Here is a 54437-nt window from a genome sequence, read left to right as displayed (position 1 = left end):
GCTCCTGGGCACCGCCCTGTACGAGATCGGCCCCGCCGTCCCGTACCTGCTCGGCGCGGTGCTGCTCGCGGGGCTGGCCGTCTTCACGTTCGTCCACCCCGGCCTGCGCCAGGCGCCGGAGCGCCCGAGCGACCTGGTCGCGGCCGACCTGTAGGCAGTGGGGAGACACGATGGATGAGGCGATGGGCCTGTCGGAGCTGCTGCGCCCGATCCGGTCGCGGCTGGGCGCGGCGGTCGGTCTCCAGGCCGTCGCGGCGGTCGTCGCCGTGGTGCCGTTCGCCGCGGTCGCCGAGCTGGCACGGGTGCTGCTGGCGGACGGCCCGGTCGACGCGTCCCGCGCGTGGACGGTCGCCGCGGTCGCGGCCGGCGCGCTCGTGGTGTGGGTGCTGCTGACCGGGTTGGCCGGGGTCATCGCCCACCACGCCGACCTGGACTTCCAGCTGTCGGTGCGGCGGCGGATGGTCGACCGGCTCGGCCGGGTGCCGCTGGGCTGGTTCACCGACCGCGGCGCGGGCGGGATCGGCAAGGCCGTCCAGCACGACGTGGACACCATGCACCACCTGGTGGCGCACGCGGCGTTGAACCTCACCGCGAGCGTGCTCACCCCGCTGGTGTCGCTCGCCTACCTGTTCTGGGTGGACTGGCGGATGGCGCTGATCACGCTGATCCCCATCGCGGTGGGGGTGGCCTCGATCGTCCGGGCCGCGAAGCGGATGGGCGGGCGGTCGGCGGAGCTCGACGGGGCGCAGCAGCGCATCAGCAGCCGGGTCGTCGAGTTCGTCGAGGGCATCGCCGTGGTCAAGATGTTCGGCCAGGCCGGGCGCGCGCACCGGAAGTACGCGCAGGCAGCCGACGACTTCGCCGACTTCTTCCTCGCCTGGATCGCGAAGGCCTACCGGGCGAGCGCGGTCGCGGAGCTGGCCTTCAGCCCGGTGACCGTCCTGCTCGCGGTGCTGGTCGGCGGGACCGCGATGGTCTCGGCCGGGCAGCTCGAGGCGGTCGACCTGCTGCCGTTCGCGATCCTCGGCATCGGCGTGGCCGGGCCCATGCAGGCTCTGCACCACTACAGCCACGACGTGGAACGGTCGAGCGCGGCGGCGAAGCGGGTGGGTGCGCTGCTCGCGGCGCCGGAGCTGCCGGTCTCGCCCCGCCCGCGCCTGCCGGAGGCGAGCCGGGTGGAGCTCTCGCGCGTCTCGTTCGGCTACGACGCGCAGCGCCCGGTCCTGCGGGAGATCGACCTGGTGCTCGAACCGGGAACCGTGACCGCGCTCGTCGGGGCTTCCGGATCGGGCAAGACCACGCTCGCCAAGCTGCTGCCGCGCTTCTTCGACCCGACCTCCGGCGCGGTCACGATCGGCGGGGTCGACGTGCGCGACATCGCCCCGGAACGGCTGTACCGGCTGGTGACGTTCGTCCTGCAGGACGTCCAGCTGCTCGACGCCACCGTGCGCGACAACATCCGGCTCGCCCGACCCGACGCGGACGACGAGACGGTGCAGCGGGCGGCGCGGGCGGCCGCCATCGCCGAGCGCATCGAGGCGTTGCCGCGGGGCTACGACTCGGTGGTCGGCCGCGACGTGCGCTTCTCCGGCGGCGAGGCGCAGCGGATCTCCATCGCCAGGGCGATCCTCGCCGACACCCCGATCGTGGTGCTCGACGAGGCGACCGCGCACGCCGACCCCGAGTCGGAGGCGCTGATCCAGGACGCCCTGTCGGAGCTGGCGGCCGGCCGGACGGTGCTCGTCGTGGCGCACCGGCTCGCGACGGTCGTCGGGGCCGACCGGATCGTGGTGCTCGACGGGGGCCGGATCGTCGAGCAGGGCACGCACGAGGAGTTGCTCGCCGCGGACGGCCGCTACGCGCGGATGTGGCGGCTGCAGGAGCAGGTGGGCGCGGCACTCGCGGGAGGACCTCGATGATCGAGCGGCTGTTCACCGCGCTCGGCCCCGAGCACGATCGGGCGCTGCGCAGGCTGCTGAGCCTGCTCGGCGCGGCGGCGGTGCTGCAGGGGTTGGCGTTCGCGCTGCTGGTGCCGGCGCTGCGCGAGCTGCTCGGCGGCGCGCCCGCAGGGGCGTGGCCGTGGGTGGTCGCCCTCGCCCTGCTGTGGGCCGGCTACGCGGTCGTCAACTACTCGGGGACGCTCACCGGATTCCGGACCGGGGCGCGCCTGAGCCGGGACCTGCACCACCGCATCGGCGACAAGGTCGCGCAGCTGCCGCTCGCCTGGTTCACCGCCGACCGGGTCGGTGGGCTCGGCCGCCTGGCGACGCAGCGCGTCCTCGACATCATGGGGGTCCCCGCGAACCTGCTGCGGCAGTTGGTCGACGCGTCGGTCACGCCGCTCGTCGTGGTCGCCGCGATGTTCCTGTTCGACTGGCGGCTGGCGGCGTCGATGACCGTCGCCGCGGCCGTGGTCGCGCTCGTCTACCGGGCGGCGGGCCGGCGCATGCAGGCGGCCGACCGCGCCGCGGACCGCGTCCACGCCGCCGCCGCCGGGCGGATCGTCGAGTTCGCCCGCGCCCAGCCGGTGCTGCGGGCGTTCGGGCGCACCGTCGAGGGGCACGCCGCGCTGGACGCCGCGCTCGCCGAGCAGCACGGGGCCGGCCACCGGACGCTGCGCGCGGGCGTGCCCGGGGTGCTGGGGCTCGGCGCCGTCGCGCAGGCGTCGTTCGTCGCGCTGCTGGCGCTGGGGACGCACTTCGCCCTCGGCGGTTCGCTGGGTGCCGCCGAGCTGATCGCGGTCCTGGTGCTCGCGGCCCGGTTCGTCCAGCCCGTGATCCTCATCGCCGAGCTCGGCGGCGCGCTACGGGTCGCGGAGAACGCCCTGGAGGAGATCAACTCGCTGCTCGCCACGCCGACGCTGCCGGAGCCGGAGGTGTCGCGGCCGACGTGCGGCGTCGACATCGAGCTCGACGCCGTGCGCTTCGGCTACGACGGCACCCCGGTGCTGAACGGGCTGTCGATGCGGGTGCCGCAGGGCGCGATGACCGCGCTCGTCGGCCCGTCCGGCGCCGGGAAGACAACCGTGATCAAGCTGATCGCGCGGTTCTTCGACCCGGACGCGGGCGCGGTGCGGGTGGGCGGTGTCGACGTCCGCGACCTGCGCACCGAGGAGCTCATGTCGCTGATCTCGGTGGTCTTCCAGGACGTCTACCTGTTCGACGGCAGCATCCTGGACAACGTGCGCATCGGGCGCCCCGACGCCACCGACGAGGAGGTCCGCGCCGCGGCGCGCACGGCGCGGGTCGACGACATCGCCGAGCGCCTGCCGGGCGGCTGGGACGCCCCGGTGGGGGAGGGCGGCAGCCGCCTCTCCGGGGGCGAGCGGCAGCGCATCTCGATCGCGCGCGCCCTGCTCAAGAACACCCCGATCGTCCTGTTCGACGAGCCCACCGCGGCCCTCGACGCCGAGAACGAGCACGCGCTGCAGCAGGCGATGGCCGCGCTCGCGCGGGACCGCACGGTCCTGGTGATCGCCCACCGGCTGCACACGCTGCGCGGGGCCGACCACATCGTCGTCCTCGACGGTGGCCGGGCGGTGGAGGCGGGCAGCCACGAGGAGCTGCTCGCGCTCGAGGGCCGGTACGCGCGGTTCTGGCGGGAGCGCCAGCGGGCGCAGGGGTGGCGGCTGGTGGGCCGCGCCTGAGGGGCGGCGGGTCCCGCGGAACCGCTCGCCGCTCGTCCTGATGCGCAGCCCCGGTGGGCCTCCTGGCGGGGCCGCGGATTGTGCGGGCAGGTGTTCGCCGGGCAGACCGGGGGCCTGCCCGGCTCGACGCCCGCCGCCAGGAGGTGGTCCACCCGCGGTCCCGCGGAACCCGCGTGGTGGGCTCCGCCCCTTCCGACGAGCGGCGCGTTGGTCGCACGGGTTCCGACGAACGCGCCGTTCGTCGGGAGAAGGGGCGTCTCCCGCTAGGTTCCGCTACCCCTGGCGGCCCGCGACCTTCTCCAGCGTCGGCCGCAGCTGGTCGATCAGCCACTCGACGGCGGCGACGTTCGGGGCCTGCAGCGCGATGGCCTGGTCGAGGGTGAGCGGCAGGTAGGTGCCCTCGCGGACCGGGCGCAGCTGCTGGACGAGCGCGTTGCCCTCGAACCGGGCCTGATCGTCCGAGGTGGCGAACGTCATGAACAGCACGTCGGCGCTGTCGAGCAGGCCGACCTCCTCGTAGCTGACGCCGACCGTGCCGGGGGCGAGGGCGTCGGAGGCGGGCGCGTCGCGGAACGGCTCGGGGATCTCGAGGCCGAGGGAGCGCATGAACACGGTGGCGAGGTTCTCCTCGCCGACGACCATCGGGAGGATGTCGCCGCGCGCCTGCCCGAACAGGTAGGTGCGGCCGGCGAGGCCGGGCAGCTCGGCGCGCAGTGCCGCGACGGCCCCCTCGGCCTCGGCGATCAGGGCCTCGACCTTCTCGCTCTCGCCGAGCGCCCGGCCGATCCGGCGGGCGTCCTCCTGCATCGACGAGCCGAACAGGGAGCGCTCGTAGACCACGACCGGGGCGATGCCGGAGAGCCGGTCGTAGGTGGCCTGGTCCGCCACCAGGGCCGAGCCCACCGCGAGGATCAGGTCGGGCTGGTAGGAGGCCACCTTCTCGATGCTCACGCCGCCGTTCTCGTCGGCCTCGATGCCGAGTACGTCGTCCGGCAGGGGCGTGCGGATGTAGGGCAGGTTCGGGTCACCCGTGCCGTCGTAGCTGTAGTTGCGCAGCGCGCCCACGATCGGCGCTCCGACCGCGTCGGCGATCGCGATGTCGTTGTAGCCCAGCGCCACGACGCGCTGCGGCTTGGCCGGGATCGTCGTCGTGCCGAACGCGTGGGTGATCGTGACCGGGAACGCCTCGCCCGTCGCCCCGGCGGCGGGCGACGGCGGCGGCTCGCCGGCCCCGCAGGCGGTCAGGACGAGCGAGCAGACGGCGGCGAGTGCCGCGACGAACGCCGGGCGCATGGATCTCCTCGCGGGACAGGTGAGCCTAAGCTAATCGATCGGGTGGACGATAACCGACGCCGTGCGATGAGTTCTCGCGCCGCCCGCGGTCTCACCTCCGGACGTGATCCACGACGGGAGGAGAGACCACGATGACCACCACCGTTGCCCGCGCGACCAGCCCGGCCCCCGCCCGCGTCGGCGACCGGGTCCGCGACGCCGTGCTGCTGGCCTTCCGGCTCGTGATCTGCTTCCTGTTCACGCTGCACGGCGTGATGGCGTTCGGCGCGTTCGGCGGCGTCGACGGGCAGGGCGGGTCGGCGCCCGCGTTCACGATGGGGTGGTGGGCCGGCGTGATCGAGACCGTCGGCGCCCTGCTGATCGCCGTCGGGTTCTGCACGCGGGCCGCCGCGTTCGTGCTGTCCGGGGTGATGGCCTTCGCCTACTTCACGGTGCACGCCCCGATGGGCTGGAACCCGATCTTCAACATGGGCGAGCCCGCCGCGCTCTACAGCTGGATCTTCCTGCTGATCTGGGCGGTCGGTGGCGGCCGCTACACGGTGGACGCGCTCCGCTCCGCCCGCTGAGCCAGGATGGGGCGGACGGCGTCCGCACCGAGAGGAGAGCGCGCATGAGCCTGCCCGTGCCCGAGGACGACGGGGCCGCCGACCACCTGCCCGGGCTCGCCCTACCGCACGTGGAGCTGCCCAGCACGGCGGGCGGCACCGTCGCGCTGGACGCGCTGGGGCCCGGGCGCACCGTGCTGTACGTCTACCCGCGCACCGCCCCGGCGGACGGGACCGTCCCCGACGGCTGGGACGAGATCCCGGGCGCCCGCGGCTGCACGCCCGAGGCCTGCAGCTTCCGCGACCACCACCAGGACCTGCTCGCCGCGGGCGCCGCCGGGGTCTACGGGCTCTCCGCGCAGGACACCGACTACCAGCGCGAGGTCGTCGAGCGGCTGCACCTGCCGTTCGCGCTGCTGGCCGACCCCGGCCTCGTGCTGGCCGGGGCGCTGCGCCTGCCCACCTTCACCGCCGCCGGGATGACGCTGTACCGGCGCCACACGCTGGTGATCCGCGACGGGCGGATCGAGCACGTCTTCTACCCGGTCTTCCCGCCGGGCGAGCACGCGGGCGAGGTCCTCGACTGGCTCCGCACGGCCGCCTGAGCCGGGCTCAGCGGGCCACCGCGAGCCCGAACGGAACCGGCCCGAGCGCCCGCACGAGCGGGCGGACGAGCAGCACGAACGCCTCCGTCACCCGGGCCGTGGCGAGCCCGCCCAGGTCGACGACCCACTCCGGCCGCCAGCCCAGGTCCACGAGCAGGGCGGCGACCTCCGCCCGTGCCGCGTCGTCGTCGCCGGAGACGAACGCCGAGGGCGGCGTGGCGAAGGTGTCCGGCGCGGCCATCGCCTCCGCGGGCCCGATCGTGTTGAGGGTCTTCACCACGCGGGTGCCGGGCAGCGCCCGCTGCAGCTGCTCGGCCAGGCTGGAGCCGGGGTAGCAGAGCGCCGACGCGAACCCGTCGGCACCGGTCCGCACGGCGTTGGCGACGTCGACGAGCACGCTGCCCGCGAGCTGCGGGGCGAGCGGGCGCAGGAGGTCGACCGACTCGTGCCCCGGGGTGGCGTTCACGACGACGTCGGCGCCCTCGGCTGCCTCCGCGAGCCCGGCGAGGGGGACCGGGACGCCCCAGCCGGGCGCGCGGCGGGCGGGGTCGCGGGAGCCGGCCGTGACGGTGTGCCCGGCCCGGGCGAGCGCCCCGGCGAGCGCGGCGCCGACGGCGCCGGTGCCGAGGACGGCGATGCGTGTCATGGCCGCGACGCTATGGCGGCGGGTAGAACGGTCGGGAGTAGGCACTTCGAAGATCCCAGGGCACCGGGAGGAGCGTTCGTGACCACGCGGACGGCCGCGCAGCGGCAGGAGGAGCGCCGGATCGCGCACCGGGCGGCGGTCGCGGCCTGCCCCACCCAGGAGGTGCTCGGGCGGCTCGGCGACAAGTGGGTGCCGCTGGTCCTCCGGGCGCTGCGCGACGGCCCCCGCCGCCACGGGGAGCTCGCCCGCACCCTGGCCGGGGCCCGCCAGAAGGTGCTCACCCAGGCGCTGCGCACGCTGGAACGCGACGGCCTGGTCACCCGCACCGTCACCGCGGGCGTGCCGGTGCGGGTCGACTACGCCCTCACCGCGCTCGGCCGCAGCCTCCTCGAACTGGTCGAGGCCGTGGAGGAGTGGGCCGACCGGCACGTCCCGGCCCTGCACGCCGCCCGGCGCGGCTACGACGAGGCGCAGCGGTCCGGCGCGCCCTATAGCGGTGGCGCGACCTAGCAGTGGCGCGGTGGCGGCACGTCGAGCGCCGGGCTGCGGTCGAAGAACCCGACCGGCTGCAGCAGGAACCCGACGTGCTGCACCGGCATCACCGGCCAGTCCTCGAGCCGGGCGACGTGGTGGGAGCCGAACGTGTACCAGACCACGACGTCGGTGTCGCTGACGGAGCGGTCGGCCGCCGTCCAGCGGGGCAGGCCGTCGCCCCCGGGGTGCTGGTTGGGGTAGTCGCCCGCGGCGTGCCGTTCGTCCTCGGCGTAGGGCGTGACCCACAGGTGGTGGGCCATGAACCCGGCGCGGCGCATCACGCTCGCCTCGGGCCGCACGAACGGCACCACCGTGCCGTGCGGCTTGATCGCGTACGCCGTCGGCTCGCCGACCGCGTTGCGGGCCTCGCTGCTGCGCACCTCCCAGTAGCGGGCCGAGTCGAGGCTCACCCGCCGCCGCGCGGAGAGCTCGGAGTCGAGCCGGGTGGCGACGGTGCGGTAGCCGTTGCCCAGCGGGTTCTCCGGGCCCTCCGGGTCGGTGACGGTGTCGATCTCGTAGACGGAGTTGGTGGTGCCGTCGACGTCGAAGTCGAGCCGGACGTTGAACACGTGCTGGTGGATCGGGGCGTAGAGCCCGTCGGTGTTGAGCAGCTGGCCGTGGGTCGGCCTCGTGCCCGGCGGCACCGCGCCGGTGGACATGATCCCGGTGAGCTTGACGTCGAACTCGATCGACCCGTCCTGGTACAGGTACCAGAAGAAGCCGTACTCGTAGTTGCCGACCGTGGCGATGAACGACACGACGAGCCGCCGCCCGCGGCGGACCTCGGCCTTCTCGGTGCGGAAGTCGGTGTGCTTCCACAGCAGGCCGTGGTCCTCCTCGTGCAGGCACACGGCGTTGGGGATCGTGAGCGGCTCGCCGCTCGGGTCGGCGAGGACGGCGTCGAAGTAGCGGATCTCCCCGAGGCAGTCGCAACCCAGCTCGAGCGGGTTGGCCATCGTGCCGATGTTGTACTCGCCCGCGTCGAAGGCGTTCTTGCGCCGGTGGGTGGGCGCCGGGTCGCCGTAGGGGACGACCATCTCCGACAGCGACGCCCGGTGCAGCACGGGCCGCTCGCGGCCGCCGTCGGTGTAGCGGACGGTGTGCAGGACGAGGCCCTCGCGGGCGGTGAACCCGACCCGGAACCGCCACCTCTGCCAGCGCACCTCGTGCCCGTCCACCTCGAACGACACCCCCTCCGGCTGGGTGATCGAGACGGGTTTCAGGTCGGTGCGGGGTTCCACGTCGGCGGTGGTGTAGTTGCCGGGCTGCTGCGGCACCGGGACCACGCCGTGGTCCTCGAGCTTCACGACCCGCCCGGCGAGCAGGTCGACGTACACCACCAGGTTCTCGACGGGGTGGGCGTAGCCGTTGTCGTCGGGGCCGCCGATCTTGACCCACACGAGCGCGCGGACCAGCCTGCCCTCCACCTCGTCGCCGTAGTGGCCCGCCGACCATGCGTCGGCCATGACGCCGTCGAACTCGGTGATCCCGCGCGCCCGCAGCGCCTCCTGCACGCCCGGGTCGTTGCGGACGATCTCGTCGCAGGCGATGAACTCCTCGGCGGTGACCTGCGGCTGCACGCCGGGGATGTGCTCCCAGCGGGTGACGGCGGAGTCCGACAGGGAGACGGTGGCCTCGTAGGTGCGCCCGTCGGTGCGGTCGAGCACGACGGCGGCGGCCTCCCGCGGGACGGCCGTGCCGTCGGCGTCGTGGGCGAGCACGGCCTCCTTCGCCGGCTCGCGCAGCCCCAGCGAGATGAACCGCGACCCCGGTCCGATGCGGCCCGCGTCGCGCAGCAGGGCGGCGGCGCGGCGGATCTCCTCCGCCGAGAGGGGCTCCAGGGGGTGCGTGACGGTGGTGGACGGGCGCTCTTCGGTGGCGGTCACGGAACCCTCCTTCGCTGTGGTGCAGGTCCCACCTTCGCGCGCTCCACCCGCGGGCACCACCCGTGGATCGGTGAGCGGGAGCGTCCGAGCCGCCCCCGCGGCATTCGGGCGCGGTGGCGTAACGAACGGGCGGCGGACGCGGAGTCAACCAGGCGTCCGCGGTGATCCCCCCGGCCGCGGGCGCGTCTGGTCGGGGTTCGCCCCGGCCGGCGGCAGCACCCGCCCCGCCCGGGCGGGTGCTGTTCGCCGTGGCGGCGGGTTCGGGGAGGTGGTTCAGCCGAGGAGGCGCAGGCGCGCGCCGCGGCGCGTGGTCTCGGTGCGCTCGCGGATGGCGGTGCACAGCAGGCACGGCTGGCCGTCGGGCTCCACCATGGGGGCGGCGGCGACCATGTGGCCGCAGAGCGCCTGGTAGTGGCCGTCGCTGCGCAGGGCCGCCGCGGCGAGTTCGGCGTCGGGCACCTCGTGGGCCCTCGAATCGAGGGAGCAGGTGACGGTGACGGTTTCGACAGCGCGCCGACCGACCGGATCGCCACTGCTCATGAAGATGAGTGTCCCTAGTCCGGCTTGCGGATGCAAGCGCGGATGCAAGTACATTCGGCGCGTACATCTGCGACGGCATCCGGGAGGGGCAAATGCACCAGATGGAGGACAACGGCATCGCGGCGGATCAGCTCGGTGACGTGACGTGGCGCAAGAGCAGCGCCAGCAACCCGAGTGGGGACTGCATCGAGGTCGCCGCGCTGGACAGCGGGGCGGTCGCCGTGCGCAACTCCCGCGACCCGCACGGTCCCGCGCTGGTCTACACGCGGGCCGAGATCGCCGCCTTCATCGCCGGTGCCAAGGACGGCGAGTTCGACGACCTGACCGCCTGAGCGGCGGATCTCACCCGGTCACCGCTTGCGCCCGATCCCACCCGCGTACAGCGTGCGCACGGGGCTTTCGACGTGCGTGGTCGCGTCCGGGCGCCAGTCGTTGGCGTAGACGAGGCCCGGCTCGACGAGCTCGAGGCCGCGGAAGTACTCGCGCAGTTCCTCCCAGGTGCGGAATCGGCCCGAACCGAGTCCGCCGTGGAGGAACGCGACTTCGAGCTTGTACGCGCGCGACCGGCCGTCGTCGAGGAAATGCGAAAGGAGCAGGTGGCTGCCGGGAGAGAGCCGCTCCCGGACGGCGGCGAGGATCCCCGCCGGATCGTCCTCGTCGGACAGGTGGTGCACCACGCCGCACAGCAGCGCCGCGAACGGGGCGGTGAGGTCGAGCAGGCCGACCGCGGCGACCTCGTCGAACAGCTCGCCGGGGCGCCGCAGGTCGGCCGTGACGACGGCGGTCTGGTCGTCGACGGCCAGCAGCGCGCGGGCGTGGGCGAGCACGACGGGGTCGTTGTCGACGTAGACGATCCGCACGCCGGGGTCGATGGCCCGGGCGATCTCGTTGACGTTGTCCTCGCGCGGCAGGCCGGAGCCGATGTCGAGGATCTGCCGGATCCCGGCCTCGCGCACCAGGTAGGTCACGCCGCGGCGCAGGAAGGCGCGGTTGTCCCGGGCGATCTGCCCGACCTCGGGGACCACGGCGCGCACGGCGTCGGCGGCCCGCCGGTCGACCTCGAGGTGGTCCTTGCCGCCGAGCAGGTAGTCGTAGACGCGCGCGATGGAGGCGCGGGACGCATCGACGAACGGCGCGGGCGCCTGGTCGTCCACCGCTCCTCCTCCGGCTGCCCGTCGCGCTGCGCGCACCGACAGTAACCGGATCAACCGGATGGCGGAAGGGGTGACCGTCGGTCACATCCCGTGACCCGGGCCGGACGCCGTAGGGTCGGGGTGTGGATGTCGCCGCCTTGCTGACCGACGCGTTCTCCCGGATCGGGGAAGAGGTGCACGGCGCCGCCGAGGGCCTGTCCGCGGAGCAGCTCGCGTACCGCATCGACGCGGACGCCAACTCGATCGGCTGGCTGATCTGGCACCTGTCCCGGGTCCAGGACGACCACGTGGCCGGGGTGGCCGGCAGCGAGCAGGTGTGGACCAGCCAGGGGTGGGCCGAGCGGTTCGCGCTGCCCTTCCCGGTCGGGGCGATCGGCTACGGCCACTCGTCGGAGGAGGTCGCGCAGGTGCGCGTGCCGTCGCCGGACCTGCTCACCGGCTACTACGACGCGGTCGCCGCCCGCACGCTGGAGTTCGTGGGCGGCCTCACCGAGGCCGACCTCGACCGCGTGGTGGACGAGGCGTGGGACCCGCCCGTCACGATGGGGGTCCGGCTGGTCAGCGTGATCAACGACTGCGCGCAGCACGCGGGCCAGGCCGCGTTCGTGCGGGGGATCGTCGACCGCCTAGGAAACTAGGCTCGGCAGCCACGTCGCGAGCTGCGGGAACGCGATCATGAGCGCCAGCAGCAGCCCCTCGATCGCGACGTAGGGCGCAATGCCGCGGAAGATGTCGGCGATGTCGAGCTCGGGCACCACCGACTTCATCGTGTAGAGGTTCAGCCCCACGGGCGGCGTGATCACCGCGATCTCGAGGTTCACCACCAGCAGCACGCCGAACCACAGCGGGTCGTAGCCCAGCTCCTCGATGGCGGGCACGAGGATCGGCGTGACGACGAGCAGCAGCGACGCGGCGTCGACCAGGCACCCGAGCACGACCAGCACGATCATGATCCCGACGAGGATCACGACCGCCGGGACCTCGAGGCGCACGATGAACTCGGTGAACGCATCCGGCACCCGGGCGAGCACCAGCATCTGGGTGAACACGAACGCGGCGCCGACGATCGCGAGCACCGCCGCGGTCACCCGCGCGGTCGAGACGAAGATCCGCTTGAGGTTGTCCGCGCCGAGCTTGCGGTAGATCGCGCCGGTGACGACGAACGCGGCGAGCGCGCCGACCGCGGCCGCCTCGGTGGGGGTCGCGACCCCGGTGTAGATCGAGCCCAGCACCAGCACGATCAGCAGCAGGGCGGGGGAGATGCGCCCGATCGCCGCGAGGCGCTCGCGCCAGGTGAAGCGGTCCGGGTCGACCGGGGCGTTGGCCGGCGCCAGCTTCGCCCGCGCCACGACGTAGACGATCATCATCGCGGCGAGCAGGAGGCCGGGGAAGAGGCCGCCCGCGAACAGCGCCGCCACGCTCTCGCCCGTGATCGACGAGTAGAGGATGAACATCAGGCTCGGCGGGATCAGCATGGCGAGCGCCCCGGACGCGGCGACCGCGCCGCTGGCGAACGCGGGCCGGTAGCCGCGGTCGAGCATCTCGGGCACGGCCATCCGGCCGATCACCGCCACCGAGGAGATGCTCACCCCGGACATCGCGCCGAACAGCGTCGACGCCCCGACCGCCGACGCCCCGAGCCCGCCGGGCACCCGGTTGAACCACCGGTGCGCCGCGCCGAACAGGTCCCGCCCGAGCCCGCTCACCGCGAGCGCCTCGCCGAGCAGGATGTAGAGGGGTGCGGCGACCAGGGCGTACTCCTGCAGCTGCGACACCAGGGCGAGCGGCACCAGCTCGACGGCGGTGAACCCGCCGAGCCCGAGCAGCCCGGCGACGCCCGCGACCCCGAGCGCCACGAAGATCGGGGTGCGCAGCGCGATCAGCACCAGGAGCAGCACCACCGCGAGGGTGACGATCACGCCGTCGGTCATCAGGCCACCCCCTGCGCGTCGGCCGGGGCGGCGGCCTCGTCCACCGCCTCGGGCGGCGCGGCCGTGCCCGCCGGGAACAGCAGGGCGACCAGCACGAGGAACACCCCGGACAGCGTGAGCGCGGCGTCGGGCACCCAGAGCGGGATGTTGAAGGTGCCGGCCCCGGTGAGGCCCGCGGCGTACGCCACGACCGTCGAACGGAACGCGCTGATCGCGAGCACCAGCCCGAGGAACACCGTCGCCACCGTGGTCACGAGGTCGGCGGCCCGGCGCGCCCGCTGCGGCAGGGCGCGGTGCAGCAGGTCCATCGAGATGTGGTGGCCGGTGGCGTACAGGTGCGGCACCGCGAGCATCGTCGCGACCAGCACCCCGGTGGAGTTGAGCGGGTAGGCCCAGTCGGTGGGGGCGGCGAACAGGTAACGGGCCAGCACGTCGTAGGTGATGGTGATCATCATCAGGCCCACGACGGCCATCGCCACCGCGGCCATCGCCCGCGTGCAGGCGAGCACGGTGCGGCGCACTCGGGTCACTGAACGCCTCCTACGCCTCGTTGATCAGGGCGACTGCCCGGTCGGCGACGGCCTGGTCACCGATCAGGTGCTCCCACCGGCCGTACACCGGCTCGACCGCTGCCCGGAACGCCTCCAGGTCGGCCCCGGTCGGCTCCACGATCTCCACGCCGCCCTCGAGGACCTGCGCCAGGTAGTCGCCCTCGTGCACCCCGACCATGACCTCGGTGCCGTCCCGGTAGAGCGCCCGGCCCGCCTCGTCCAGCGCCGCGCGCAGCTCGGGGTCGAGCCCCGCGTACCAGTCGCTGCGGCAGTACGCGTCGACGGTGTAGGCGCCGAAGTGGGCGCGGGTGCCGTAGCGGACGATCTCCTGCAGGTCCCGGGACACGACGGTGCCCAGGTAGCTCATCAGCCCGTCGATCGTGCCGCGCTCGAGCGCCTCGAAGACCTCCGACGAACCCATGAACACCGGCGCCCCGCCCAGCGCCTTGACGGTCTCGCCCTCGATCTCGCCCGCCACCCGGATCCGCAGGCCGCGCACGTCCTCGGGGCGCAGGATCGGTCTCCCGACCGTCCACAGGTACTCGAACGTGCACGGCATCCCGCCGAGCAGCCGCACGCCCTGCGCGGCGAGCTGCTCGTTGACCAGTGCGAACAGCGGGCCGTCCGGGTCGATCGCGCGGCGCTGCTTCGCGTAGTCCTCCGCACCGAACGGCAGCTCCATGGCGCCCAGGATCGGGAAGCTCGACGAGACGTACGAGCTGGTCTGGAACATCACGTCGGCCACCCCGAGCAGGAGCCCGGGCAGGAGCTGCTCGGCCCCGAGCAGGGTCCCCGCGTTGTACATGTCGCAGGTCAGCCGGCCCCCGCTGCGGGCGGCGAGGGTGTCCATGAAGGTCTGGATGCCCGGGTACAGGTCGTCGTAGGACTTCGGGATGTAGGTGGCGGTCGTGACGGCCCCGGCCGTGGTCGCCTCGGCGCGGCCGCAGGCCGCCAGCGCGGTGATCCCGATCCCGGCGGCGGCGAGGAACGACCGTCGGCCGAGGGCCCGGCCCGTCGCCGCTGCGGGCACGCCCCGACGCGTGTGACCACCCATGGGCGACAACCTCCGGGATGAAGATCACCGCTGTCAAGTCCAGAGGTCTGATGTGTCGGGGGAGGGTCGGTGGCCCGCGACGGGCGGGGCCTGTAGGGTGCGCGTGATCCAGATCTCCCGCTGTCTTTCCGGTGGCGCTCGGATGAACTGCGCAGGGGTCGGGAGAACAGCACGTGAACTGCATCTGACGAATTTTCGAGAACACCGGACTTCTGCGGAAACACGCTCGAAGCAGCCGCCTCGGCGGCCTAAGGTGAGCGCGCACCGACAACGGAGGACCTCTCCCACATGGCCACCGCCACCTCGCCGCCGGAAACCCCGGCCCGGCGGGCCGGGGCGCCGCGAGCGCGGCGTTCCCGGCCGCGCGCCCACCGTCGCAACCGGGTGCGCAACTGGCTGATTTTCGCGCTCCTCGCGGGGCCGAACATCGCGTTGCTGGTGGTGTTCACCTACCGGCCGCTCGTGCAGTCGTTCTACCTGTCGACGCTGCAGTGGAACCTCGGTTCGCCCACCGCCCGATCGGTGGGCCTGGCGAACTACGCGGACTTCTTCGCCGACCCGGGAACCCCGCGCCTGCTGACCATCACCGCGATCTTCACCCTCGCCACGGTCGGCGGCGGCATGGTGCTCGGCCTGCTGCTCGCGGTCCTGCTGAACCGCAAGCTGCGCTTCCGCGGCGCGGCCAGGACGATCGTGGTGGCCCCCTACGTGCTGTCCGGGGTGGCGGTCGGCCTGCTGTGGCTGTTCGTGTTCGACCCGAACTTCGGCGTGCTGTCGGCGTTGCTCGGCGCGTTCGGCATCGGTTCTCCGGACTGGTACACCGACCCGGAATGGGCGCTGGCGATGGTCATCATCGTCTATCTCTGGAAGAACGTCGGATATGTCGCGATCATCTATCTCGCCGGTTTGCAGGCGGTGCCCCGCGATCTGCTGGAGGCGGCGTCCCTGGACGGCGCATCACCGGTCCGTTCCTTCTTCTCCGTGGTGCTCCCGCTGCTCGGTCCCACCACGTTCTTCCTGGGCATCACCACATTGCTGACCTCGCTGCAGTCGTTCGACATCATCCGCGCGATGACGAACGGCGGCCCGCTCGAGGGGACCACCACGATGATGTACTCGATCTACCTCGAGGGATTCGCCGCCGGGCGTGCCGGCTATTCGTCGGCGATCGCCACGATCCTGTTCCTGTTGCTTTTCGTCATCACGCTGGTGCAGCTGCGGTTCGTCGAGCGGAAGGTGCACTACGCATGAGCAGCGCCACGGCCGCCCCGGCCCCCGCGCAGCCGCGGCCGCCGGCGGCGCGCCCCGCCGTCGGCGGATACCTCACGCTGCTGCTCGCGGTGGCCGTCATGGTCCTGCCGCTGGTGTGGATGGTGCTCGCCAGTTTCAAGGGCATGGACGAGATCTACCGGCTGCCGATCCAGTGGCTGCCCGAGTCGCTCGCCCCCACCAACTACGCCACGGCGACCCAGACCGTCCCGTTCGGCTCGTTCTTCGTCAACAGCGCGATCGCCACGGTGGTCGGCGCGGGGCTCAAGATGCTGCTGGGCCTCATGACGGCCTACGCGCTGGTGTTCGTCGACATCCCGTTCCGGCGGTTCTTCTTCTACGTGGTGGTGTGCGCGCTGCTCGTGCCGCAGCAGATCGTGCTCATCCCCAACTACGCGCTGGTCGCCCAGCTCGGGTGGCTCAACACCTACCAGGGGCTGATCATGCCCGGGCTCGCGAGCGCGTTCGGGACGTTCCTGTTCCGCCAGCACTTCCTGACCCTTCCCCGCTCGATCCTCGAGGCCGCCGAGATCGACGGGGCCGGGCACTGGCGGCGGCTGTGGCGGTTCGTGGTGCCGCTCTCCGGGCCCACCATCGCGGCCGTCGGGCTCGTGTCGATCGTCACCGAGTGGAACGACTACCTCTGGCCGCTGCTCGTGATCGACCGGCCCGAGATGATGACGCTCCCGGTCGGGCTGACCCTGCTCATGAACTTCGACGGCGTCCCGGACTGGGGCGTGATCATGGCCGGCACCGTCCTGGTGACCGTCCCCGTCCTCGCCGTCTTCTTCCTCCTCCAGCGCCGGATCGTCGCCGGGTTGGTCACCGGCGCCGTCACCGGATGAAACCCGTCCCCCAGGAAGGCACGACATGACCCCACCCGAACTGTCCCGGCGCGGACTCCTACGCCTGGGTGCCCTGCTCGGCGGTTCGGCCGCCCTCGCGGCCTGCGGCGGGCCCACCATCTCCGACGCGGGCGGCGCGGCGCAGGCCGACATCGACTGGTCGGGGGTGCAGCCCGCCTCCGAGATCACCTGGTGGAGCAACCACCCGGGCACGTCGATCGAACTGGAGAAGGAGTACATCCGCCGGTTCCAGGAACAGAACCCGCAGATCACGGTGAACCTGGTCACGGCGGGCAAGAACTACGACGAGATCGCGCAGCGGTTCCAGGCCGCCGCGGGCACCGACAACACGCCCGACCTGGTGGGCGCCAGCGACGTCTGGTGGTTCCGCTACATGATCAACGGCCAGATCATCCCGCTGGACGGTCTGGCGCAGCACCTGCAGATCGACACCGACGACTACATCGGCACGCTCTACGAGGACTACGCGTTCGCCGGCCGGCACTGGGCGCTGCCCTACGCCCGCTCGACGCCGCTCTTCTACTACAACCGCGAGATCTGGCAGCGCGCCGGCCTCCCCGACCGCGCGCCGGAGACGTGGGAGGAGTTCGAGGCGTGGGCGCCCGCGCTCGCGCAGATCGTCGGGCGGGCCCCGCTGGGGCTCGGCACGGGGACGTCCTGGGCGGCCTGGTGGTTCTACAACTTCATGTGGGGCCGGGGCGGGGCGTACTCGCAGGAGTGGACGCTCACGCTCGACAAGCCGGAGACCCTCGACGCGGGGGAGTACGTCCGCGCGCTGGTGCACGACAAGGGGTTCGCCGCCCCGACCCAGGGCGGTGACGACGGGTACGTCGCCGACTTCTCCGCGGGCGTCACGGCCTGCACGATGGCCTCCACCGGGTCCCTGCGCGGCATCCTCGAGCAGGCGCGGTTCGAGGTCGGCACCGGCTTCCTGCCCAAGGGCCCGGCCGGGCCGGCGTGCCCGACGGGCGGCACCGGCATCGCGATCGCGTCGGCCAAGTCGCCCGAGCAGCAGCTCGCCGCGGGCATGTTCCTGAAGTTCCTCACCGACACCGCGCAGACGGCGCACTTCTCCGCGGGCACCGGCTACATGCCCGTGCGCACCTCGGCGATCGAAAGCCCGGAGATGGCGGGCGTGTTCGCCGAGACGCCGCAGGCCCGTACGGCCGTCGACCAGCTCGCGACGACGCGTGTGCAAGACTGGGCCCGGGCGTTCGTCCCATCCGGCGATCAGTACCTCACCACAGCGATCCAGAAGATCGTTTTGCAGAACGAGAACCCCGCTGCTGCATTTTCCACCGCTGCTGCCGAAATCCAGACATCGTACGAGCAGAACGTTGCACGCTACATCTAGAGCCGTACCGAGCGACCGGCTCCCCGAGTCCCTGCGCCCCCAGCCGGGCCACATCCGCACCATCGCGCACCGGGGCGACTCGTCGTCCGCGCCGGAGAACACGATCGCCGCCTTCGAGGCGGCCGTGGCGGCAGGCAGTGATCTGATCGAGATCGACGTGCGGCTCGCCGCCGACGGCGTCCCGGTGATCATGCACGACGCCACGGCGCTGCGCACCGCGGGAATCGACGCCGAGGTGGCGGCGACCCCGTCGGGCGCGCTCGGCGCCGCCGACGCGGGCAGCTGGTTCGGGCCCGCGTTCGCCGGCGCCGCCGTGCCGACGTTCCAGGAGGTCGCCGAGTGGGGCGCTGCCCACCCCGACGTCGGCTGGCTGATCGAGTTCAAGGGCACCTGGACCGCCGCGCAGCTCCGGGGGCCGGTCGAGACCATCCGGCGGCACGGCCTGGTCGGGCGGGCGATCCTGCAGGGCTTCGAGACCGAGACGGTCGCCGCGGCCCGCGAGGTCGCCCCCGACCTCCCGCGGTCGCTGCTGGTGTTCGAGCGCGAGCACCTCGACGGGTTGATGGAGCGCCTGCCGCAGCTCGAGGTCGCAGGCTGCAACCCGATCGGCCAGCTGCCCATCGAGATGCCCGGGCTCGCGATGCGACTGCGCGAAGCCGGCTACAGCGTCTACCCGTGGACGCTCGACGAGCCCGACGAGTGGGGCGCCGCCGCCGTCGCGGGCGTGGACGGGGTGATCACCAACCGGCCCGCCGCGTTCCGCACGTGGCTCAGCTTGCGCTGGAACCCCGGGCGGGGCGCGCTCGCGTCGTGACGGCCGGGCGGTAGCCGTCACCCGGACGGGAACGGCGCCGGGCACCGGTGAGGATCTGGCGCGTGAGTGCCAGGGATCACCGCGCCCGGCACCGGGGCCGCCACCGCAAGCTCGACGCGGACGCCCGGGCCGGCCACGTCCCGGGCCACGCGCACGGCCACGCGCACGGGCACCGGCCCGCGCCACCGGCCGACCGCGTGGTGCGGACGTGGATCGCGGCGCTGCTGGTGCCGTGCGCGCTCGCGACGGCGGTCGGCCTCGTCCTGCTGTACCCGTTCGGCGAACCGGCCGCGGCCGACGACGTGGGCGCGGTGCGCGTCGACGGGCACGTCACCTCCGCCACCGAGACCTTCTGCGGCGACGATCCGGGCGCCGAGGGTTGCCTCGCGCTCACGGTCGCGATCGGCGACGGCCCGCTGGCCGGTCAGAGCGTCGTGACCGAGGTGTCGGTCGTGCGCGGCGATGCGCCGTTCGGGGCGGGCGACGACGTCGTGCTCTCCGTGCCGGAGGACGAGCTGACCGACCCGGGGGCGTACGCGGTGGTCGACTTCCAGCGCGACCACTCGCTGCTGGTGCTCGCCATGCTGTTCGCGGCCGCCGTCGTCGCGCTGGGCGGCAGGCGCGGCCTCGCCGCGCTCGCAGCGCTCGCGCTGACCGCCACCACCCTGATCGCGTTCGTGCTGCCCGCGATCCTCGCCGGCCGCGACCCGCTCGCCGTCGCGGTCGTCGGCTGCTGCGCGATCATGTTCGGGGCGCTCTACCTCACCCACGGCTTCTCGGCGCGGACCTCCACCGCCGTGCTGGGCACGCTGGTGAGCCTGGTTCTGATCGGGTTGCTCGGCACGGCGTTCGCCCACCTCGCGCGGTTGACCGGTGCCGACGAGGACACCGCCAACCTGGCCGCGGCGCTCGGCACCGGCGTCGACGGGCGGGGGCTCGTGCTCGCCGGCCTGATGATCGGCGCGCTCGGCGCGCTCGACGACGTCACCGTGACCCAGACCTCCGCCGTCTGGGAGCTGCGGCAGGCCGACCCCGGGCTGCGCAGCGCGGCGCTGTTCCGCTCGGCCATGCGGATCGGCCGCGACCACGTCGCGTCGGCGGTGAACACGCTCGTGCTCGCCTACGCCGGGACCACGCTGCCGCTGCTCCTGGTCTTCTCAGCCAACCAGCGCGGCCTCGGCGACGTCCTCACCACCCAGGTCGTCGCGACCGAGGTGGTGCGCACCCTGGTGGGCAGCATCGGCGTGGTCGCCTCCGTGCCGGTCACGACGGCGGTCGCGGTGGCCGTGGTGACGCGCAACCGGCCGCGCGTCGCCCGGCGTGCGTAGGACTACCGATGTCGCCGAAGCGGCGACCGGCGACGATCACCGCATGCCGAAGCTCCTGGGCGGGGCGCTCGCCCTGCTGCTCGTCGCCGCGGTGGCCACGGGGTCGGTGACGGCCGTCGACGCGTGGCGCGCCGCCGCGGAGCGCCCGCGGCCGTGCCCACCGGCGCGGGGCGAGCTGCAGGGCGATGCCGACCTCCTCACCCGCGCGTGGCGGGCGTTGACCGACCGGCGCGCCGAGGCCCTCGGCGACCTCGACGGCTCGGAGTTCGCGCTCGCGCGCTCGTGCGTGCTCTACGCCGGGCGCTTCGGCGGCGCCGGTGATCCGCGCGTCGTCGTCGTCGAGGAGACCGTGGCCGGCTACCGCGTCCTGGTCCGGATCGGGGAGCTGCAGGTGCCCGAGCGCGGGGACCCGGTGCGCGCGACGAGCGGGACGGTCGAGCTGATCGGCAGCGCGCTGGAGCGCGGGGTCGTGCTCCCGCTGTCCGGCGCGTACCTGGTCGGTGACGTCGCCGCGACCGGCGTCCGGGTGCGGACCGCGCGGGACGGGTTCGCGGCCGCGGTCCCCGCCGGCGACCTGGGCAGCGGTGTGTTCGACCTCGGCGTGGCGGTCGACCGCACCGTCGCGCCCGCACGGCGGGGCGAGCACGTCGCCGCGCTCATCGAGGTCGAGCGCGTCGGGGGCCTGCCGCCGCTGCCCGCCCTCGTGCCCGTGCTGCCGCCGCTCATGGTCGGCGACCCGGTCCGGCCGGTGGTCGAGATCGAGGCGGCGGACGGCGCGGTCGCCGACCTCGACCGGCTCGCGCCGGTGTTCGCGCTGCTCACCACCGACCCGGACCTCACGGGCGCGTTCGACCGGGGCGTGCTCCCCACCGCGCTGGAGGTCCGCACGGCGCCGATCCCCGACGGGATGCGGGTGGAGGTCACCGTCCGCGACCCCGCCGGGGCGTCGCAGGCGCCGTTCGCCTACGCCGTCCGGGACGGCGTCGCCCGAAAGGAAGATCACGAATGAGATCGCGGCCGCTGCTCGTCCTCCTCGCCCTGGCGCTCGGCGCCTGCGCACAGGCGCCCGCCGCCCCCGAGGACGCCGCCCAGGGGGACACCGTCGCCGAGGCCGTGCCTGTCGAGAGCACGGCGCTGGAACGGGCCCTCCGGCGGGTCGACGGGCCGTTCCCGGACTACCTCGAGTTCGTCGACCGCAGCGACGCCCTGGGGCGGGAAGCCCCGGTCAGCGGGCTCGCGCACCACGGCCGCCGGGCCCCCGAGGTGCTGGGCGTCGACCCGGAGGCCGCCGACGCGGTCATCGCGGTGGGACGGAAGCCGCGCTTCGCGACGCTGCTGATCGGAGGGCAGGACGGCGACGCCGTCCGCGCCCGGGCCGAGGCCTCGGGGTGGGCGGACCGCGACGGCGCCCTGCGCCGCGACCTCGACCTGCTGAACGAGCCCCTCACGGTGGAGGCGGCCAACGTGCGTCCGCTCGGCGCCGACGTCGCGCTCGGCGGTCCGGACGCACCCGTCGAGCTCGTGGACGGCCCCGGCGACGACCTGGCCGACGACCCCGACGTGCGGGCCATGACCGCGTGCCTCGGCGACGTCTCGGCCGCGATGGTGGCCGGCGGCAGCCTCGGGCCGCTGCGCGCGGTCGGGGTGCGCCCCGCCCCGGACGACGACGCGGACGACGACGCCGTCGCGACCGCCGTCCTGTGCGCCACCGGCACGACGGCGGCCGCGGTCGAGGAGGCGGTCGCCACGGGCGAGTCGCGGACCGGGCGTCGGCCGTGGGCCCAGCTCCTGCGCGATCCGGTGGTCGAGGAGCTCGGCGGCGGGGTCGTCCGCCTGACCGCGCGCACCGCCCCCGGGACGCCGCGCCTCCTGCTGCTGGCGGCCCTGCAGCAGCAGGACCTGCCCGGCGTGCCCGCCTGACGCCGCGGCGGGTCAGCCCAGGTCGCGACCGGGCACCGGCTGGCCCGCGTTCTCCCGGCTCCCGGCGCGGGTGCGCAGCGGGTCGGGGGCGCCCAGCTCCGGGAACCGGCGCAGGAACTCCTGCTCCAGCGCGAGCATCCGCTCGGTGTGGGCGTGCAGGGCGGACTCGCTGCCGCCGAGCACGGTGTCGTGGCGGGTCTCGTGCAGGTGGGCGAGCTCCCGTTGCAGGTCGTCGTCGGCGAGGTCGGCCGGGGGGATGCCGTGCGATCGGTCCGTCATGTCCGACGAGTGCCCGCCCGGGGCGCTCCCATGCGGCAGTATCGGTCGGGTGATCGTGCGAATGGCGGCCGCGGGCGCCGTCGTGCAGGACCCCGACGACCTCTCCGTCCTGCGCCTGACCACCGACCTCGACACCGATGCCCTGCGCAAGGCGCTCAGCACGACGGCCACCGGCGAGCTCGCCGCCGACGACGTCGCGATGCTGGACGCGGCCGTGCTGCGCTCGCTCGCCGTGATCAGCATGACCCCGGCCGCCGCGGCGGCGTGGTCGAAGCGCTGGGCCGAGATGCTCGAGGACGCCCGGCGCAGCGGCCGGTTGTCGCCCGACGGGCGGCTGGTGCGGGTCCCGGTGCACCGGCCGCGCTGAGGTCCCGGGCGCGGATCACGGCCCGCCCGGGCCGAACACCTGCGCCGGGGTCGTGCCCAGCACCTTGCGGAAGGCCGCCACGAAGGCGCTCGGCGTCCGGTAGCCGACCCGGTGGGCCACCACGCCCACCGGGAGGCCGGTTGCGAGCAGCTCGAGGGCGGTCCGCATCCGCGCCCGCAGCCGCCACTCGCCCAGCCCGCAGCCGGTGGTCTCCCGGAACAGGCGGTGCAGCGTTCGCGGGCTGGTGCAGGCGAGCCGGGCCAGCGCGTCCACCCCGCGGTCGTCGGCCGGGTCGGCGAGCAGGGCGTCCGCCACGCGGCGGGCGCGCTCGTCGCGGGGGAGGGCGAGCTCGACCGACGCCACCGGGGCGGGGACGAGCTGGTCGAACAGCACCGCCTCGGCGCGGGCCCGCTCGGCGTCGCCCAGCCCGGCCCGGCCCAGGTGCCCGATGAGCGCGGCGAGCAGCGGGGTCACCGCGAGCACCGTGGGGCGCGCGAAGGCCGTCGGGACCCGGGAAGGGCGCAGGTAGAGGCTGTGCATCGCGGCGGCGGTGGCCGCGGCCGTGGTGTGGCGCACCCCGGCGGGGATCCACAGCGCCCGCGTCGGCGGGAGCGCCCACGTCGTGTCGCCCGCCGAGATCGACAGCACCCCGCGCTCGGCCCACGCGAGCTGGTGGGTGGGGTGGACGTGCTCGGCGAACCGACGGCCGCGGGACAGCGCGAACCGGCCGACGAGCGCCGCTCCCGACGGCGGCGCGAGCAGTCCGGGTGGATGGCCGGATCGCGACACGGATCGGCAGGCTAGCGGGTGCCGGACACGGCCGGCCCGCCCTAGCCTCGCGGGCGTGCCGATGAACCTGCTCCACCGCCGGATCTGCCGCTCGGACAAGTGGGCCACCCGGATGCACGGTGAGGTGCTGCCGTGGGTGTGCCGGTCGGTTCCGCTCGACGGCGACGTGCTCGAGATCGGGCCCGGCTACGGGGTGACCACCCGGTGGCTCGCGGAGCGGGGCGGTCGCCTCACCGCGGTGGAGGTGGACCCCGACCTGGCCGCGGGCGTGCGCGCGAGCCTGGGCGACCGCGTCGACGTGCGCACCGGCGACGGGGCGGACCTGCCGTTCGCCGATGCGTCGTTCGACACCGTCGTCTGCTTCACGATGCTGCACCACGTGCCCTCGCCGCAGCAGCAGGACCGGCTGTTCGCCGAGGCCGCCCGCGTGCTGCGCCCCGGCGGCGTGTTCGCGGGCCTGGACAGCCGGCTCAACCTGCGCTTCCGACTGATCCACATCGGCGACACGATGACGGTCGTCGACCCGGCGACCCTGCCCGGGCGGCTCGAGGCGGCCGGCTTCACCGACGTCGAGGTGGACGCGGTGCCGCGGGTGTTCCGGTTCCGCGCCACCCGGCGCTAGATCCAGCCCTGCTCGCGGGCGGTGCGGAAGGCCTCGGCGCGGGTCGGGACGGCGAGCTTCGCGGTGATCGCGGCGAGGTGGTTGCGCACCGTGCCCTGCGACAGGTGCAGCCGCCGGGCGACGACCGACACCGGGGTGTCGACGCCCGCCTCGCGCAGGACGTCCAGTTCGCGTGGCGTCAGCGGGCAGGGCCGGGCGGACAGCGCGTCGGCGGCGAGCGCCGGGTCGACGTAGCGGGCGCCGCCGTGCACCCGCCGGATCACGTCGGCGAGCGCGCCGCCGGGCGAGCCCTTCGGCAGGAAGCCCTTCGCACCCGCGGTGAGCGCGCGCTGCAGGTGCGGCGGCCTGCCGTGCCCGGTGAGGATCACGACGGCGCAGGACGGGGCGGCCGTCGACAGTTCCTTCGCGACCGTGATGCCGTCCAGCCCCGGCATCTCCAGGTCGACGACCGCGACGTCGGGGCGGTGGGCGACGGCGGCCTCGACCGCGCCCCGACCGTCCCCGGCCTGGGCGACGACCTCGAGGTCGGGCTCGAGGTCCAGCAGGGCCGCGAGGGCGGTGCGGATCAGCTCCTCGTCGTCGGCGAGCAGTACGCGGATCATGGCTCCCGCACCGGCAGCACGGCGTCCAACGTGAACACCCCGTCCGCGACGGTGGTGCGCAGCCGCCCGCCCGACCGCGCGAGCCGCTCGGACAGCCCCTGCAGCCCCGAGCTGTGGGCGTCGGGCCGGGCGTCGCCCGCGCCGTCGTTGATGACGGTGAGCCGCACCTCCTCCCCCGTCCGCACGAGCTCGATCCTGCACCACCTCGCCCGGCTGTGGCGCAGCACGTTGGTGCCCGCCTCGCGCACCGCGGCGGCGAGCCCGGTGGCGACCGGCCCCGGCAGCGGGCCGGGGTCGCCGTCCACCGTGCAGCGCACCCCGGAGGAGCCGAGCACCCGCGCGACCGCGTCGAGCTGGGCGGCGAGGTCGACGGACCGGTAGCCGTGCACGACCTCGCGCATCTCGGCGAGCGCGGACGAGGCGAGCTCGCGCACCTCGCCGGCCTCCCGGGCGGCGCGCTCCGGGTCGGCGGTGGCGAGCCGCTCGGCGAGCTCGGCCTTGAGCGCGATCACCGAGAGGTGGTGGCCGAGCAGGTCGTGCACGTCGCTCGCGAACCGCAGCCGCTCCTCGGTGATGGCGAGCCGCGCCTGCGCCTCGCGACCGTCGCGGGCCTCCAGCACCAGGCGCCACAGCACGACCGGCAGGCCGTGGACGGCGAGCAGGCTCACCCCGATCCCGGCCGTGATCACCGCGGCGGTGAGGGCGGAGCCGCCGGTCGCGGCGCCGAGCACCGCGGACACCCCGGTCGCCGCCGCGGCGGTGACCGCCGCCGGGGCGGCCCGCACGAGCAGCGGTACCGACCCGACCACCGCGGCCCCCAGCCACGCCCACGGCTCCCAGCTCCCCTCCCCGCCACGGCCGACGGGCGCCACCAGCGGCACCGACGCGGCCGCGGCGACGAGGAACGCGACGACGAACCGGCGCCGGGTGCGCGCCGCGAGCCCCGGGGTGGCGCAGGCGTACAGCGCGGCCGCCTGGGTGACCGCGACGGCGAGGATCCCGGCGCCGCCGAGGACCTGCCAGAGCGGGCGCGGCTCGTCGCGCTGCACCACGATCGCCGGCCAGATCGCGGCGGAGGCGACCGAGACGGCCAGCGATCCGAGCACGGCCGCCCGCGCCCTGCGGAGCCGGGCGTCGTCGGCGGGCGGTGCGTCGATCACCACGGCGGGATCATCCTCGCCGCGCTCCCACCGCCTCCACCTGGGCATGCCGCCATGGTCACCCAGCCGGTGCGCAGGCCGGTACGGGCGATCCGCACGGCCCACCCGTGCAGATCGCAGGCCCGGCCGCCACGCCGCGGTGCTCGGGCGACTTCACACACCCACGGCTGGTGAACTCGCCCCGACACGGGGGGCCGCCGGTTGGCGGCCCGGCTCGCTGCGCGGCGCCGCCTGCAGGCCTGCGACTCGCCGGCACCCGGCGCGCGACTCGCCGGCACCCAGCCCGCGACTCGCCGGGGAGGTCACCGGCCGGGGTGGGCGATGCGCAGGGTGAACGCCTCGAACCGGCCCGGCTCGACCCCGCTGGGCGCCCGGATGAGCCCGTCCGGGCCCGGCTTGGGCGGCTCGGGCGGGTCCTGCAGCAGCCGGTGCAGGCGGGCCAGTGCCTGCCGGTAGAACCTCAGCTGCGTGCGCCGCCCGAACAGCAGGAACCCGAGCGCGATCACCGGGCTGCGGGCGGGGGCGCGGCGCGAGTAGGCGACGATCCGGAACTCGACGCGACCGGTGTCGAGCTGCTTGGCCAGCTCGTAGCCCAGCCGGCCCTGCTCGAGGTGGCCGCGCAGGGTCTGGTACGACCAGCCGATCACCCGCTCCGGGCCGTTCGGGCCGGAGCGCACCTCGTCGATCTCGGCGGTGATGCGCACCCCGAGCAGGAACCGCAGCACGAGGAACCGGGCCTCGAGCAGCATCTCGCGGCCGACGAGGTCGCCGGGGTAGCGGAAGGCCGCACGCAGGATGGAGGGGTCGCTGAACTCGTAGTTGTTCACGAGCGCCGCCGCGGTCTCCACCAGCCCGCCGGGCTCGGGCTCGCCCGGCGCCTCGTAGCCGAGCTCCAGCACCCGCCGGTCGCGGTGCCAGCCCGCGGTGACGGCGGGCGGCGCCTGCGCCTCGTCGTAGTTGACGGGAAGGTCCCGCAGCGCGTCGACGATGTCGGCGAGGTCCGGCCGCCTCACCGTTCGGGTGCGCGGTGCGCGACGTCGTCGATGCTGTCGCCGATCAGCCAGAACATCGCCGGCCACAGCCCGACGAAGATGGCGCGGCGCTCGGCGTTCCCCCGTTCCTCCTGGTCGACCGTCTTGGCGCGGATCCAGAGCCCGATGCACAGCGCGATGGAGGAGAGCGACACGGCGCGGCTGACGAGAGCGGTGCGGCGCAGCAGGGCCGCGTTCGGGATCATGCAGGACGGGTACCCGAGCTTCCGTGGCATTACGCTCTTGCTCCCGCCGCGCCCCGGGCGACCTCGCCCACCGCGCCGCCGTCGTCCTGCGCTGGCCGCTCGGCCTGGCGAGGGTGAGCTGGCAGTACATGTGGCGCACCACCCCCATGCGCCGGTCGGAGACCGCGGGGCCCTCCGCCGAGCGGCCCTGGCAGGTCCCCGACGACCTGGTCGACGAGGACCTGCAGCGCATCGAGGACGGCGTCGGCCCGCTCGTGCACCGCCGGTACTCGGTGCGGATCTCCGGCGCGTCGGCGTCGCCGGAGGAGGTGATCGGGCGCCTGTCCGGCGACCCGAACTGCGGCGCGCCCGCCGACGTCGCGTCGTTCGAGAAGGTCCGCGGCGTCGAGGGCGAGATGCGCGTCGGCGACGAGTTCCTCATCCGGATGCCCGGGCCGTGGGACGGGCCGGTGCGGGTGATCGGCATGGGGCACGCGTCGTTCCGGCTCGCGACCCTGCGCGGCCACCTCGAGGCCGGGCAGATCGAGTTCCGGTGCCGCCCGGAGGGCGACGACCTGCTGTTCGAGATCGAGTCGTGGGCCCGCTCCGGCGACCGCCTGTCGGACCTGCTGTACACGCGGCTGCGGCTGGCCAAGGAGATCCAGCTGAACCTGTGGGTGGAGACCTGCCTGCGGCTGACCCGCGACCTCGGCGGCAAGCCCCGCTGCGGCGTGCGCATCGACACGCACCGGGTCACCGACTGACCGCGCCGGGTGTGGCCGCCCGGGGCGCCGGGTACGCGAGGTCCCAGGTGCCGGTGGACGGCAGAGCACTGCAGGCACGACCACGGGAGGTGCACGCCGTCATGGCGCAGCGCGACTTCGAACAGCAGCCCGAGGCGCCCGACCTGGGGGCGTCCGTGCAGCTGGAGACCGAGCAGACCCTCGCGTCGCCGCCGGGTGGGGCCGACCCGCTCGACGCGGGCTACTCGCCGCCGGACCGGCCCTACCTCGCCGAGGAGGACGCCGTCACCGCGCGCGGCATGCGCGAGGGCGAGTCGCTCGACGAGCGGTTGGACCGCGAACGCGGCGACGATCCGGTCGGCGATCCGGTCGGCGATCCGGTCGACGCGGACCGGTCCGGCCGGATCGCGATGGCGGGGGAGGGGGCGGCGTTGGAGACCCCCGACGCCGTGGACGCGGTGGACGTCGGCGTCGACGGTGGCGCCGCGGGCGCCGAGGAGGCCGCCGTGCACACCACCGAGGACCCGGATGCGCCGGTCGCCGTGGAACCGTCCGTCGCGGGCCTGCCCGAGCTCGACGACCCCGAGCTGGAGGATGCGCTCGGCGACGACCCGGAGGCCGAGGGCGCCGCGGCCGCCGCCGCGCGGGACGTCCGCGAGGACGGAGACGTGTTCGACCCGGGCCTGCCGGGGGGCCGGCCGCTCGCGCCGGGGAGCGGTGCCGAGCCGACGGCCCGGCGGATCGATCGGGATCCGGCGTCGGGTGGAACGGGGGCCGGGGCGGACGGCAGCCGGGACGCCGGACCCGGGGCGTGGCGCTGAGCCGGGCCGAGCTCGGCTACTCGGCGCCGCAGCTGCGGGTGATGCGGGCGATCTCGCCGTCGAGGTCCATCCGGTCGGCCTCGGTGCCGAGGGGGACCAGCTCGAGCGTCTGCTCGACGAAGGAGCGCAGCAGGCCGCGGTCGACCTCGAGCACGGCGCGCCCGTCGTGGGAGCGGATCTCGATCTCGACGATGTCGTAGCCCTGGACCGTGCGCGGGCGCATCCGCACGTCGCCTTCGCCCGCCGGGCCCTCGAGCCCGTCGATCACCAGCTCGCGACCGATGAGCCATTCGACCCACCGGTCGTGTCTCGCTCTGACCGCGAGCGACACCGCGAAGGGGTCGTAGGCGCTGTAGCTCCAGCGCGTCACGACCGGCGCGGGCTGGCCGTGCAGCACGGTGAACATGTCCTGCTGGACGAGGTCGTTGGTCATCTGCCCCCCTGGGCACCGGGGCCGCCCACTCGTGCGGCGGCGTCACCCTCTGCATCGCAGGATGCCTCAGGAACGCTGCACTCCCGGGCAGACTTCACCCGAACAAGCGAGCGCGTGTTCGGATCGCCACGCGCTGTGAGCGCGGTTGCGCCGGTGGCGTCACCGCTCGGACGTCACGACCCAGATGCCGCCGTCCCCGTGCCGGGCGGGCTGGCTGAGGCCGAGGGTGATCCGCTCACCGGCCGCGTTGCGCACGTCGACGCTGGTGCCGTCCGGGCCCGGGTAGGCCTCGGCATCGGGCCAGCCGTGCGCGGCTGCGGCGTAGGCGATCGCCACCTCGGACGGGTCGAGCAGCCACGGCTGGGCGCCGCGGTCCACCTCGGCCTGCAGCGCTGCGGCGTCGGCCGCCGTCGCGGCGGGCCAGGGCAGCTCCACCGCATTCGACCCCGGTGCGTCCGGTTCCGTGGCGGCCGCCGGAGGCGACGTGGTTGCCGGAGGCGACGCGGTTGCCGGAGACGACGGGGTCGGTGCGACGGACGTGGTGGGCGGGGCCGGCGGCTCCACCGCGGGTTCGGGCGCCGTCGAGCACCCGGCGGCCACGGCCGCGAGCACGGCCGCGAGCACGGCCGCGAGCACGGCGGCGGTGGCCGCCGCCCGGCCGACGGTCGGGCTCGGGGCGCGTCGGCCGGTGGCGGTCACGGGGCCACCGTAGGCGCGGCGGACCCGGGCGTGGGGCCCGCGCGCGCGGCGCGTTCGGGGGACCGGTTCCGCGACCTGTCCGTTCGGGGTGAGCCACGGGCGGGGCGACTCACTAATGTCAGGTCGGCAGCGCGGCTACTACGAGGTGAGGTCATGAACCCGTCCGTTGAGAACTTCTACGCGGCCCGCGAGTTCCTCTGGGCGCACCGCGAGGACTACGACACGGCCTACCGTGACTTCCGCTGGCCCGAGATCGACGAGTTCAACTGGGCGCTCGACCACTTCGACGCGGTCGCCGCCGACCCGGAGCGCGGTGCGGCCCGGGCGCTGTGGATCGTCGAACAGGACGGCACCGAGGCGCACTGGACGTTCGCCGAGCTGTCCGCCCGGTCGAACCAGGTGGCCAACTGGCTGCGCGAGCACGGCGTCGCCCGCGGCGACCGGATCATCCTCATGCTCGGCAACCAGGTGGAGCTGTGGGAGACGCTGCTCGCCGCGATGAAGCTCGGCGCCGTCGTCATCCCGGCCACCACGTTGCTCACCGCCGCCGACCTGCGCGACCGGCTCGAGCGGGGCGGCGCGAAGCACGTCGTCGTCGGCGGGGCGGACGCGTCCAAGTTCGACGACGTCGAGGGCGACTACACGCGGATCGCGGTGCGCGGTGCCCCCGAGGGCTGGCTGGACTACGCCGACTCGGCCTCGGCGTCCGCCGAGTTCACCCCGGACGGCGTCACCCGCGGCAGCGACACGCTGCTGCTGTACTTCACCTCCGGTACCACGGCGAAGCCCAAGCTCGTCGAGCACACCCACGCGTCCTACCCGGTCGGGCACCTGTCGACGATGTACTGGATCGGGCTGGAGCCCGGCGACGTGCACCTCAACATCTCCTCGCCGGGGTGGGCGAAGCACGCGTGGAGCAACGTCTTCGCGCCGTGGATCGCCGAGGCGTGCGTGCTGGTCATGAACTACGCGCGGTTCGACGCCGAGTCCGTGCTGGGCGTGCTGGACCGCTGCAACGTCACGAGCTTCTGCGCGCCGCCCACGGTGTGGCGGATGCTCATCCAGGCCGACCTGTCGAAGCTCGCGAAACCGCCCGCCAAGGTCGTGGGGGCGGGGGAGCCGCTCAACCCCGAGGTGATCGAGCAGGTCGAGAAGGCGTGGGGCGTGCGGATCCGCGACGGCTTCGGCCAGACGGAGACCACGCTGCAGATCGGCAACCCGCCGGGCCGGCCGGTGAAGCCCGGCTCGATGGGCCGGCCGATCCCCGGCTACCCGATCGTGCTGCTCGACCCGGTCAGCGGGCAGCCCGCCGACGAGGGCGAGATCTGCATCGACCTGTCCAAGCGCCCGCTCGGGCTGATGGTGGGCTACCGCGGCGACGCGGAGCGCAACGCCGAGGCGATGGCCGGCGGCTACTACCACACCGGTGACGTCGGCACGCGCGACGCGGACGGCTACATCACCTACGTCGGGCGCTCCGACGACGTGTTCAAGGCCTCCGACTACCGGATCAGCCCGTTCGAGCTGGAGAGCGTGCTCATCGAGCACCCGGCGGTGGCGGAGGCGGCGGTCGTCCCGTCCCCGGACCCGGTCCGGCTCGCGGTGCCGAAGGCGTACGTCGCGCTGGCCGCGGGCTACGAGCCGAACGAGGAGACGGCCCGGTCGATCCTCGAGTTCGCGCGCGACAACCTCGCGCCCTACAAGCGGATCCGCAGGCTCGAGTTCGCGGCGCTGCCCAAGACCATCTCCGGCAAGATCCGCCGGGTCGAGCTGCGGGGCCGCGAGCAGGAGCTGCACGCCGACGCGGCCGCCGCGCCCGCGGGCGAGTACACCCTCTGAGCGGGCCGCGCCCAGCGGGCCCCGTCGTCCGACGATCGGTCGTGCGTGCTGCTATGACGGGCATCACGCGCGGCCGGTCGTGCGGTCCGCGCCGCTCGGCGACCGGGGCAGCGGGACGGGATGGCCGACCCGGCCCGCGCGGGTTGGACGGGGCGTGACGCAACCAGAGCCGGTGGGCGGCATCGCAGACCTCATGTCCGGTATGCCGGAGGTGTGGCGCCGGCTGCTCGCCGTGCACGTGCCCGACCGCCTCGGTCGATGCGCCTGCTGCCGCACCGCGAGCGGGTCGGGGGAGCGCTGGCCGTGTTCGCTGCACCAGATCGCCCGCGAGGCCCAGCGCCTGTACGGGTTGCGTCTCGGGCAGGCCGTGGCGGGCGACTGACGGATGGGCGCGCACGGGTTGGCCCGGCCCGCCGGGCTGCTGCTGGGGGCGCTCGCCGACGCGCTCCTGGGCGACCCGCGCCGCGGCCACCCCGTCGCCGGCTTCGGGCGTGCGGCCGCCGCGCTGGAGCGTCGCTGCTACGCCGACCGCAGGTCGTCGGGGGCCTGGTACACCGCCGTCCTCGTCGGCGGGGCGGCCGGGCTGGGGGTGCTCGCGGAAAGGGTCACCGCGCGCTCGCCGCTCGCCCGGACCGCGCTGACCGCCCTCGCGACCTGGGCGGTGCTGGGTGGGGCGTCGCTCGCCGGCCACGGCGCCGCGCTGGCCCGCGAGTTGTCCGCGGGTGACCTCGCGGCCGCGCGCACCCGCCTGCCCGCGCTCTGCGGGCGCGACCCGGCTGCGCTGGACGCGGCCGGGATGGCCCGCGCCGGCACCGAGTCGATGGCCGAGAACACCTCCGACGCCGTGGTCGCCCCCCTGCTGTGGGGCGCCGCCGCCGGCATCCCGGGGCTCCTGGGCTACCGGGCCGTGAACACGCTCGACGCCATGGTCGGCTACCGCTCCGCCCGGTACCGGAGGTTCGGCTGGGCGTCCGCGCGGCTCGACGACGCGGCCAACCTGCTGCCCGCCCGCGTGTCGGCGCTGTTGTTCGCCGGGCTCGCGCCCGCGGTCGGGGGCTCGCCGCGGCGCGCGCTCGCGGTGTGGCGGCGTGACGGTGCGGCCCACCCCAGTCCCAACGCGGGACCGGTGGAGGCGGCCGCCGCGGGGGCCCTCGGCGTCACGCTCGGCGGCCGCACGGTCTACGCCCACGGGGTGGAGGAGCGGCCCCGCCTCGGCGCCGGGCCGCCGCCGACTCCGGTCGACCTCGCCCGCGCGGCGCGGCTGTCGCGGCTCGCGGGCGCGGCGGCGGCGGTCCTGTCGGCTGTGCTGTCAGCTGTGCTGTCGGCGGTGCCGTCGGTGGTGCTGTCAGCGACCCTCGCCGTGCGATCGGTCGTGCGATCGGTGCAGGGCCGCGCGGCAGTGGTCGATCACGGCTGAGGTCAGCGGGGAGGGGCGCACCCCCTTCGGGAGCGCGGCCAGCAGCGAGTTGGTGCCGAGGTCGTCGACGACGGGCAGGAAGCGCAACGGGCGCCCCTCGTGGCTGGCTGCCACCTCCTCCATCAGCAGCGCCCAGGCCAGCCCGCGCCCGACCAGCGCGCGGATGGTCTGGACGCTGGCGGTGCGGTAGACCACGTTCGGCGTGATCCCGCACCGGCGCAGCAGCGCCTCGTTCAGGTACGACGCCGGCTCGACGTTCAGCACGGCGGCCGGGTACGGCTCCAGGTCGGCCACGCGCAACGCGTCGTGTGCGGCGAGCGGATGGCCGGGGGCGACGGCGACGCGGTAGCGGCGCTCGCGCAGCAGCACCGTGCTCACCTCGGGGTGCCGTTGTGCCTCGTAGAGGAAGCACAGGTCGATCTGGCCGCGCAGCATCCGCTCCTGGATCTCCGGACCCGACCCCTCGACGATGTCGAGTGCGACCCGCGGGTAGGCGTGAACGAGGAACTCGGCCACCTCGGGCAGCACGACGGGTGACAGCGTCGTGAAGCATCCGACCGTGAAGGTGCCCGAGGCCCCGGTCGAGGTGTCGTCAACGGCGCTCACCAGGTGCTTGACCTCGCCGAGGAGGGTGCGCCCCCGGGTCGCGACGGCACGGCCGGTCGAGGTCAGGTGCACCCCCTTCGACTTGCGCCGGATGGCGAGCTGCACGCCGAGCACCGCCTCCAGCTCCCGCAGCGCCTGGCTGATCGCCGCCTGCGTGACGTGGCACTTCGCGGCGGCTCTCGTGATCGACTGTTCCTCCGCGACGGCGACGAAGTACTCGAGCTGCCGCAGGGTCACGTCCTTCATAAGCGCAGGTTATTCCAACGCTCAAAAGAACCAGTTTTACATCGGAAGTGTCCCGGCGCACGGTAAGCGGAGGCGACACGAAGGAGTGCCCATGCCGCACGTGGTGACCCTCGGAACGGCCGGCGGCCCGCGCTGGTGGGACCGCCCGGATGCGAACGGCCGAAGCGGGATCAGCACCGCGGTGGTCGTCGGCGACGCGGTGTACCTCGTCGACTGCGGGTACGGCGCCGGCCGTCAGCTCGCCCGCGCCGGCCTTCCGCTCGACCGGCTGCGCGCGGTGTTCCTCACGCACCTGCACTCCGACCACGTCGTCGACCTGCCGTCGCTGCTGCTGTTCGGGCTGTTCGAGCGCGGCGACCGGGCGGCGGCCCCGGTCACCGTCCACGGACCGGGACCGCGGGGCGCGCTGCCCCCGCTGTCGGAGCACGCGCGCACCATCCCGCAGCCCGTCGCACCGCAGGACCCGACGCCGGGGACCGTCGACCTGGTGCGCCACCTGTGCGCTGCCTATGCGACCGACATCAACGACCGGCTGTTCGACTCGCTCGTCCGCTCGCCGGCCGAGCAGTTCGCGGTGCACGACATCGCCGTCCCGGACGGGACCGGTTTCGACCCCGACGGCGACGTCGCACCGCCGATGGAGCCGTTCGTCGTCCACCGGGACGAGCACGTGGAGGTGACGGCCACGCTGGTGGCGCACCCGCCGACGGCGCCCGCGTTCGCGTTCCGCTTCGACACCGCGTCCGGATCGGTCACGATCTCGGGGGACACGGCGCCGTGCGACAACGTGGTGCGGCTGGCCGCCGGCACCGACCTGCTGCTGCACGAGGCGATCGACCTCGACCTGCTCTCGGCCCGGTACCCGGCGGGGGAGCGGCGGGAGGCGATCATGGCCCACCACCGGCGAGCGCACACCACCCCGCACCAGGCGGGCGTGATCGCCGAGCGGGCAGGGGCACGGGCGCTGGCGCTGCACCACCTCGTGCCACCCCACGCCCCGCCGTCGTCGTGGCTGGCGGCCGGGGAGGCCTTCGGCGGCGCGCTGCACGTGCCCGACGACCTGGCCGTGCTGGAGCTCTCCTCAACCCCCGTCGAGGTGCAGCCATGACCTCCGCGCCACCGCAGCAGGTCGCCGAGCAGCGCGAGATGCGCCGGATCCTCGCCTCGAGCTTCCTCGGCACGGCGATCGAGTACTACGACTTCATCCTGTACGCCACCGCAGCGAGCATCGTGTTCGGCGAGGTCTTCTTCGCCGGAGTCGGCGAGGGCGTCGCCCTGCTGCTGTCGTTCGGGACACTCGCGGCGGGCTACGTCGCCCGGCCCATCGGCGGCCTGGTCTTCGGTCATCTCGGCGACCGGGTGGGCCGCAAGGCGATGCTCGTCGTGACGCTCGTGCTGATGGGCACGGTGAGCGTCCTCATCGGGCTGCTGCCGACGCCCGGGCAGATCGGCGTGGCCGCGCCGCTGCTCCTGGTGACCCTGCGGATCCTGCAGGGCGTCGCGGTGGGCGGCGAGTGGGGCGGGGCGATGCTGCTGGCGTTCGAGCGTGCGCGCAAGCGCACCAGGGGGTTCGCCGCCTCCTTCGCCTACATGGGCGCCCCGGCCGGCACGATCGTCGCGACGCTGGTGCTGAGCGCCGCCTCGACACTGCCCCGCGCCGAGTTCCTGGCCTGGGGCTGGCGGATCCCGTTCCTGCTCAGCGCGGTGCTCGTGGCGGTCGGGCTGGTGATCCGGCTGAAGGTGGCCGAGTCGCCCGTGTTCACCGAGCTGGCCGCCGGGGCGCACGAGCGCAAGGCACCCGTGCTCGAGGTCCTCACCGGCTACCCCCGCAACTTCGCCATCGCCGTCGGCGCCGGCATCGCCGGCCAGGCGGCGCAGGGCCTGATGGGAGCGTGGGCGCTCTCCTACGCCGTGCAGCAGGCGACGCTCGACCCGACCGCGGTGCTGAACGTCAAAGCGCTCGCGGGGGTCGGCACGATCTTGATGATCATCGCGGCGGCCCGGCTGAGCGACCGGATCGGCCGGCGCCGGGTCATGCTGGGCGGCACCGCGGGCGCCGTGCTGCTCGCCTTCCCGATCCTCTGGCTGCTCCAGTCCGGCGAGGTCGTGCTCCTGTTCCTGGCCCTGTTCCTGGGGCTCAGCGTCGTCCAGGGTTTCACAGCCGGCCCGTACGGGGCGTTCGCGGCCGAGCTGTTCCCCACGCGCGTGCGCTACACCGGCACGTCCCTCGGCTACCAGACCGCCGCCACCCTCGGCGCCGGCTTCACCCCGATCCTCGCGGCCGGCCTCGCCCTGGCGGCCGGCGGTTCGCTCTGGCCGGTGGCGGTGGGGTGGATCGCGTTGACCGCCGTCACCGGGGTCGCCGTCCTCGTGGCGCCGGAGGGCAAGGACAAGGAGCTGCGCGAGATCGGCTGATGGTGCTCAACGGCCGCCCGGCTCGTCCTCCCCGGCGAGCGCGCGGCGGAGGGCGGCCTTCTCGGCCCGCCGGTCCGCGCCGCGGCGCTGCAGCAGCTCCAACCGGACGAACAAGCCGAGCGCCACCAGCGCGATCACCCCGAACGTGATCCACTGCAGGGCGTAGGAGAAGTTGGTGAACGGCGCGTCCCCGCCCGCGGTCGGCGCGATCTCCAGGGGCCGAAGCACGCCCGGCTGCTCGGCCGCCAGCGCGACGAACCCGGGCTCGACCGGCAGCCCGGTCGCGGCGGCGAGCGCGCGCGAGTCGGAGGCGTAGATCAGCCGGTGCCCGTCGACCTCGGCGGGGGCGCGGTCCCTCGGGTCGGTCTCGTCGAGCCGCAGCCGGCCGGTCAGCGTGACCGGTCCGTCGGGCGGGGCGGGGTAGTCGGGCACGGTGGCCCCGGTGGCGGCGGTGACCGAGCCCCGGTTGACGGTGACGACGCGCCCGTCGTCGGTGCGGAACGGCGTGAGCACCTCGACGGCGGGCTGGCCGTCCACCACCCGCAGCCGCACCAGCGCCTCACCCTCGGGCAGGTAGGTGCCGGTGAGCGTGACCTGCCGCCACTCGTCCTCGGGCGTCACCCGGTCCCCGGGGGGCACGAGCTCCGCGAACGGCACGGGCGGGATGGCGGTCGCGGCGTCGATCGCGCGCTGCTGGGCCTCCCGCTGCGCCTCGCGGCCGAATTGCCACGGCGCGAGCAGCGTGAACGCGGCGACCGCGAACCCGACGACCGCCACGATCAGGGCGATCCACCCGGGCCGCAGGAGGAACCTCACACCGGCGACGATACTGACCCCATGCGTGGCGCTCTGCTGGTGGCGGGCACGACCTCGGACGCAGGCAAGAGCGCCCTCGTCACCGGGATCTGCCGGCTTCTCGCGCGCCGGGGCGTCCCGGTCGCGCCGTTCAAGGCGCAGAACATGTCGAACAACTCCGTCGTCACCCCGGACGGCGGCGAGATCGGCCGCGCACAGGCGGTGCAGGCGCTCGCGTGCGGGCTCGAGCCGAGCGTCGCGTTCAACCCCGTGCTGCTCAAACCGGGCAGCGACCGCAGCTCCCAGGTCGTGGTGCGCGGGCGGGTGGACGGCACCGTCGACGCGCGCACCTACCAGGGGCGCAAGGCCGCCCTCCTCGACGTCGTCACGGCGAGCCTCGCCGAGCTGCGCGCCCGCTTCGACGTGGTGGTGTGCGAGGGGGCCGGCTCCCCTGCGGAGATCAACCTCCGGGCGAACGACATCGCCAACATGGGGCTCGCGCAGGCGGCCGACCTGCCGGTCGTGATCGTCGGCGACATCGACCGCGGCGGGGTGCTCGCCCACCTGTTCGGCACCGTCGCCGTCCTCGACCCCGCCGACCAGGCGCGCGTCGCCGGGTTCGTCGTCAACAAGTTCCGCGGCGACCCGGCGCTGCTCGCGCCCGGCCTCGACCAGCTCGCCGCGCTCACCGGCCGGCCCACGCTCGGCGTGCTGCCGTGGGAGGAACGGCTGTGGCTGGACGCGGAGGACTCGCTGTCGGCCGTGGCCGACGGCGTGCTCGGCAGGCCCTCGCCGCCGCTCGGGAGCCAGTGGCTGCGGGTGGCCGTCGTGCGGCTGCCGCGCATCTCCAACGCCACCGACGCCGAGGCCCTCGCCGCCGAGCCGGGCGTCGCCGTCCGGTACGTGACCGAACCCTCCCGGCTGGCCGACGCCGACCTCGTGGTGCTGCCCGGGTCCAAGGCGACCGTGGCCGACCTCGCCTGGCTGCGTCGCACCGGGCTCGCCGACGCCGTGGTCGCCCACGCCCGCGCCGGGCGCCCGGTGCTCGGGATCTGCGGCGGTTACCAGATGCTCGGCACGCGCATCCTCGACCCGCACGGGGTGGAGGGCGGCGACGCCGAGGGGCTCGGCCTGCTCGACCTGGACGTCGCCTTCGACGCCGAGAAGCACCTCGGCACCCCCGAGTCCACGGCGTGGGGCGAGCCGGTCCGCGGGTACGAGATCCACCACGGCCGGGTCGTGCGCAACGGCGACCCGCCGCTGCTTCCCGGCGAGGGCTCCGACGCAGGCACCGTGCTCGGCACCCACTGGCACGGCCTGCTGGAGAACGACGGCTTCCGCCGCGCCCTGCTGCGTCGCGTCGCCGAGCAGGCCGGCCGCACCGGCTTCGTCGCCGCCCCGGACACCTCGTTCGCGGCGCACCGCGCGGCCCAGCTCGACGTGCTCGCCGACCTCGTCGAGGCGCACATCGACATCCGCGCACTTGAACATGTCATCAATCACGGTGCGCCCGCCGACCTCCCGGTCGTGACCACCTCTCTGGCAGGCTCGGCCGGGTGACCGGTCCGCAGTTCCCCTTCTCCGCCCTCGTCGGCCACGACGACCTCCGGCTCGCGCTGCTGCTCAACGCCGTGCACCCGGGCGTCGGCGGGGTGCTCGTGCGCGGCGAGAAGGGCACCGCGAAGTCGACGGCGGTGCGCGCGCTCGCGGCGCTGCTGCCCGCGCTCGACGTCGTACCCGGGTGCCGGTTCGCCTGCGACCCGAACGCGCCCGACCCGCGCTGCCCCGACGGGCCCCACCCGGCGGGCGGGGCCGGTGACGTCCGCCCGGCCCGGCTCGTCGAGCTGCCGGTGGGCGCCACCGAGGACCGGCTCGTCGGCTCGCTGGACCTGGAGCGGGCGCTGTCGGAGGGGGTCCGGGCCTACCAGCCGGGGCTGCTCGCCGAGGCGCACCGCGGCGTGCTGTACGTCGACGAGGTCAACCTGCTGCACGACCACCTCGTCGACCTGCTGCTCGACGCCGCGGCGATGGGACGGGCGCACGTGGAGCGCGACGGCGTGTCGGTGTCGCACGCGGCCCGGTTCCTGCTGGTCGGCACGATGAACCCGGAGGAGGGCGAGCTGCGCCCGCAGCTGCTCGACCGGTTCGGGCTCACCGTCGAGGTGCGGGCGGCCCGCGACGTGGAGACCCGGGTGGAGGTGGTGCGGCGCAGGCTCGCGTTCGAGGCCGATCCCGTCGCGTTCGGCGCCGCGTGGCAGGAGCAGGAGCGCGCCACGGCCCGGCGGATCGCCGAGGCGCGCGAGCGGGTCGGCACCGTTGTGCTCCCGGACGCCGAGCTGCGGCGCATCGCGGCCGTCTGCGCGGCGTTCGACGTCGACGGGATGCGTGCCGACCTCGTGATCGCCCGGGCCGCCGCCGCGCACGCGGCGTGGCGCGGGGCGGACGCGGTCGAGGAGGAGGACGTGCGCGTCGCCGCCCGGCTCGCGCTGCCGCACCGGCGCCGCCGCGACCCGTTCGACGAGCCGGGCATGGACGACCAGGCCCTCGACGACGCGCTGCGCGAGGCGGCCGAGCAGGAACCGCCCGACGGCCCCGACGACGGGGGCCCGGACGACGGGGGACCGGGCGGCGGGGGCGTCCCCGAGAACGGGGACGCCCCCGAGGTCACCGGCTCCCGGTCCGACGCCGCCGACGGAACCGCCCGCCCGGCGGGCGACGGCCGCCCGCAGGCCGCGCCCCCGGCGTCGGCCCCGTTCCGGGCGCGGCTGCTGCAGGTGCCCGGCATCGGCGACGGCGCGCCCGGCCGCCGGTCCCGGGCGCGCACCGACACCGGCCGGGTGGTGCGGGCCTCCGGGGCCGCCCCGCGGCGCGCCGCCGACCTGCACCTGCCGGCCACGATCGCCGCGGCCGCCCCGCACCAGCGCACCCGCGGCCGCACCGGCGCCGGGCTGCGGCTGCACGCGGCCGACCTGCGCAGCGCCGAGCGCGAGGGCCGGGAGGGCAACCTCGTGCTGTTCGCCGTCGACGCGTCCGGCTCGATGGCGGCCCGCCGGCGGATGGCCGCGGTGAGCGGGGCGGTGCTGTCGCTGCTGCGCGACGCCTACCAGCGCCGCGACAAGGTCGGGCTGGTGGCGTTCCGGGCGGGCGGGGCCGAGCTGGTCCTGCCGCCGACCTCCAGCGTCCCCGCCGCCCAGGCCCGCCTCGCCCAGCTGCGCACGGGGGGACGCACCCCGCTCGCCGACGGGCTGCTGCGGGCGCGGGCCGTGCTGCGCGTCGAGCGGGTGCGCGACCCGCGGCGGCGCGCCCTGCTCGTCGTGCTCACCGACGGCCGCGCCACCGTCGCGGCCCGCCCCGGCGGCGACCCGGTGCAGGACGCCTGCCGGGCCGCCGGCCTGCTCGCCGCCGACGGGGTGGCGACGATCGTGGTCGACTGCGAGAGCGGGCCGGTCCGGCTCGGCCTCGCCGCCCGGGTCGCGGCCGCCGCGGGCGGCCCGGTGCTGGGCCTGGCGGAGCTGTCGGCCGACCAGGTCGCGGGCGTCGTGCGCGCCGCTCGAGCCGCATAGGGAGGGAACATGCCGCAGGGTCAGGTCGTGACGGTCCCCGACGACGGGCTCACCACCCGCCAGCGCCGCAATCGGCCGCTCGTCGTCGTGCACACCGGGGAGATGAAGGGCAAGTCGACCGCCGCGTTCGGGCTCGCGCTGCGCGGCTGGAACCAGGGCTGGTCGATCGGGGTGTTCCAGTTCGTCAAGTCGGCGAAGTGGAAGGTCGGCGAGGAGGCCGCGTTCCGCGCGCTCGGCCGGCTGCACGAGCAGACCGGCGAGGGCGGGCCGGTCGAGTGGCACAAGATGGGCGAGGGCTGGTCCTGGGCGCGCAAGAAGGGCTCGGAGGCCGACCACGCCGCGGCCGCGGCCGAGGGCTGGGCGGAGATCCGCAGGCGGCTCGAGGCGCAGGTGCACGACCTGTACGTGCTCGACGAGTTCACCTACCCGATCAAGTGGGGGTGGGTGGACGTGCACGAGGTCGTCGAGGTGCTCGCCAACCGCCCGGGCCGCCAGCACGTGGTGATCACCGGCCGGGACGCGGCCCCGGAGCTGGTCGAGGCCGCGGACCTCGTCATGGAGACGACCAAGATCAAACACCCGATGGACGCCGGCCAGAAGGGGCAGCGCGGCATCGAGTGGTGACCGGGTGCCTCTGCGCTACCGGCGCTACGGGGCGAGCAGGTCGTCGTAGTCGCCGGGGTGCTTCTCGAGGTACCCCTTCACGAACTCGCACTCCGCGCGCACCTTCAGGCCCCGCGCGCGCACGTCCTCGAGCGCCCCGCGCACCAGCCGGCTGCCGACGCCCTTGCCCTCGAACCCGCTCATGACCTCGGTGTGGACGAACGTCACGAGGCCGTCGGACTCCCGGTACTGTGCGATGCCGGCGAGCTCCCCGTCGATCCGGGCCTCGTAGCGGTGCCGTTCGGGTGCGTTCGCGACGTCCATGCGCCGACCGTAGTCCCCTGCGGGCCGCGGCGGAGGGCGACGAGACCACGGCCACGGGCCAGGAGTAGACAAGCCGCATGGAGTACACCCGACTGGGCTCGACGGGCCTGCAGGTCTCGCGGATCTGCCTGGGGATGATGAGCTACGGGACGCCGAGCTGGCGGGAGTGGGTGCTGGACATCGACGCCGCGCGGCCGCTCGTGCGCAGCGCGGTCGAGGCGGGCATCACGTTCTTCGACACGGCCGACGTCTACTCGCTCGGCGTGAGCGAGCAGATCACCGGGACGCTGCTGCGCGAGTTCTTCCCGCGCCGCGAGGACTACGTGCTCGCCACCAAGGTCTACTCGCCGATGAGCGACCGCCCCGGCGACCGGGGCCTGTCGCGCAAGCACATCCTGGCGGGCATCGACAACTCGCTGCGGCGGCTGGGCACCGACCACGTCGACCTCTACCAGATCCACCGCTGGGACCCCGAGACCCCGATCGAGGAGACGATGGAGGCGCTGCACGACGTCGTGCGCGCCGGCAAGGCCCGCTACATCGGCGCCTCCAGCATGTACGCCTGGCAGTTCGCGAAGGCACAGCACACGGCCGACCTGGGCGGGTGGACCCGGTTCGTGTCCATGCAGGACCACTACAACCTGATCTACCGCGAGGAGGAGCGGGAGATGCACCCGCTCTGCCTCGACCAGGGCGTCGGCGTGATCCCGTGGAGCCCGCTGGCCCGCGGGCGGCTCGCGCGGCTGCCCGAGGAGCGCACCACCACCCGCTCCGGGAGCGACCCGATCGCCGACAGCATGTACACCGAGGCCGACGACGCCGTCGTGCGCGCGGTCGCCGACGTCGCGCAGGCCCGCGGCCTGCCGCTCGCGCAGGTGGCGCTCGCGTGGCTGCTGCACAAGGAGGCGGTGAGCGCGCCGATCGTGGGCGCCACCAAGCCCGGCCACGTCGAGGACGCCGTCGCCGCCGTCGACGTGGAGCTGTCCGACGACGAGATCGCGGCGCTCGAGGCGCCGTACGTGCCGCACCCGGTGCTCGGCCACCGGTGAGCCCGCGCGCGATCGTCGTCGGTGCGCCCGCGTCCGGGAGCGGCAAGACCACGGTCGCCACGGGCCTGATGGCCGCGCTGCGCCGCCGGGGCACCGCGGTGGCGCCGTTCAAGGTGGGGCCCGACTACATCGACCCCGGCTACCACACGCTCGCCGCGGGGCGGCCCGGCCGCAACCTCGACCCGGTTCTCGTGGGAGCCGACCGGATCGTGCCGCTCGCCCGCCACGGGGCGGCGGGCGCCGAGATCGCGGTCGTCGAGGGCGTGATGGGCCTGTTCGACGGGCGGATCGGGGCGGGCGGGGGCGCCGGGTCGACGGCCCAGGTCGCCGGGCTGCTGGGCGCCCCGGTGCTCCTGGTCGTCGACTGCCGCGGGCAGGCGCGCAGCCTCGCCGCGCTGCTGCACGGCTTCCGCTCGTTCGACCCGGCCACGCGCATCGCCGGGGTCGTGCTCAACCGCGTGGGCAGCGCGCGCCACGAGGAGGTGCTGCGCGCCGCGGCCGACGAGGCCGGGCTGCCCGTGCTCGGCGCCCTGCCGCGCCGGGACGCCCTCGAGGTGCCGTCCCGCCACCTGGGGCTCGTCACCGCGGCCGAGCACGGTGCCGCGGCCGTGGCGGCGGTCGACGCGATGGCGGACCTGGTGGCCGCGCACATCGACCTGGAGGCCGTGGCAGGCCTCGCCGCGCCGTTGCCCGCCGGGCCGGCCTGGTCGCCGCACGACGCCGTCGGCGGCGCCGCGGACGGGCCCCGCCGGGTCGTCGCGGTGCTCGGCGGGCCGGCCTTCACGTTCGGCTACGCCGAGCACGTCGAGCTGCTCTCGGCCGCGGGCGCGGAGCCGGTGACCGTCGACCCGCTGCGCGACACCGCCCTCCCGCCGGGCACCGGCGGCCTCGTACTGCCCGGCGGCTTCCCGGAGGAGCACGTCGCCGGGCTCGCGGCCAACGAGCCGCTGCTCGCCGAGGTGCGGCGGCTCGCGTCGGCAGGCGCACCGGTGCACGCCGAGTGCGGCGGGCTTCTGTACCTGTGCCGGACCCTCGACGGCACGCCCATGTGCGGCGTGCTCCCGGCGGCCGCGACCCGCGCCGAGCGGCTCACCCTCGGCTACCGGGACGCCGTCGCGCTCACCGACTCCGCGCTGCACCCCGCCGGGGCGCGGGTGACCGGGCACGAGTTCCACCGCTGGACCGTCACCCCGCGTGCCGGCGACGGCGCGGCCTGGGGGTGGCGGGGAGCGGAGCCGGAGGGCTTCGTCGCGGGCGGCGTGCACGCGTCGTTCCTGCACACCCACCCCGCGGGCGCACCGGCGGCGGTGGCGCGGTTCGTGCGCTGTATCAGCGGCTGAGCGCCGCGCCTCGTCACTCCGCGTTGCGCTCGCGGCCGCCACCGGGTGCCTGATCAGTGGATGTCGCGCAGGCGACGTGCTTGCTACCGTTCGGTAACCGACGCTCGACGGGGAGGTCGCCGTGCCGGACACGCCCACGCCCCGCCCCCGTTCCCGCCGGCGCCGCCCCCGGATCGGGCTCGTGCTCGGCGCGGGGGGACTCCTCGGATCGGCCTGGACCGCCGGCGCGCTCGGGTCCCTCGCCGAACGCCTCGACCGGCCCCTCGGCGAGCTCGACCTCGTGCTCGGCACCAGCGCGGGCGCGGTGCTCGGCGCGGCCCTGCGGTGCGGGGTGGACGTCCCCGAGCTGATCGCCCACCAGCGCGGCGCCGACTCGGCCCGCGACGACGACCGCAGGCCCGGCGAGCTGCCCGAGCTGCGCGCGATCGAACGCGAGTCCGGCGACGGGCGGCCCCCGGTGCCGCTGCCGCGGCTGGGGTCGCCGCGGCTGCTCGCCGCGGCCGCCGCTTCGCCCTGCCGGATGAACCCGGTTGTCGCCGCGTCCGGCCTGCTGCCGCTCGGGCGGCGGCGGATGACCTCGCTCGTGCGGATGGTCGACGTCCTGCAGGCCAGGGGTAGGGCGCGCGCCGACGGCTGGGTGCGCGGCAAGCCGCTGTGGGTGGTCGCGGTCGACTACGACTCCGGGCGCCGCGTCGTGTTCGGACGGCCGGGCGCACCGGCCGCGTCGGTGGCCGACGCCGTGCTCGCCTCCTGCGCGATCCCCGGCTGGTTCGCACCCCAGGTGATCGGCGGCCGCCGCTACGTCGACGGCGGCGTCGCCTCGGCCACGTCGCTCGCGCTGCTCGCCCGGCCCGGGGCGCCCGTGCTCGACGAGGTGTACGTGCTCGCGCCGATGGCGAGCTACGACTACGACCGCCCCGCCGACCCGGTCGCGATCGTCGAGCGCCAGGTGCGCAGGCTGCTCACCCGCTGGCTCGACGCCGAGGTGCGCGCGGTCCGCGAGCGGGGCACCCGCGTCACCGTCCTGGCCCCGGGCGCCGAGGACCTGCGCGCGATGGGCGGCAACCTGATGAACCCGCGGCGGCGGCAGGACGTGCTGCAGACAGCGCTGGAGACCTCGGTCAAGGCCCTGGACGCCGCGGTGGCCGGCCGGGTGGCGGCCGCCTAGAAGACCCGTCGGGGGATTGCAGCAAGGCCACCTTCACGCGAGGTCGTGGCGGGAAGGTGGCCTTGCTGCAATGGACGGGGCTGCAATGGACGGGGCTGCACCGGACGGGGCTGCGGCCCGGGTGAGGGCAACATCGCAGTCCGCCCGCCCGGATGGACGCGGCGCAGGCGGGCAGCACAGACTGACCGCCGTGAAGCGCGGGAAGGTGACGTTCGTGGGGGCCGGGCCGGGCGCGGCCGACCTCATCACGCTGCGCGGCGCACGGCGGATCGCCGAGGCCGACGTGGTGATCTGGGCGGCGAGCCTCGTGACGGCCGAGTGCGTCACGGAGCACGCGCGGCCCGACGCCGAGCTGGTCGACTCCTCGCAGATCGCGCACGAGGACGTGCTCGCGCTCTACCGGCGCGCCGCCGCGGAGGGCCTGACCGTCGCCCGCGTGCACTCCGGCGACCCGTCGCTGTGGGGCGCGGTGCAGGAGCAGTACGACGCGGCCGTGGAGCTCGGGCTCGAGGTGGAGATCGTGCCCGGGGTGTCGGCGTTCGCGGCCGCCGCCGCGGTCGCGGGGCGGGAGCTGACCATTCCGGAGGTCGCGCAGTCGGTGGTGCTCACCCGGCTCGAGGGCGGCAAGACGCCGATGCCGCCGGGGGAGAAGCTGCGCGAGTTCGCCCGCCACGGCACCACGATGGCGATCTTCCTGTCCGCCGCCCGCTCCGGCCAGATGGCCGACGAGCTGCGGGCCGGTGGCTACCCCGACGACACCCCGGTGATCGTCGCCCACCGCACCAGCTGGCCGGACGAGCTGACGCTGCGGTGCCGGCTCGACGAGGTCGAGGCCGTCTGCAAGCAGCACAAGCTGTGGCGGCACACCCTGTTCCTGGTCGGCCCCGCCCTCGCGGCGAGCGGCACCCGCAGCCACCTCTACCACCCCGGCCACTTCCACACCTTCCGCAAGCCGGACCGGGCCGCCCGCCGCGAGCTGCGGGCCCGCCGCACCTCATGAGCCCTGACCCCGGCCCACCGGCGTCGGGTGCCCTCGCCGTGATCGGCGTGGACGGGGCGCCGCTGCCCGCCCCCGCGCGGGAGGCGCTCGACCGGGCCGAGGTCGTGCTGGGCGCCGCCCGCCACCTCGACACCGTTCCCGTGCCCGCCACCGCCGAGCGCGTCGTGCTCGGGCCGGTCGAGGCCGGCCTGCAGCGGCTGGCCGGGCGGCGGGCCGTCGTGCTCGCGAGCGGCGACCCCGGCTTCTTCGGGATCGTCCGGTTGCTGCGCGAGCGCGGCCACGCCCCCGCGGTGTTCCCGGCGCGCTCCAGCCTGCAGCTGCTGTTCGCCCGCATCGGCCGCTCGTGGGACGACGTCACCGTCGTGAGCGCGCACGGGCGCGACCTCGGCGCCGCCGTGAACGTCTGCCGCGCCCGTCCCGCCGTCGCCGTGCTCACCGCGCCCGGGGCCGGGCCCGCGGAGATCGGGGCGGCCCTCCACGGGTGGCCGCGCACGCTCGTGGTGGCCGAGGACCTGGGCGGCCCCGCGGAGCGGGTGGTCACCCTGCCCGCCGCCGAGGCGGCCCGCCGCGAATGGCACCCGCTCACCGTCGTGCTCTGCCTCCGCGATGCGGACGCGGTGCCCCCGCGCGGCTGGTGCGCGGGCGGCGAGCCGGTCCCGCCCGCGGGCGGTTGGGCCCTGCCCGACGACGCGTTCGACCACCGCGCGGGCATGGTCACCAAGGCCGAGGTGCGCGCGCTCGCGCTGGCCCGGTTGGCGCCCCGCCCCGGCGCCCTCGTGTGGGACGTGGGCGCAGGCTCCGGCTCGGTGGCCGTCGAGTGCGCGCGCCTGGGCGCGGCGGCGCTCGCCGTGGAGCGGCGTGCCGACGACGCGGCGCGGATCGCGGCCAACGCGGCGCGGCACGGCGTCGACGTCCGCGTCGTCACAGGCGAGGCGCCCGCGGCGCTGGCGGGCCTGCCCCGCCCGGACGCGGTGTTCGTCGGCGGCGGCGGGCCGGACGTGGTCGCCGCCGCGGCGGCCGCCGGACCGGAGCGGGTGGTCGTCGCGCTCGCGGCGCTGGACCGGGTCGCGCCCACCCGCGCGGCGCTGCGGGCCGCGGGCCTCGCCGTGGACGGCGTGCAGGTCGCGGCGTCCCGCTTCGCCGACCTGCCGGACGGGTCGGTCCGCCTCGCCGCCACCAACCCGATCACCGTCATCTGGGGGATGAAGTGACCGACCCGGCAGTGCCGCCCGACGTGGAAGGGCCACCCGACCTGGAAGGGCCGCGCGCGATCGCGCTCTTCGCCGTCACCGACGCGGGCAGGCGGGCCGCGGCCGAACTCGCCCCCGCGCTCGGCGCCCGGGTGCACGCCCTCGACGAGCTGCCCGCGCTGTGGCCGCGGCTCGACGCGGCCGTGTTCTTCCTCGCCACCGGCGCCACCGTCCGGTTGATCGCGCCGCTGCTCGCGGACAAGCGCACCGACCCCGGCGTCGTCTGCGTCGACGAGGCCCGCCGCTTCGCCGTCGCGCTCACCGGCGGGCACGAGGGCGGGGCGAACGCGCTCGCCGAGCGGGTCGCCGCCCTGCTCGGCGGCCAACCGGTGGTCACCACCGCGTCCGACGCCACCGGCGCGAGCGGCCTCGATGCGCTGGCCGCCGCGCTGGACGCGGTGGTCGACGGCGACGCCGCCGCGGCGGGGCGCGCGCTCCTGGACGGCACCGCGGTGGTGGAGAACCCCCTCGCGTTCCCGCTGCCGGCCCTGCCGGGTGGGGGCGGCGACGCCCGCGAGCCGCACCGCATCGTCGTCACCGACCGGGTCGAGGTCGGCGCGACCAGGATCGTGCCGAAGACGCTCGTCGTCGGGATCGGGTCCGCGCGCGGAGTGCCCGCCGCCACCGTCACCGCCGCGCTGCGGCGCATCGAGACCGAGCACGGCTACGACCTGCGCGCCGTGCGCGCGTACGCGAGCGTCGACCGCAAGGCCGACGAGGAGGGGATCCTCGCCGCGATCGCGCCCGCACCGCTTCACACCTACCCGGCCGAGCTGCTCGCCGAGGTCGCCGTGCCCAACCCGAGCGAGGTGGTGCGCGCCGAGGTCGGCACGCCGAGCGTCGCCGAGGCGGCCGCGCTGCACGCCGCGGCCGAGCTCGCGGGCGGGGCGCCGGTCGAGCTCGTCGTGCCGAAGATCAAGGGAGACAACGTGACGGTCGCGGCCGCCCGCATCCGCCCCCGCGGCCGGCTCGCGGTCGTCGGGCTCGGCCCGGGTGCCGCCGACCTGCGGACCCCGCGCGCCGAGGCCGAGCTGCGGCGCGCCTCGGTGGTGGTCGGCCTCGACCAGTACGTCGAACAGGTCCGCCACCTGCTGCGCCCCGGCACCGAGATCCGCGCGAGCCGCCTGGGCGAGGAGGAGCAGCGCGCCGCGGACGCGGTCGCCCTCGCCGCGAAGGGCCGCGCGGTCGCGCTGATCGGCTCCGGCGACGCGGGCGTGTACGCGATGGCGAGCCCGGCGCTGCAGCGGGCCGGGGCCGACGTCGAGGTCGTCGGCGTCCCCGGCGTGACCGCCGCGCTCGCCGCCGCCGCGCTGCTCGGCGCCCCGCTCGGGCACGACCACGTGCTCATCTCCCTGTCGGACCTGCACACCCCGTGGCCGGTCATCGAGAAGCGGATCGCGGCCGCCGCCGAGGCCGACCTCGTGACCTGCTTCTACAACCCGCGCAGCCGCGAGCGGCACTGGCAGCTCGCCGCCGCCCTGGACGCCTTCCGCGCCCACCGCCCGCCCACCACCCCGGTCGGGGCCGTCCGCCAGGCCGCGCGGGCCGGGCAGCGGGTGTGGACGGCCCCGCTCTCCGAGTTCGACCCGACCGAGGTCGACATGCTCACGACCGTGGTCGTCGGGTCCTCGGCGACGCGGATGGTGGCGGGGCGGATGGTGACGCCCCGGGGTTACCGCTGGAGCTGAAGCGCGGCGCCCGCGCGCCCCGGGGTCACGCCCGGGTGAGGCCCGCGTCGGCCGTCGCTCGCCGGTGCGCCCCGAGGGCGACCAGCAGCGCCGCCGCCGTCAGCGCAACGCCGAACCACATGACGCTGCGGACCCCGAGGCCGTCCACGAGCAACCCGCCGAGGAACGCCGCCACCGCGATCGAGGTGTTGTACGCCAGCGTGTTCAGCGACATGGCGGCCTCGAACGTGTCGGGCGCCGCCCCCTGCGTCATGGCCAGCTGGGACAGCTGCACGACGCCGAACGCGATCCCCCAGGCGGCGAGCAGGGCGATCGCGGCGATCCGTCCGTCGCCCACGGCGAGCAGCGCCAGCAGCGATCCCACGAGCACCGCGCCGCCGACGACGAAGCCGACCCTCGGGCTGCGGGCCACGGTGAACCCGGCGACGTAGTTGCCGATGGCGCCCCCGGCCCCGAAGACCATCAGGGCCGCCGTGATGAAGGCGGGCGTGGCGGACGCCCCGCTCTCCAGGACCGGACGCACGAACGTGTACGCCCCGAAGTGGCCGAGCACGAACAGCACGACGGCGACCAGCACCAGGCGCAACCGCGCGTTGACCAGCGGCAGCCGGAAGACCTCCCGCACCGACACGGCGTTGTCCGACGGCAGCGACGGGACCGTGGCGGCGACCGCGGCGAGCACCAGCACGGCCAGGCCCGCCCAGATCAGGAACGTCGTCCGCCAGTCGGTGAGGCTCTCGACGATCGTCCCCAGCGGGATGCCCACCACCGTGGCGATCGAGATGCCCGACATCACGACGGCCGCGGCCCGGCCCGCGTGGCGCTGCGGCACGATGCGCATCGCCATGCTCACGCCGATCGCCCAGAACACGCCGCTGGCGAACCCCATGACGAGCCGGGTGGTGAGCACCAGCGGGTAGTTCGGGGAGACCGCGGTGATCAGGTTGCCCGCGGCCAGCACCGCGAGCAGCGTGCACAGCAGCGCCCGGCGGTCGATGCGCCGGGTCCAGGCCACGAGGAACGGCACGCCGAGCCCGGCCGAAATGCCGTACAGGGTGACCATCAACCCGGCCGCCCCCACCGAGGTGCCCAGGCTCGAGCTCAACGGGGTCAGGAGACCGACGGGCATCAGCTCCGTCGTCAGGAACACGAACAGGCTGGCCGTGATCGCCGAGACCCCCGCCCACGGGCGCGGGTGTCGTTGCGTCGCCATCTTCTTCCTCTGATCGTTCGCAGGTGCAGGGTCTCGGGATCCCGAGTGAAGTCTCACCGCGGTCGATCAATGAGTCCAATGCATGCTCGTCATCTCATCGATCGCGAGAGAAGATCGATGGATGGAGCTCCAGCAGCTGCGCTACGTCGTCGCCGTCGCCGAGACGAACAGCTTCACGCGGGCCGCGCAGCGGTGCCTGGTCGTCCAGTCCGCGCTGAGCCACCAGATCGCGCGCCTGGAACGCGAGCTCGGGGCGCGGCTGTTCGAGCGCACCAGCCGCCGTGTGCGGCTCACCCCGGCGGGCGCGGCGTTCCTGCCGGCGGCCCGGCAATGCCTGGACGCCGCGGAGCGGGCGGCCGCCGAGGTCGCCGCGGCGGTCGGGGAGGTGCGCGGGCGGCTCACGGTCGGCGTGATCTCCACCGTCGCCGCGGTCGACGTCCCGCGGGCCCTGCGCGCGTTCCGCGAGCGCCACCCGCACGTGCGCGTCGGCGTGCGCGCGGGCCGCAGCGAGGAGCTCGTCGAACAGGTCGCCCGGGGAACGCTCGACGTCGCCTTCCTCGGGCTCCCGCCCACTGCGCGCCCGCAGGGCGTGGCGTCGCGCGAACTCGCCCGCGACCGGCTGGTCGCCCTGGTCGCGCCCGACCACCCCCTCGCCGCGGAGTCGTGGGTCGACCTGCGGCGGCTCGCGTCGGAGCCGTTCGTGGACCTGCCCGCCGGAAGTGCGGGGCGCGCCGAGTCCGACGAGGCGTTCGCGGCCGCCGGGCTCGACCGGGAGGTCGCCTACGAGGTGACCACCGCGTACCTGACCGCCCGGCTGGTCGAGCAGGGCCTCGGCGTCGCCCTGGTCCCGTCCGCCCACGCGCCGCAGCTCACCGGTGTCGTCCCGATCGAGGTCCGCGACGCCCCGGTCCGCGTCGAGCACGTCGCCTGGAGCCGGGACGGGCGCACCCCGGCGGCGACGGCCTTCCTCGACGTGATCGGCGTGCCGCCCGAGCCGGACGGGCTGCGACCTCGCGCACGGGACCGGATCGCGGGGCCCGCGCCGGGATAGGCTTCCCCGGCTGCGCGGGAACCCGGTGCGAACCCGGGGCGGTCCCGCCACTGTGACCCGTGAGCCCGGCTCGCGGGGAGCCAGACCTCGCGCGGCGTACCCACCACCGACCCCGTCCGGGCGTGGACACCCGGGGAGGAGAACCGTGAACGCGCGCGCCGCCGTGCACCCCATCGAGCAGGAGTCGTACGCGATCCTGCGCAGCAGGCTCGACACCTCCGACCTGCCGCCGCTCACCCGCGCGGTCGTCGAGCGCGTCGTGCACACCAGCGCCGACACCACGTGGGTCGGCGACCTGGTCACCGACGAGGACGCCCTGCGCGCCGGACGCGCGGCCCTGCTGGCCGGGGCGCCCCTGATCACCGACGTGCGGATGGTGGCCGCGGGCGTCACCGCGCGGCCCGCGGTGGTGGCGCTCGACCTCGCCGGGGAGCCTCAGGACGGGCTCACCCGGTCCGCGGCCGGGATCCGCGCCGCCGTCGCCCGGCACCCGGACGGCGCGGTGTGGGCGATCGGGAACGCGCCGACCGCCCTGCACGAGCTGGTGCGCTGCGCCGCCGAGGGGCTGGTGCGCACGCCGCTGGTGGTGGGGCTGCCGGTCGGGTTCGTCGGCGCGGTGGCCGCGAAGGCCGCGCTGCGCGGGTCGGGGTTGCCCGCGGTGAGCAACCGGAGCGAGCGGGGCGGGGCCGCCGTCGCGGCCGCCTCCGTGAACGCCCTGCTGTACGCCGACGACGAGGCGGTGCGCTGATGGCGCCGCCGCTGCTGCTGGTCGGCCACGGCACCGTCGACGCGACCGGGGTCGCGGAGTTCGTCGCGTTCACCGACCGCGTGCGCGGGCTCGTGGACGTCGACGTGGCCGGCGGGTTCATCGAGCTGTCCGCGCCGACCGTCCACCAGGCGTGGACCGAGCTGTCCGGGCGCGGGCACACCACGCTCGCCGCGGTGCCGATGGTGCTGGTCGCGGCCGGGCACGCGAAGGGCGACATCCCGGCCGCCCTGCAGCGCGAGGTCGTGCGCGACCCGGCCACCGGCTACCTCTTCGGCCGGCCGCTCGGCCCGCACCCGCTGCTGCAGGAGGTCGTCGCGGCCCGGGTCGGCGAGGTCGCGCCCGCCGAGGGCACCGCCGTGCTGCTCGTCGGCCGCGGATCGACCGACCCCGACGCCAACGCCGAGGTCTGCAAGGTCGCGCGACTGCTGCAGGAGGGCCGCGGCTACGAATTCGTCGAGCCCGCGTTCGTCTCGCTGACCGGCCCGGACGTGCCCGGCGGGCTCGCCCGCTGCCGGGCGCTCGGGGCACGGCGGGTGGTGGTGGCGCCGTACTTCCTGTTCGACGGCGTGCTGCCGCGCCGGGTGGGGGAGCAGGCCCGCGCGTTCGCCGCGCAGCACCCGGATCTCGACGTGCGGGTGGCCCGCCACATCGGCGACTGCCCCGAGCTCGCCCGGCTCGTGCTGGAGCGCTACCACGAGGCACTGCACGGCGACATCCGGATGAACTGCGACACCTGCGCCTACCGCGTCCTGCTGCCGGGGTTCGAGGACAAGCTGGGCGCGCCGCAGACCCCGCACCACCACCCCGACGACCCGGCGCACGGCCACGGTCACGGTTCTGGTCATGGCCATGGCCACGGACACGGGAACGGCCCCGGGCACGGACACGCGGTCGCGGGATGATGTCGCGCGTGGATCCCTATCTCGTCGGCCTGGACCTGGCCGGGCGCCGCGTGGTCGTGGTCGGCGGCGGCGCCGTCGCCCAGCGCCGCCTGGGCGGGCTGCTCGCAGCGGGGGCGGACGTCGAGGTCGTCGCGCCCGAGGTCACGCCGGCCGTCGAGGCGATGGCCACGGCGGGCGAGCTGCGCTGGACGGCGCGCGGGTTCCGCGCCGGCGACCTGGAGGGCGCGTGGTACGCGATCGCGTGCACCGACGACCCCGCGGTGAACGCGCGGGTGGGCGCCGAGGCACTGGAGCGGCGCGTGTTCTGCGTGCGCGCGGACGACGCCCCGCAGGGCACCGCGGTCACCCCGGCCGTCGGCAGCCACGACGGGCTCACCGTCGGCGTGCTCGCCGGGCGCAACCCGCGTCGCTCGGCCGCGGTGCGCACGGCGCTGGTGGAGGCCCTGCACGCCGGCGTCGTCGACGACGCCGCCGAGCCGGTGCGACCCGGGGTCGCGCTGGTCGGTGGCGGGCCGGGCGACCCGGAGCTGATCACCGTGCGCGGGCGGCGGCTGCTCTCGCGCGCCGACGTCGTGATCACCGACCGGCTCGGCCCGCGCGACCTGCTCGACCAGCTCGCCCCGCACGTCGAGGTCGTCGACGCGTCCAAGATCCCGTACGGGCGGGCGATGAACCAGGCGCGGATCAACGAGCTGTTGATCGAGCACGCCCGCGCCGGGAAGTTCGTGGTGCGGCTCAAGGGCGGCGACCCCTACGTGTTCGGTCGCGGCTTCGAGGAGGCGCTCGCCTGCGCCGAGGCCGGTGTGCCGGTCACCGTGGTGCCGGGGGTGACGAGCGCGTTCGCCGTCCCGGCCGTCGCCGACGTGCCGGTGAGCCACCGCGGGGTGGCGCACGAGATCGTGGTCGTGTCCGGGCACGTCGCACCGGACGACCCGCGCAGCCTCGTCGACTGGTCCGCGCTCGCCCGGCTGCGCGGCACGCTGGTGCTGCTCATGGCGGTGGAGCGGATCGGGGCGTTCGCGCAGGCGCTGATCGCGGGCGGCCGCCCGGCGGACACGCCGGTGGCCGTGGTGCAGGACGGCACGATGCGCATCCAGCGCAGCCTTCGCGCGACGCTCGCCACCGTGGCCGACGAGGTGCGCGAACAGGGGATCAACCCGCCCGCCGTGATCGTCATCGGGCCGGTGGCCGGCCTCGCCGACGGTGCCGTGACCGCGAACGGGTAGACCGGTCGCATGGCCGATCACCCCGCCGACCACGGGTCCCTGCTCGATCTCCCCGTCCGCGAGCTGCTCGACGCCGCGGCCGCGCGCACCCCGGCCCCCGGCGGGGGCGGGGCCGCCGCGCTCACCGCCGCGCTGGCCGCCGCGCTCACCGGCATGGCCGCCCGGTTCGCCGACGGCGCCGAGGCCGAGCGGGCGGCCGAGCGCGCCGACGAGCTGCGCGCCGCGCTCGCCCCGCTCGCCGACGCCGACGCCGCCGCGTACGGCGCCTACCTCGCCGCCCGGCGCCGTCCGCGCGACGACCCGGGC

At 75.2% G+C, this 54437-nt stretch carries 58 protein-coding genes and 1 riboswitch (2 of these 59 running past the window's edge); of the genes, 38 read left to right on the top strand and 20 right to left on the bottom strand.

Translation table 11 applies throughout. From position 1 onward, the window contains the following. The 3 genes in view from VKZ81_RS27230 to VKZ81_RS27220 are tightly spaced (at most 16 nt apart) and all read left to right on the top strand, a layout consistent with a single transcriptional unit that may run on beyond the window. Positions 1–154 carry the end of an MFS transporter gene (locus VKZ81_RS27230; protein ID WP_324244552.1) on the top strand. 1076 nt of this gene lie to the left of the window's left edge, so 154 of the gene's 1230 nt are visible here — the last part of the coding sequence; its start codon lies off the left edge, out of view; the stop codon is at positions 152–154. A 16-nt stretch (positions 155–170) separates the two neighbouring features. Further along, positions 171–1919, top strand: coding sequence for an ABC transporter ATP-binding protein (locus tag VKZ81_RS27225; protein WP_324244551.1), 1749 nt, complete (start codon positions 171–173; stop codon positions 1917–1919). Continuing rightward, complete coding sequence (locus tag VKZ81_RS27220; protein ID WP_324244550.1) at positions 1916–3646, top strand: ABC transporter ATP-binding protein; 1731 nt, start codon at positions 1916–1918, stop codon at positions 3644–3646. Before VKZ81_RS27225 ends, VKZ81_RS27220 begins: the two co-directional genes overlap by 4 nt. A gap of 273 nt (positions 3647–3919) precedes the next feature. Here VKZ81_RS27220 and VKZ81_RS27215 read toward each other — a convergent pair whose 3' ends face one another. Continuing rightward, the gene (locus VKZ81_RS27215) at positions 3920–4939 is read right to left on the bottom strand and encodes an ABC transporter substrate-binding protein (protein ID WP_324244549.1); all 1020 of its coding nucleotides are present in this window, start codon (positions 4937–4939) and stop codon (positions 3920–3922) included. A 131-nt stretch (positions 4940–5070) separates the two neighbouring features. Here VKZ81_RS27215 and VKZ81_RS27210 point away from each other — a divergent pair, with 131 nt between their 5' ends. Both VKZ81_RS27210 and VKZ81_RS27205 read left to right on the top strand, forming a co-directional pair. Next, entirely contained in the window at positions 5071–5505 is a 435-nt protein-coding gene (locus tag VKZ81_RS27210) for a DoxX family protein (RefSeq protein WP_324244548.1), read from the top strand. 44 nt (positions 5506–5549) lie between these two features. Next, positions 5550–6089 (top strand): peroxiredoxin, encoded by a 540-nt coding sequence (locus VKZ81_RS27205; protein ID WP_324244547.1) that lies wholly within the window; start codon positions 5550–5552, stop codon positions 6087–6089. 7 nt (positions 6090–6096) lie between these two features. On the opposite strand, the gene VKZ81_RS27200 is transcribed toward VKZ81_RS27205, so the two are convergent. After that, complete coding sequence (locus tag VKZ81_RS27200; RefSeq protein WP_324244546.1) at positions 6097–6735, bottom strand: NADPH-dependent F420 reductase; 639 nt, start codon at positions 6733–6735, stop codon at positions 6097–6099. 78 nt (positions 6736–6813) lie between these two features. On the opposite strand from VKZ81_RS27200, the gene VKZ81_RS27195 reads away from it, so the two are divergent. After that, the gene (locus tag VKZ81_RS27195; protein WP_324244545.1) at positions 6814–7245 is read left to right on the top strand and encodes a winged helix-turn-helix transcriptional regulator; all 432 of its coding nucleotides are present in this window, start codon (positions 6814–6816) and stop codon (positions 7243–7245) included. On the opposite strand, the gene VKZ81_RS27190 is transcribed toward VKZ81_RS27195, so the two are convergent. Together VKZ81_RS27190 and VKZ81_RS27185 are read right to left on the bottom strand one after the other, a co-directional pair. Continuing rightward, positions 7242–9155 carry a primary-amine oxidase gene (locus tag VKZ81_RS27190; protein WP_324244544.1) on the bottom strand — a complete coding sequence of 638 codons (1914 nt, stop codon included), beginning with the start codon at positions 9153–9155 and terminating at the stop codon, positions 7242–7244. The two genes, VKZ81_RS27195 and VKZ81_RS27190, sit on opposite strands and share 4 nt — an antisense overlap. 273 nt (positions 9156–9428) lie before the next feature. Beyond that, the gene (locus VKZ81_RS27185) at positions 9429–9695 is read right to left on the bottom strand and encodes a hypothetical protein (protein WP_324244543.1); all 267 of its coding nucleotides are present in this window, start codon (positions 9693–9695) and stop codon (positions 9429–9431) included. Positions 9696–9787: 92 nt separating this feature from the next. On the opposite strand from VKZ81_RS27185, the gene VKZ81_RS27180 reads away from it, so the two are divergent. Continuing rightward, positions 9788–10027 (top strand): DUF397 domain-containing protein, encoded by a 240-nt coding sequence (locus VKZ81_RS27180; protein ID WP_324244542.1) that lies wholly within the window; start codon positions 9788–9790, stop codon positions 10025–10027. 18 nt (positions 10028–10045) lie between these two features. Here VKZ81_RS27180 and VKZ81_RS27175 read toward each other — a convergent pair whose 3' ends face one another. Then, a complete protein-coding gene (locus VKZ81_RS27175) occupies positions 10046–10849 on the bottom strand; it encodes an SAM-dependent methyltransferase (protein ID WP_324244541.1) in 804 nt (267 codons plus the stop codon). Positions 10850–10971: 122 nt separating this feature from the next. Here VKZ81_RS27175 and VKZ81_RS27170 point away from each other — a divergent pair, with 122 nt between their 5' ends. Beyond that, positions 10972–11487, top strand: coding sequence for a mycothiol transferase (locus VKZ81_RS27170; RefSeq protein WP_324244540.1), 516 nt, complete (start codon positions 10972–10974; stop codon positions 11485–11487). Here the strand turns inward: VKZ81_RS27170 and VKZ81_RS27165 are convergent. From VKZ81_RS27165 to VKZ81_RS27155, 3 genes are read right to left on the bottom strand one after another with little or no spacing between them, the layout of a single operon-like run. Then, positions 11476–12780, bottom strand: coding sequence for a TRAP transporter large permease (locus VKZ81_RS27165; protein ID WP_324244539.1), 1305 nt, complete (start codon positions 12778–12780; stop codon positions 11476–11478). The two genes, VKZ81_RS27170 and VKZ81_RS27165, sit on opposite strands and share 12 nt — an antisense overlap. Continuing rightward, positions 12780–13310: a TRAP transporter small permease gene (locus tag VKZ81_RS27160; RefSeq protein WP_324244538.1), complete on the bottom strand. Its 531-nt coding sequence runs from the start codon at positions 13308–13310 to the stop codon at positions 12780–12782. The genes VKZ81_RS27165 and VKZ81_RS27160 overlap by 1 nt, the downstream gene beginning before the upstream one ends. A 10-nt stretch (positions 13311–13320) precedes the next feature. After that, positions 13321–14385: a TRAP transporter substrate-binding protein gene (locus tag VKZ81_RS27155; protein WP_324244537.1), complete on the bottom strand. Its 1065-nt coding sequence runs from the start codon at positions 14383–14385 to the stop codon at positions 13321–13323. A gap of 288 nt (positions 14386–14673) precedes the next feature. On the opposite strand from VKZ81_RS27155, the gene VKZ81_RS27150 reads away from it, so the two are divergent. The 7 genes from VKZ81_RS27150 to VKZ81_RS27120 all read left to right on the top strand — a co-directional run bounded on the left by VKZ81_RS27150 (position 14674) and on the right by VKZ81_RS27120 (position 21936). Beyond that, a complete protein-coding gene (locus tag VKZ81_RS27150; RefSeq protein WP_324244536.1) occupies positions 14674–15636 on the top strand; it encodes a carbohydrate ABC transporter permease in 963 nt (320 codons plus the stop codon). After that, positions 15633–16499: a carbohydrate ABC transporter permease gene (locus tag VKZ81_RS27145; protein WP_324244535.1), complete on the top strand. Its 867-nt coding sequence runs from the start codon at positions 15633–15635 to the stop codon at positions 16497–16499. Before VKZ81_RS27150 ends, VKZ81_RS27145 begins: the two co-directional genes overlap by 4 nt. 25 nt (positions 16500–16524) lie before the next feature. Then, positions 16525–17874: an ABC transporter substrate-binding protein gene (locus tag VKZ81_RS27140; RefSeq protein ID WP_324244534.1), complete on the top strand. Its 1350-nt coding sequence runs from the start codon at positions 16525–16527 to the stop codon at positions 17872–17874. Then, on the top strand, positions 17858–18688 hold the full coding sequence (locus tag VKZ81_RS27135) for a glycerophosphodiester phosphodiesterase (protein ID WP_324244533.1): 831 nt from the start codon (positions 17858–17860) through the stop codon (positions 18686–18688). The genes VKZ81_RS27140 and VKZ81_RS27135 overlap by 17 nt, the downstream gene beginning before the upstream one ends. A gap of 62 nt (positions 18689–18750) precedes the next feature. Next, positions 18751–20016, top strand: coding sequence for a YibE/F family protein (locus tag VKZ81_RS27130; protein WP_324244532.1), 1266 nt, complete (start codon positions 18751–18753; stop codon positions 20014–20016). A 43-nt stretch (positions 20017–20059) separates the two neighbouring features. Further along, the gene (locus tag VKZ81_RS27125) at positions 20060–21025 is read left to right on the top strand and encodes a hypothetical protein (RefSeq protein ID WP_324244531.1); all 966 of its coding nucleotides are present in this window, start codon (positions 20060–20062) and stop codon (positions 21023–21025) included. Then, positions 21022–21936 (top strand): hypothetical protein, encoded by a 915-nt coding sequence (locus tag VKZ81_RS27120; RefSeq protein WP_324244530.1) that lies wholly within the window; start codon positions 21022–21024, stop codon positions 21934–21936. The genes VKZ81_RS27125 and VKZ81_RS27120 overlap by 4 nt, the downstream gene beginning before the upstream one ends. Positions 21937–21948: 12 nt before the next feature. Here the strand turns inward: VKZ81_RS27120 and VKZ81_RS27115 are convergent, their stop codons facing one another. After that, positions 21949–22215 carry a DUF6158 family protein gene (locus VKZ81_RS27115; RefSeq protein ID WP_324244529.1) on the bottom strand — a complete coding sequence of 89 codons (267 nt, stop codon included), beginning with the start codon at positions 22213–22215 and terminating at the stop codon, positions 21949–21951. Positions 22216–22264: 49 nt separating this feature from the next. Here VKZ81_RS27115 and VKZ81_RS27110 point away from each other — a divergent pair, with 49 nt between their 5' ends. Further along, positions 22265–22582: a hypothetical protein gene (locus tag VKZ81_RS27110; RefSeq protein WP_324244528.1), complete on the top strand. Its 318-nt coding sequence runs from the start codon at positions 22265–22267 to the stop codon at positions 22580–22582. 15 nt (positions 22583–22597) lie between these two features. Here VKZ81_RS27110 and VKZ81_RS27105 read toward each other — a convergent pair whose 3' ends face one another. Beyond that, positions 22598–23371 carry an AraC family transcriptional regulator gene (locus VKZ81_RS27105; protein ID WP_324244527.1) on the bottom strand — a complete coding sequence of 258 codons (774 nt, stop codon included), beginning with the start codon at positions 23369–23371 and terminating at the stop codon, positions 22598–22600. Positions 23372–23432: 61 nt separating this feature from the next. Here VKZ81_RS27105 and VKZ81_RS27100 point away from each other — a divergent pair, with 61 nt between their 5' ends. Continuing rightward, the gene (locus VKZ81_RS27100) at positions 23433–23993 is read left to right on the top strand and encodes a class I SAM-dependent methyltransferase (RefSeq protein ID WP_324244571.1); all 561 of its coding nucleotides are present in this window, start codon (positions 23433–23435) and stop codon (positions 23991–23993) included. Here VKZ81_RS27100 and VKZ81_RS27095 read toward each other — a convergent pair. The 4 genes from VKZ81_RS27095 to VKZ81_RS27080 form a co-directional block, all read right to left on the bottom strand. Beyond that, positions 23990–24595, bottom strand: coding sequence for a response regulator transcription factor (locus tag VKZ81_RS27095; protein WP_324244526.1), 606 nt, complete (start codon positions 24593–24595; stop codon positions 23990–23992). The genes VKZ81_RS27100 and VKZ81_RS27095 overlap by 4 nt on opposite strands. After that, entirely contained in the window at positions 24592–25803 is a 1212-nt protein-coding gene (locus tag VKZ81_RS27090; RefSeq protein ID WP_324244525.1) for a sensor histidine kinase, read from the bottom strand. The genes VKZ81_RS27095 and VKZ81_RS27090 overlap by 4 nt, the downstream gene beginning before the upstream one ends. A gap of 254 nt (positions 25804–26057) precedes the next feature. Next, on the bottom strand, positions 26058–26768 hold the full coding sequence (locus VKZ81_RS27085) for a DUF1990 family protein (RefSeq protein WP_324244524.1): 711 nt from the start codon (positions 26766–26768) through the stop codon (positions 26058–26060). Next, entirely contained in the window at positions 26765–26992 is a 228-nt protein-coding gene (locus VKZ81_RS27080) for a hypothetical protein (protein WP_324244523.1), read from the bottom strand. The genes VKZ81_RS27085 and VKZ81_RS27080 overlap by 4 nt, the downstream gene beginning before the upstream one ends. Before the next feature lie 23 nt (positions 26993–27015). Here VKZ81_RS27080 and VKZ81_RS27075 point away from each other — a divergent pair, with 23 nt between their 5' ends. Continuing rightward, positions 27016–27735, top strand: coding sequence for a DUF1990 family protein (locus VKZ81_RS27075; protein ID WP_324244522.1), 720 nt, complete (start codon positions 27016–27018; stop codon positions 27733–27735). Between the two features lie 101 nt (positions 27736–27836). After that, entirely contained in the window at positions 27837–28535 is a 699-nt protein-coding gene (locus VKZ81_RS27070; protein WP_324244521.1) for a DUF5709 domain-containing protein, read from the top strand. Positions 28536–28551: 16 nt separating this feature from the next. On the opposite strand, the gene VKZ81_RS27065 is transcribed toward VKZ81_RS27070, so the two are convergent. Then, positions 28552–28968: an SsgA family sporulation/cell division regulator gene (locus VKZ81_RS27065; protein WP_324244520.1), complete on the bottom strand. Its 417-nt coding sequence runs from the start codon at positions 28966–28968 to the stop codon at positions 28552–28554. 159 nt (positions 28969–29127) lie between these two features. Next, positions 29128–29667 carry a hypothetical protein gene (locus VKZ81_RS27060; RefSeq protein ID WP_324244519.1) on the bottom strand — a complete coding sequence of 180 codons (540 nt, stop codon included), beginning with the start codon at positions 29665–29667 and terminating at the stop codon, positions 29128–29130. A gap of 153 nt (positions 29668–29820) precedes the next feature. On the opposite strand from VKZ81_RS27060, the gene VKZ81_RS27055 reads away from it, so the two are divergent. The 3 genes from VKZ81_RS27055 (at position 29821) to VKZ81_RS27045 (ending at position 32923) form a co-directional block, all read left to right on the top strand. Then, positions 29821–31506 carry an AMP-binding protein gene (locus VKZ81_RS27055; RefSeq protein WP_324244518.1) on the top strand — a complete coding sequence of 562 codons (1686 nt, stop codon included), beginning with the start codon at positions 29821–29823 and terminating at the stop codon, positions 31504–31506. Positions 31507–31660: 154 nt separating this feature from the next. Further along, positions 31661–31888 carry a hypothetical protein gene (locus VKZ81_RS27050; protein WP_324244517.1) on the top strand — a complete coding sequence of 76 codons (228 nt, stop codon included), beginning with the start codon at positions 31661–31663 and terminating at the stop codon, positions 31886–31888. Between the two features lie 3 nt (positions 31889–31891). Further along, a complete protein-coding gene (locus tag VKZ81_RS27045) occupies positions 31892–32923 on the top strand; it encodes a cobalamin biosynthesis protein (RefSeq protein ID WP_324244516.1) in 1032 nt (343 codons plus the stop codon). On the opposite strand, the gene VKZ81_RS27040 is transcribed toward VKZ81_RS27045, so the two are convergent. After that, positions 32852–33775 carry a LysR family transcriptional regulator gene (locus VKZ81_RS27040; protein WP_324244515.1) on the bottom strand — a complete coding sequence of 308 codons (924 nt, stop codon included), beginning with the start codon at positions 33773–33775 and terminating at the stop codon, positions 32852–32854. The genes VKZ81_RS27045 and VKZ81_RS27040 overlap by 72 nt on opposite strands. 91 nt (positions 33776–33866) lie before the next feature. Between VKZ81_RS27040 and VKZ81_RS27035 the strand changes: the two genes are divergently transcribed. Together VKZ81_RS27035 and VKZ81_RS27030 are read left to right on the top strand one after the other, a co-directional pair. Continuing rightward, positions 33867–34883 carry an MBL fold metallo-hydrolase gene (locus VKZ81_RS27035; RefSeq protein ID WP_324244514.1) on the top strand — a complete coding sequence of 339 codons (1017 nt, stop codon included), beginning with the start codon at positions 33867–33869 and terminating at the stop codon, positions 34881–34883. Next, on the top strand, positions 34880–36190 hold the full coding sequence (locus VKZ81_RS27030; RefSeq protein ID WP_324244513.1) for an MFS transporter: 1311 nt from the start codon (positions 34880–34882) through the stop codon (positions 36188–36190). Before VKZ81_RS27035 ends, VKZ81_RS27030 begins: the two co-directional genes overlap by 4 nt. A gap of 6 nt (positions 36191–36196) precedes the next feature. Here VKZ81_RS27030 and VKZ81_RS27025 read toward each other — a convergent pair whose 3' ends face one another. Further along, positions 36197–37006, bottom strand: coding sequence for an SURF1 family cytochrome oxidase biogenesis protein (locus tag VKZ81_RS27025; RefSeq protein WP_324244512.1), 810 nt, complete (start codon positions 37004–37006; stop codon positions 36197–36199). Between the two features lie 21 nt (positions 37007–37027). Here VKZ81_RS27025 and VKZ81_RS27020 point away from each other — a divergent pair, with 21 nt between their 5' ends. Genes VKZ81_RS27020 through cobO form a run of 3 tightly spaced genes read left to right on the top strand, consistent with a single transcriptional unit; the run spans position 37028 to position 41172 of the window. Further along, on the top strand, positions 37028–38545 hold the full coding sequence (locus VKZ81_RS27020) for a cobyric acid synthase (protein ID WP_324244511.1): 1518 nt from the start codon (positions 37028–37030) through the stop codon (positions 38543–38545). Continuing rightward, positions 38542–40548: a putative cobaltochelatase gene (locus VKZ81_RS27015; protein WP_324244510.1), complete on the top strand. Its 2007-nt coding sequence runs from the start codon at positions 38542–38544 to the stop codon at positions 40546–40548. The genes VKZ81_RS27020 and VKZ81_RS27015 overlap by 4 nt, the downstream gene beginning before the upstream one ends. A 9-nt stretch (positions 40549–40557) precedes the next feature. Further along, the gene (gene cobO, locus VKZ81_RS27010) at positions 40558–41172 is read left to right on the top strand and encodes a cob(I)yrinic acid a,c-diamide adenosyltransferase (RefSeq protein ID WP_324244509.1); all 615 of its coding nucleotides are present in this window, start codon (positions 40558–40560) and stop codon (positions 41170–41172) included. Between the two features lie 24 nt (positions 41173–41196). Here the strand turns inward: cobO and VKZ81_RS27005 are convergent, their stop codons facing one another. Beyond that, the gene (locus VKZ81_RS27005) at positions 41197–41547 is read right to left on the bottom strand and encodes a GNAT family N-acetyltransferase (RefSeq protein ID WP_324244508.1); all 351 of its coding nucleotides are present in this window, start codon (positions 41545–41547) and stop codon (positions 41197–41199) included. A 5-nt stretch (positions 41548–41552) separates the two neighbouring features. On the opposite strand from VKZ81_RS27005, the gene VKZ81_RS27000 reads away from it, so the two are divergent. The 6 genes from VKZ81_RS27000 (at position 41553) to cobJ (ending at position 48970) form a co-directional block, all read left to right on the top strand. Then, positions 41553–42524 (top strand): aldo/keto reductase, encoded by a 972-nt coding sequence (locus tag VKZ81_RS27000; protein WP_324244507.1) that lies wholly within the window; start codon positions 41553–41555, stop codon positions 42522–42524. Further along, positions 42521–43864, top strand: coding sequence for a cobyrinic acid a,c-diamide synthase CobB (locus VKZ81_RS26995; RefSeq protein WP_324244506.1), 1344 nt, complete (start codon positions 42521–42523; stop codon positions 43862–43864). The genes VKZ81_RS27000 and VKZ81_RS26995 overlap by 4 nt, the downstream gene beginning before the upstream one ends. Before the next feature lie 121 nt (positions 43865–43985). Then, on the top strand, positions 43986–45032 hold the full coding sequence (locus tag VKZ81_RS26990) for a patatin-like phospholipase family protein (RefSeq protein WP_324244505.1): 1047 nt from the start codon (positions 43986–43988) through the stop codon (positions 45030–45032). Positions 45033–45222: 190 nt separating this feature from the next. Next, entirely contained in the window at positions 45223–46032 is an 810-nt protein-coding gene (gene cobM, locus VKZ81_RS26985) for a precorrin-4 C(11)-methyltransferase (RefSeq protein ID WP_324244504.1), read from the top strand. Continuing rightward, a complete protein-coding gene (cbiE, locus tag VKZ81_RS26980) occupies positions 46029–47243 on the top strand; it encodes a precorrin-6y C5,15-methyltransferase (decarboxylating) subunit CbiE (RefSeq protein WP_324244503.1) in 1215 nt (404 codons plus the stop codon). The genes cobM and cbiE overlap by 4 nt, the downstream gene beginning before the upstream one ends. After that, the gene (gene cobJ / locus VKZ81_RS26975; protein WP_324244502.1) at positions 47240–48970 is read left to right on the top strand and encodes a precorrin-3B C(17)-methyltransferase; all 1731 of its coding nucleotides are present in this window, start codon (positions 47240–47242) and stop codon (positions 48968–48970) included. Before cbiE ends, cobJ begins: the two co-directional genes overlap by 4 nt. Before the next feature lie 25 nt (positions 48971–48995). Here cobJ and VKZ81_RS26970 read toward each other — a convergent pair whose 3' ends face one another. Further along, positions 48996–50183, bottom strand: a complete 1188-nt coding sequence (locus tag VKZ81_RS26970) for an MFS transporter (protein ID WP_324244501.1) — start codon at positions 50181–50183, stop codon at positions 48996–48998. 121 nt (positions 50184–50304) lie between these two features. On the opposite strand from VKZ81_RS26970, the gene VKZ81_RS26965 reads away from it, so the two are divergent. From VKZ81_RS26965 to VKZ81_RS26945, 5 genes are all read left to right on the top strand, one after another. After that, positions 50305–51234 carry a LysR family transcriptional regulator gene (locus VKZ81_RS26965; RefSeq protein WP_324244500.1) on the top strand — a complete coding sequence of 310 codons (930 nt, stop codon included), beginning with the start codon at positions 50305–50307 and terminating at the stop codon, positions 51232–51234. A 17-nt stretch (positions 51235–51251) separates the two neighbouring features. Beyond that, a riboswitch (cobalamin riboswitch) is annotated at positions 51252–51304 on the top strand. 75 nt (positions 51305–51379) lie between these two features. Beyond that, entirely contained in the window at positions 51380–51982 is a 603-nt protein-coding gene (locus VKZ81_RS26960; protein ID WP_324244499.1) for a precorrin-8X methylmutase, read from the top strand. Further along, positions 51982–52905 carry a sirohydrochlorin chelatase gene (locus VKZ81_RS26955; RefSeq protein ID WP_324244498.1) on the top strand — a complete coding sequence of 308 codons (924 nt, stop codon included), beginning with the start codon at positions 51982–51984 and terminating at the stop codon, positions 52903–52905. Before VKZ81_RS26960 ends, VKZ81_RS26955 begins: the two co-directional genes overlap by 1 nt. Then, positions 52905–54131: a uroporphyrinogen-III C-methyltransferase gene (cobA, locus tag VKZ81_RS26950; protein WP_324244570.1), complete on the top strand. Its 1227-nt coding sequence runs from the start codon at positions 52905–52907 to the stop codon at positions 54129–54131. The genes VKZ81_RS26955 and cobA overlap by 1 nt, the downstream gene beginning before the upstream one ends. A 9-nt stretch (positions 54132–54140) precedes the next feature. Next, positions 54141–54437, top strand: partial view of a cyclodeaminase/cyclohydrolase family protein gene (locus tag VKZ81_RS26945; RefSeq protein WP_324244497.1) — the beginning only. The gene runs 324 nt beyond the window's last position; only the first 297 of its 621 coding nucleotides appear in the window; the start codon lies at positions 54141–54143; the stop codon falls past the right edge of the window.

This window comes from Pseudonocardia sp., assembly GCF_035305885.1.
Taxonomy (GTDB): Bacteria; Actinomycetota; Actinomycetes; order Mycobacteriales; family Pseudonocardiaceae; genus Pseudonocardia.
This window is presented reverse-complemented; position numbering and strand designations above follow the sequence as displayed.

What these genes read in the sequence shown, in the direction of transcription:
- VKZ81_RS27225 (WP_324244551.1), top strand. Translation starts at nt 171, where the DNA reads ATGGATGAGGCGATGGGCCTGTCGGAGCTGCTGCGCCCGATCCGGTCG.
- VKZ81_RS27220 (WP_324244550.1), top strand. Translation starts at nt 1,916, where the DNA reads ATGATCGAGCGGCTGTTCACCGCGCTCGGCCCCGAGCACGATCGGGCG.
- VKZ81_RS27215 (WP_324244549.1), bottom strand. Translation starts at nt 4,939, where the DNA reads ATGCGCCCGGCGTTCGTCGCGGCACTCGCCGCCGTCTGCTCGCTCGTC.
- VKZ81_RS27210 (WP_324244548.1), top strand. Translation starts at nt 5,071, where the DNA reads ATGACCACCACCGTTGCCCGCGCGACCAGCCCGGCCCCCGCCCGCGTC.
- VKZ81_RS27205 (WP_324244547.1), top strand. Translation starts at nt 5,550, where the DNA reads ATGAGCCTGCCCGTGCCCGAGGACGACGGGGCCGCCGACCACCTGCCC.
- VKZ81_RS27200 (WP_324244546.1), bottom strand. Translation starts at nt 6,735, where the DNA reads ATGACACGCATCGCCGTCCTCGGCACCGGCGCCGTCGGCGCCGCGCTC.
- VKZ81_RS27185 (WP_324244543.1), bottom strand. Translation starts at nt 9,695, where the DNA reads ATGAGCAGTGGCGATCCGGTCGGTCGGCGCGCTGTCGAAACCGTCACC.
- VKZ81_RS27180 (WP_324244542.1), top strand. Translation starts at nt 9,788, where the DNA reads ATGCACCAGATGGAGGACAACGGCATCGCGGCGGATCAGCTCGGTGAC.
- VKZ81_RS27165 (WP_324244539.1), bottom strand. Translation starts at nt 12,780, where the DNA reads ATGACCGACGGCGTGATCGTCACCCTCGCGGTGGTGCTGCTCCTGGTG.
- VKZ81_RS27155 (WP_324244537.1), bottom strand. Translation starts at nt 14,385, where the DNA reads ATGGGTGGTCACACGCGTCGGGGCGTGCCCGCAGCGGCGACGGGCCGG.
- VKZ81_RS27150 (WP_324244536.1), top strand. Translation starts at nt 14,674, where the DNA reads ATGGCCACCGCCACCTCGCCGCCGGAAACCCCGGCCCGGCGGGCCGGG.
- VKZ81_RS27145 (WP_324244535.1), top strand. Translation starts at nt 15,633, where the DNA reads ATGAGCAGCGCCACGGCCGCCCCGGCCCCCGCGCAGCCGCGGCCGCCG.
- VKZ81_RS27140 (WP_324244534.1), top strand. Translation starts at nt 16,525, where the DNA reads ATGACCCCACCCGAACTGTCCCGGCGCGGACTCCTACGCCTGGGTGCC.
- VKZ81_RS27125 (WP_324244531.1), top strand. Translation starts at nt 20,060, where the DNA reads ATGCCGAAGCTCCTGGGCGGGGCGCTCGCCCTGCTGCTCGTCGCCGCG.
- VKZ81_RS27120 (WP_324244530.1), top strand. Translation starts at nt 21,022, where the DNA reads ATGAGATCGCGGCCGCTGCTCGTCCTCCTCGCCCTGGCGCTCGGCGCC.
- VKZ81_RS27115 (WP_324244529.1), bottom strand. Translation starts at nt 22,215, where the DNA reads ATGACGGACCGATCGCACGGCATCCCCCCGGCCGACCTCGCCGACGAC.
- VKZ81_RS27100 (WP_324244571.1), top strand. Translation starts at nt 23,433, where the DNA reads ATGAACCTGCTCCACCGCCGGATCTGCCGCTCGGACAAGTGGGCCACC.
- VKZ81_RS27095 (WP_324244526.1), bottom strand. Translation starts at nt 24,595, where the DNA reads ATGATCCGCGTACTGCTCGCCGACGACGAGGAGCTGATCCGCACCGCC.
- VKZ81_RS27090 (WP_324244525.1), bottom strand. Translation starts at nt 25,803, where the DNA reads ATGCCCAGGTGGAGGCGGTGGGAGCGCGGCGAGGATGATCCCGCCGTG.
- VKZ81_RS27080 (WP_324244523.1), bottom strand. Translation starts at nt 26,992, where the DNA reads ATGATCCCGAACGCGGCCCTGCTGCGCCGCACCGCTCTCGTCAGCCGC.
- VKZ81_RS27070 (WP_324244521.1), top strand. Translation starts at nt 27,837, where the DNA reads ATGGCGCAGCGCGACTTCGAACAGCAGCCCGAGGCGCCCGACCTGGGG.
- VKZ81_RS27065 (WP_324244520.1), bottom strand. Translation starts at nt 28,968, where the DNA reads ATGACCAACGACCTCGTCCAGCAGGACATGTTCACCGTGCTGCACGGC.
- VKZ81_RS27055 (WP_324244518.1), top strand. Translation starts at nt 29,821, where the DNA reads ATGAACCCGTCCGTTGAGAACTTCTACGCGGCCCGCGAGTTCCTCTGG.
- VKZ81_RS27045 (WP_324244516.1), top strand. Translation starts at nt 31,892, where the DNA reads ATGGGCGCGCACGGGTTGGCCCGGCCCGCCGGGCTGCTGCTGGGGGCG.
- VKZ81_RS27040 (WP_324244515.1), bottom strand. Translation starts at nt 33,775, where the DNA reads ATGAAGGACGTGACCCTGCGGCAGCTCGAGTACTTCGTCGCCGTCGCG.
- VKZ81_RS27035 (WP_324244514.1), top strand. Translation starts at nt 33,867, where the DNA reads ATGCCGCACGTGGTGACCCTCGGAACGGCCGGCGGCCCGCGCTGGTGG.
- VKZ81_RS27030 (WP_324244513.1), top strand. Translation starts at nt 34,880, where the DNA reads ATGACCTCCGCGCCACCGCAGCAGGTCGCCGAGCAGCGCGAGATGCGC.
- VKZ81_RS27020 (WP_324244511.1), top strand. Translation starts at nt 37,028, where the DNA reads ATGCGTGGCGCTCTGCTGGTGGCGGGCACGACCTCGGACGCAGGCAAG.
- cobO (WP_324244509.1), top strand. Translation starts at nt 40,558, where the DNA reads ATGCCGCAGGGTCAGGTCGTGACGGTCCCCGACGACGGGCTCACCACC.
- VKZ81_RS27000 (WP_324244507.1), top strand. Translation starts at nt 41,553, where the DNA reads ATGGAGTACACCCGACTGGGCTCGACGGGCCTGCAGGTCTCGCGGATC.
- cbiE (WP_324244503.1), top strand. Translation starts at nt 46,029, where the DNA reads ATGAGCCCTGACCCCGGCCCACCGGCGTCGGGTGCCCTCGCCGTGATC.
- VKZ81_RS26970 (WP_324244501.1), bottom strand. Translation starts at nt 50,183, where the DNA reads ATGGCGACGCAACGACACCCGCGCCCGTGGGCGGGGGTCTCGGCGATC.
- VKZ81_RS26965 (WP_324244500.1), top strand. Translation starts at nt 50,305, where the DNA reads ATGGAGCTCCAGCAGCTGCGCTACGTCGTCGCCGTCGCCGAGACGAAC.
- VKZ81_RS26955 (WP_324244498.1), top strand. Translation starts at nt 51,982, where the DNA reads ATGGCGCCGCCGCTGCTGCTGGTCGGCCACGGCACCGTCGACGCGACC.
- cobA (WP_324244570.1), top strand. Translation starts at nt 52,905, where the DNA reads ATGTCGCGCGTGGATCCCTATCTCGTCGGCCTGGACCTGGCCGGGCGC.